49 protein-coding genes and 1 pseudogene (1 of these 50 running past the window's edge) are annotated in these 57,671 nt (G+C 57.7%); 24 read left to right on the top strand and 26 right to left on the bottom strand.

The genetic code is table 11. The features are described 5' to 3' along the window. The 4 genes from ACFVTJ_RS18205 to ACFVTJ_RS18190 form a co-directional block, all read right to left on the bottom strand. Positions 1-120 carry the start of an ABC transporter ATP-binding protein gene (locus tag ACFVTJ_RS18205; protein WP_386909756.1) on the bottom strand. The gene continues 609 nt to the left of window position 1, outside the view, so only the first 120 of its 729 coding nucleotides appear in the window; the start codon lies at positions 118-120; the stop codon falls past the left edge of the window. Next, positions 117-1,025 carry a branched-chain amino acid ABC transporter permease gene (locus tag ACFVTJ_RS18200; protein WP_386909754.1) on the bottom strand — a complete coding sequence of 303 codons (909 nt, stop codon included), beginning with the start codon at positions 1,023-1,025 and terminating at the stop codon, positions 117-119. Before ACFVTJ_RS18200 ends, ACFVTJ_RS18205 begins: the two co-directional genes overlap by 4 nt. Further along, a complete protein-coding gene (locus ACFVTJ_RS18195; RefSeq protein WP_386909752.1) occupies positions 1,022-1,894 on the bottom strand; it encodes a branched-chain amino acid ABC transporter permease in 873 nt (290 codons plus the stop codon). Before ACFVTJ_RS18195 ends, ACFVTJ_RS18200 begins: the two co-directional genes overlap by 4 nt. Before the next feature lie 68 nt (positions 1,895-1,962). Then, the gene (locus tag ACFVTJ_RS18190; protein ID WP_386909750.1) at positions 1,963-3,177 is read right to left on the bottom strand and encodes an amino acid ABC transporter substrate-binding protein; all 1,215 of its coding nucleotides are present in this window, start codon (positions 3,175-3,177) and stop codon (positions 1,963-1,965) included. Positions 3,178-3,309: 132 nt separating this feature from the next. On the opposite strand from ACFVTJ_RS18190, the gene ACFVTJ_RS18185 reads away from it, so the two are divergent. Further along, positions 3,310-4,182: a helix-turn-helix transcriptional regulator gene (locus tag ACFVTJ_RS18185; protein ID WP_386909748.1), complete on the top strand. Its 873-nt coding sequence runs from the start codon at positions 3,310-3,312 to the stop codon at positions 4,180-4,182. Positions 4,183-4,201: 19 nt separating this feature from the next. On the opposite strand, the gene ACFVTJ_RS18180 is transcribed toward ACFVTJ_RS18185, so the two are convergent. The 6 genes from ACFVTJ_RS18180 to ACFVTJ_RS18155 all read right to left on the bottom strand — a co-directional run bounded on the left by ACFVTJ_RS18180 (position 4,202) and on the right by ACFVTJ_RS18155 (position 8,808). Beyond that, complete coding sequence (locus tag ACFVTJ_RS18180) at positions 4,202-4,501, bottom strand: HigA family addiction module antitoxin (RefSeq protein WP_386909746.1); 300 nt, start codon at positions 4,499-4,501, stop codon at positions 4,202-4,204. Between the two features lie 55 nt (positions 4,502-4,556). Beyond that, complete coding sequence (locus ACFVTJ_RS18175; RefSeq protein WP_386909744.1) at positions 4,557-4,838, bottom strand: type II toxin-antitoxin system RelE/ParE family toxin; 282 nt, start codon at positions 4,836-4,838, stop codon at positions 4,557-4,559. Positions 4,839-4,899: 61 nt separating this feature from the next. Then, complete coding sequence (locus ACFVTJ_RS18170; protein WP_386909742.1) at positions 4,900-5,724, bottom strand: ABC transporter ATP-binding protein; 825 nt, start codon at positions 5,722-5,724, stop codon at positions 4,900-4,902. Beyond that, positions 5,721-6,755 (bottom strand): FecCD family ABC transporter permease, encoded by a 1,035-nt coding sequence (locus ACFVTJ_RS18165; RefSeq protein WP_386910060.1) that lies wholly within the window; start codon positions 6,753-6,755, stop codon positions 5,721-5,723. The genes ACFVTJ_RS18170 and ACFVTJ_RS18165 overlap by 4 nt, the downstream gene beginning before the upstream one ends. A 2-nt stretch (positions 6,756-6,757) precedes the next feature. After that, on the bottom strand, positions 6,758-7,795 hold the full coding sequence (locus ACFVTJ_RS18160; RefSeq protein ID WP_386910058.1) for a FecCD family ABC transporter permease: 1,038 nt from the start codon (positions 7,793-7,795) through the stop codon (positions 6,758-6,760). 2 nt (positions 7,796-7,797) lie between these two features. Next, complete coding sequence (locus tag ACFVTJ_RS18155; RefSeq protein WP_386909740.1) at positions 7,798-8,808, bottom strand: iron-siderophore ABC transporter substrate-binding protein; 1,011 nt, start codon at positions 8,806-8,808, stop codon at positions 7,798-7,800. A gap of 221 nt (positions 8,809-9,029) precedes the next feature. Between ACFVTJ_RS18155 and ACFVTJ_RS18150 the strand changes: the two genes are divergently transcribed. Continuing rightward, positions 9,030-11,150, top strand: coding sequence for a TonB-dependent siderophore receptor (locus ACFVTJ_RS18150; RefSeq protein ID WP_386909738.1), 2,121 nt, complete (start codon positions 9,030-9,032; stop codon positions 11,148-11,150). A 132-nt stretch (positions 11,151-11,282) separates the two neighbouring features. Here ACFVTJ_RS18150 and ACFVTJ_RS18145 read toward each other — a convergent pair whose 3' ends face one another. Continuing rightward, entirely contained in the window at positions 11,283-12,176 is an 894-nt protein-coding gene (locus ACFVTJ_RS18145; RefSeq protein WP_386909736.1) for a helix-turn-helix domain-containing protein, read from the bottom strand. Positions 12,177-12,399: 223 nt separating this feature from the next. On the opposite strand from ACFVTJ_RS18145, the gene ACFVTJ_RS18140 reads away from it, so the two are divergent. Next, the gene (locus ACFVTJ_RS18140) at positions 12,400-12,576 is read left to right on the top strand and encodes a hypothetical protein (protein ID WP_386909734.1); all 177 of its coding nucleotides are present in this window, start codon (positions 12,400-12,402) and stop codon (positions 12,574-12,576) included. A 127-nt stretch (positions 12,577-12,703) separates the two neighbouring features. Here ACFVTJ_RS18140 and katG read toward each other — a convergent pair whose 3' ends face one another. After that, positions 12,704-14,875, bottom strand: a complete 2,172-nt coding sequence (gene katG, locus ACFVTJ_RS18135) for a catalase/peroxidase HPI (protein WP_386909732.1) — start codon at positions 14,873-14,875, stop codon at positions 12,704-12,706. Positions 14,876-15,084: 209 nt separating this feature from the next. On the opposite strand from katG, the gene ACFVTJ_RS18130 reads away from it, so the two are divergent. After that, entirely contained in the window at positions 15,085-16,005 is a 921-nt protein-coding gene (locus tag ACFVTJ_RS18130) for a LysR substrate-binding domain-containing protein (protein ID WP_386909730.1), read from the top strand. Here ACFVTJ_RS18130 and ACFVTJ_RS18125 read toward each other — a convergent pair. Further along, positions 15,978-16,949, bottom strand: a complete 972-nt coding sequence (locus ACFVTJ_RS18125; RefSeq protein WP_386909729.1) for a DUF535 family protein — start codon at positions 16,947-16,949, stop codon at positions 15,978-15,980. The two genes, ACFVTJ_RS18130 and ACFVTJ_RS18125, sit on opposite strands and share 28 nt — an antisense overlap. A 419-nt stretch (positions 16,950-17,368) precedes the next feature. Here ACFVTJ_RS18125 and ACFVTJ_RS18120 point away from each other — a divergent pair. Continuing rightward, positions 17,369-17,756, top strand: a pseudogene (locus ACFVTJ_RS18120) (efflux RND transporter permease subunit); the annotation flags it as partial. A 20-nt stretch (positions 17,757-17,776) separates the two neighbouring features. On the opposite strand, the gene ACFVTJ_RS18115 reads toward ACFVTJ_RS18120, so the two are convergent. Then, positions 17,777-18,319 (bottom strand): NUDIX hydrolase, encoded by a 543-nt coding sequence (locus tag ACFVTJ_RS18115; protein WP_386910056.1) that lies wholly within the window; start codon positions 18,317-18,319, stop codon positions 17,777-17,779. 113 nt (positions 18,320-18,432) lie between these two features. Between ACFVTJ_RS18115 and ACFVTJ_RS18110 the strand changes: the two genes are divergently transcribed. From ACFVTJ_RS18110 to ACFVTJ_RS18100, 3 genes are all read left to right on the top strand, one after another. After that, the gene (locus tag ACFVTJ_RS18110; protein ID WP_386909727.1) at positions 18,433-19,077 is read left to right on the top strand and encodes a DUF47 family protein; all 645 of its coding nucleotides are present in this window, start codon (positions 18,433-18,435) and stop codon (positions 19,075-19,077) included. Then, on the top strand, positions 19,077-20,081 hold the full coding sequence (locus ACFVTJ_RS18105) for an anion permease (RefSeq protein ID WP_386909726.1): 1,005 nt from the start codon (positions 19,077-19,079) through the stop codon (positions 20,079-20,081). The genes ACFVTJ_RS18110 and ACFVTJ_RS18105 overlap by 1 nt, the downstream gene beginning before the upstream one ends. A gap of 85 nt (positions 20,082-20,166) precedes the next feature. Beyond that, complete coding sequence (locus tag ACFVTJ_RS18100) at positions 20,167-20,958, top strand: Ku protein (RefSeq protein ID WP_386909724.1); 792 nt, start codon at positions 20,167-20,169, stop codon at positions 20,956-20,958. 3 nt (positions 20,959-20,961) lie between these two features. On the opposite strand, the gene ligD is transcribed toward ACFVTJ_RS18100, so the two are convergent. The 9 genes from ligD to ACFVTJ_RS18055 all read right to left on the bottom strand — a co-directional run bounded on the left by ligD (position 20,962) and on the right by ACFVTJ_RS18055 (position 33,034). Then, the gene (gene ligD / locus ACFVTJ_RS18095; RefSeq protein ID WP_386909722.1) at positions 20,962-23,454 is read right to left on the bottom strand and encodes a DNA ligase D; all 2,493 of its coding nucleotides are present in this window, start codon (positions 23,452-23,454) and stop codon (positions 20,962-20,964) included. A gap of 3 nt (positions 23,455-23,457) precedes the next feature. Further along, positions 23,458-24,291: a Ku protein gene (locus ACFVTJ_RS18090; protein ID WP_386909721.1), complete on the bottom strand. Its 834-nt coding sequence runs from the start codon at positions 24,289-24,291 to the stop codon at positions 23,458-23,460. Continuing rightward, a complete protein-coding gene (locus ACFVTJ_RS18085; RefSeq protein ID WP_386909719.1) occupies positions 24,288-24,575 on the bottom strand; it encodes a hypothetical protein in 288 nt (95 codons plus the stop codon). Before ACFVTJ_RS18085 ends, ACFVTJ_RS18090 begins: the two co-directional genes overlap by 4 nt. Before the next feature lie 42 nt (positions 24,576-24,617). Further along, complete coding sequence (locus ACFVTJ_RS18080; RefSeq protein ID WP_386909717.1) at positions 24,618-25,511, bottom strand: SDR family oxidoreductase; 894 nt, start codon at positions 25,509-25,511, stop codon at positions 24,618-24,620. A 198-nt stretch (positions 25,512-25,709) separates the two neighbouring features. Beyond that, on the bottom strand, positions 25,710-28,055 hold the full coding sequence (locus ACFVTJ_RS18075) for an EAL domain-containing protein (protein ID WP_386909715.1): 2,346 nt from the start codon (positions 28,053-28,055) through the stop codon (positions 25,710-25,712). Between the two features lie 187 nt (positions 28,056-28,242). After that, entirely contained in the window at positions 28,243-29,346 is a 1,104-nt protein-coding gene (locus ACFVTJ_RS18070) for a hypothetical protein (RefSeq protein ID WP_386910055.1), read from the bottom strand. Between the two features lie 262 nt (positions 29,347-29,608). After that, positions 29,609-31,147, bottom strand: coding sequence for an ABC transporter substrate-binding protein (locus ACFVTJ_RS18065; RefSeq protein ID WP_386910053.1), 1,539 nt, complete (start codon positions 31,145-31,147; stop codon positions 29,609-29,611). Between the two features lie 125 nt (positions 31,148-31,272). After that, entirely contained in the window at positions 31,273-32,253 is a 981-nt protein-coding gene (locus ACFVTJ_RS18060) for a mannonate dehydratase (protein WP_386909714.1), read from the bottom strand. 67 nt (positions 32,254-32,320) lie between these two features. Next, positions 32,321-33,034, bottom strand: a complete 714-nt coding sequence (locus ACFVTJ_RS18055; RefSeq protein WP_386909712.1) for a FadR/GntR family transcriptional regulator — start codon at positions 33,032-33,034, stop codon at positions 32,321-32,323. Between the two features lie 206 nt (positions 33,035-33,240). Between ACFVTJ_RS18055 and ACFVTJ_RS18050 the strand changes: the two genes are divergently transcribed. The 5 genes from ACFVTJ_RS18050 (at position 33,241) to ACFVTJ_RS18030 (ending at position 39,119) form a co-directional block, all read left to right on the top strand. Beyond that, entirely contained in the window at positions 33,241-34,269 is a 1,029-nt protein-coding gene (locus tag ACFVTJ_RS18050) for an ABC transporter permease (protein WP_386909710.1), read from the top strand. Then, positions 34,266-35,165 (top strand): ABC transporter permease, encoded by a 900-nt coding sequence (locus tag ACFVTJ_RS18045; RefSeq protein WP_386909708.1) that lies wholly within the window; start codon positions 34,266-34,268, stop codon positions 35,163-35,165. The genes ACFVTJ_RS18050 and ACFVTJ_RS18045 overlap by 4 nt, the downstream gene beginning before the upstream one ends. Continuing rightward, complete coding sequence (locus ACFVTJ_RS18040) at positions 35,152-35,997, top strand: ABC transporter ATP-binding protein (RefSeq protein WP_386909706.1); 846 nt, start codon at positions 35,152-35,154, stop codon at positions 35,995-35,997. Before ACFVTJ_RS18045 ends, ACFVTJ_RS18040 begins: the two co-directional genes overlap by 14 nt. Beyond that, positions 35,994-36,731, top strand: a complete 738-nt coding sequence (locus tag ACFVTJ_RS18035) for an ABC transporter ATP-binding protein (RefSeq protein WP_386909705.1) — start codon at positions 35,994-35,996, stop codon at positions 36,729-36,731. Before ACFVTJ_RS18040 ends, ACFVTJ_RS18035 begins: the two co-directional genes overlap by 4 nt. A 321-nt stretch (positions 36,732-37,052) precedes the next feature. Beyond that, positions 37,053-39,119 (top strand): ATP-dependent helicase, encoded by a 2,067-nt coding sequence (locus tag ACFVTJ_RS18030; RefSeq protein ID WP_386909703.1) that lies wholly within the window; start codon positions 37,053-37,055, stop codon positions 39,117-39,119. A gap of 59 nt (positions 39,120-39,178) precedes the next feature. Here ACFVTJ_RS18030 and ACFVTJ_RS18025 read toward each other — a convergent pair whose 3' ends face one another. Further along, the gene (locus tag ACFVTJ_RS18025; protein ID WP_386909701.1) at positions 39,179-41,350 is read right to left on the bottom strand and encodes a TonB-dependent siderophore receptor; all 2,172 of its coding nucleotides are present in this window, start codon (positions 41,348-41,350) and stop codon (positions 39,179-39,181) included. A gap of 283 nt (positions 41,351-41,633) precedes the next feature. Here ACFVTJ_RS18025 and ACFVTJ_RS18020 point away from each other — a divergent pair, with 283 nt between their 5' ends. From ACFVTJ_RS18020 to ACFVTJ_RS17975, 10 genes are all read left to right on the top strand, one after another. Further along, complete coding sequence (locus ACFVTJ_RS18020; protein ID WP_386909700.1) at positions 41,634-42,446, top strand: ABC transporter ATP-binding protein; 813 nt, start codon at positions 41,634-41,636, stop codon at positions 42,444-42,446. Next, complete coding sequence (locus tag ACFVTJ_RS18015; RefSeq protein WP_386909698.1) at positions 42,446-43,486, top strand: FecCD family ABC transporter permease; 1,041 nt, start codon at positions 42,446-42,448, stop codon at positions 43,484-43,486. The genes ACFVTJ_RS18020 and ACFVTJ_RS18015 overlap by 1 nt, the downstream gene beginning before the upstream one ends. After that, complete coding sequence (locus ACFVTJ_RS18010) at positions 43,483-44,523, top strand: FecCD family ABC transporter permease (RefSeq protein ID WP_386909696.1); 1,041 nt, start codon at positions 43,483-43,485, stop codon at positions 44,521-44,523. Before ACFVTJ_RS18015 ends, ACFVTJ_RS18010 begins: the two co-directional genes overlap by 4 nt. A 6-nt stretch (positions 44,524-44,529) precedes the next feature. Beyond that, on the top strand, positions 44,530-45,492 hold the full coding sequence (locus tag ACFVTJ_RS18005) for an ABC transporter substrate-binding protein (RefSeq protein WP_386909694.1): 963 nt from the start codon (positions 44,530-44,532) through the stop codon (positions 45,490-45,492). Between the two features lie 100 nt (positions 45,493-45,592). After that, positions 45,593-46,489 carry a MurR/RpiR family transcriptional regulator gene (locus ACFVTJ_RS18000; RefSeq protein WP_386909692.1) on the top strand — a complete coding sequence of 299 codons (897 nt, stop codon included), beginning with the start codon at positions 45,593-45,595 and terminating at the stop codon, positions 46,487-46,489. A 185-nt stretch (positions 46,490-46,674) separates the two neighbouring features. Continuing rightward, positions 46,675-47,244, top strand: coding sequence for a dTDP-4-dehydrorhamnose 3,5-epimerase (rfbC, locus tag ACFVTJ_RS17995; protein WP_386909690.1), 570 nt, complete (start codon positions 46,675-46,677; stop codon positions 47,242-47,244). A 2-nt stretch (positions 47,245-47,246) separates the two neighbouring features. After that, positions 47,247-48,302 (top strand): dTDP-glucose 4,6-dehydratase, encoded by a 1,056-nt coding sequence (gene rfbB / locus ACFVTJ_RS17990; RefSeq protein ID WP_386909688.1) that lies wholly within the window; start codon positions 47,247-47,249, stop codon positions 48,300-48,302. A 4-nt stretch (positions 48,303-48,306) separates the two neighbouring features. Then, a complete protein-coding gene (rfbD, locus tag ACFVTJ_RS17985) occupies positions 48,307-49,200 on the top strand; it encodes a dTDP-4-dehydrorhamnose reductase (protein WP_386909687.1) in 894 nt (297 codons plus the stop codon). After that, positions 49,197-50,063 (top strand): glucose-1-phosphate thymidylyltransferase RfbA, encoded by an 867-nt coding sequence (gene rfbA / locus ACFVTJ_RS17980; protein WP_386909685.1) that lies wholly within the window; start codon positions 49,197-49,199, stop codon positions 50,061-50,063. Before rfbD ends, rfbA begins: the two co-directional genes overlap by 4 nt. A 115-nt stretch (positions 50,064-50,178) precedes the next feature. Then, positions 50,179-51,015 carry a glycosyltransferase family 2 protein gene (locus tag ACFVTJ_RS17975; RefSeq protein WP_386909683.1) on the top strand — a complete coding sequence of 279 codons (837 nt, stop codon included), beginning with the start codon at positions 50,179-50,181 and terminating at the stop codon, positions 51,013-51,015. A 30-nt stretch (positions 51,016-51,045) separates the two neighbouring features. Here the strand turns inward: ACFVTJ_RS17975 and ACFVTJ_RS17970 are convergent, their stop codons facing one another. Continuing rightward, positions 51,046-51,960 carry an NAD-dependent epimerase/dehydratase family protein gene (locus ACFVTJ_RS17970; protein ID WP_386909681.1) on the bottom strand — a complete coding sequence of 305 codons (915 nt, stop codon included), beginning with the start codon at positions 51,958-51,960 and terminating at the stop codon, positions 51,046-51,048. A gap of 30 nt (positions 51,961-51,990) precedes the next feature. Continuing rightward, positions 51,991-55,038, bottom strand: coding sequence for a glycosyltransferase (locus tag ACFVTJ_RS17965; protein WP_386909680.1), 3,048 nt, complete (start codon positions 55,036-55,038; stop codon positions 51,991-51,993). 657 nt (positions 55,039-55,695) lie between these two features. On the opposite strand from ACFVTJ_RS17965, the gene ACFVTJ_RS17960 reads away from it, so the two are divergent. Then, complete coding sequence (locus ACFVTJ_RS17960; protein WP_386909678.1) at positions 55,696-57,501, top strand: hypothetical protein; 1,806 nt, start codon at positions 55,696-55,698, stop codon at positions 57,499-57,501. Positions 57,502-57,671: the final 170 nt, after the last annotated feature.

Below are 57,671 nucleotides of genomic sequence, written 5' to 3'. Positions count from 1 at the left end.
ACCGTTCGGCCCGAGCAGCCCCACGACCTCGCCGGCCTTGATAGTCAGGCCCAGACCATCCACTGCCTTCAGCCCGCCGAAGGTCTTGCGGATATCAGCAATTTCGAGAACGGTGCTCATGCCGTCTTCTCCTTTTTGCGCAACTTGTCCAGCGCCGCCAGCACGCCATCTGGCAGCACAAAGACGATGAGGATGAAGAGAGCGCCGAGAATGATGGAAAAATGGTTGGGGAAATTAGCGCCCAGCCATTCGAACAGCAGGAATAGCGGCACTGCACCGAGGATGGGTCCCCAGCGGCGCGAGGCTCCGCCAAGCAAGGCCATGATGACGGTGAGGAACGAGACTTGCGGATTAAAGACGATGGCCGGCTCGATATAGACCCAGCGTGGGGCCTGGATGGCGCCAACAAGCGTGATGATGGTGGCAGACAGCACGAAGAGCGTCAGCTTGGTGCGGGCAAGACTAATTCCTGCATGGGCGGCCACCACCTCATCATCGCCGATTGCCTTCAGCGCCAGGCCGAGCTTGCTGCGGTCGATGAGCGTCGACAGGGCAAGAGTAACGGCGGCCAGCGCTAGCAATTGCCAGAGGACATGCTGGGGCTCCAGCGGCAGGAAGATATAGCGCCCGAGCGTTCCGGTCACATTCACTTCATACCAAGTGATGAGCTGGCGGATCAGTTCGGCGAGGCCAAAGGAAAAGATCACGAAATAAATGCCAGCGACGCGCAGCGTGGAAAGCCCGACGACGAAGGCAAGCGCGGCGCCGACGAGGGCGGAGCACAGCAGGACGAGCGGCCATGGCAAAACCTCGCTCAGCACCGCGACCGTGTAGGCCCCGACACCGAAGAAGGCGACGGTGGCGAGCGATATATAGCGGGTCGGACCGGAGAACATGGCCCATGCGGAAGCAAGCGTGGCATAACCTAGAAGGCCGATGATGACACCGACACCATAGGCATCGAAGAAGAAGGGAGAAAGCGCCAGCAGCGCGGCTGCGGCGAGGCCGATCACAAGCGGAATCATTTGCCCCTCCTTGCGAAGATGCCTTCCGGACGCCAGAGCAGGACCACGAGGAAGAGCAGATAGGTGGCGGCAAGTGTGAGGCCGGGATCAACATAAACCAGCACAAAGGTTTCCACGAGGCCGAGCAGCAGGCCGGCGACCAGCGCTCCGAGCAGATTGCCGACACCGCCCATGATGACGACGACAAGCGCCTTCATGGTGAAGACCACGCCATAGGAAGCGGAGAAGGTCTGGTACATCGAGATCATCACCCCGCCGGCCACGGCGAGTGCGCCGCCGAGAGCAAAGCCGACGGAAGCCACGCGGTTCACATCGATACCGACCAACGGCGCGGAACGGGGCGACTGCGCCACCGCCCGCAGGTTAAGACCCCAGCGGCTGTGGGTGAGCACCAGATAAAGCCCACCGCCAATCAGGACCGACAAGCCGAAAGACAGAAGCCGGTTCATTGCCACCGTCGTACCGAAGATATCGACGCCATCGGCGAGATAGGAATAGGAATGGTAATTGCCACCGAACGCCACGAGCATGATGCCCTGGACAACGAAGAGCAGTCCGAAGGTTGCCAGAATGGAATCGACTTCCAGACGGCTAGAGCCGCCCGAACGGCGCACCAGCGGCCGCATCATGACGCGGTAGATCGCGAAAGAAAGGCCGTAACCGAGCGGTACGATGATGAAAAGCGACCAGAGCGGCGACAGCCCGTAACCGGAAAACAGAACGAAGGTGATGAAGGCCGCCGCGATCAGCACTTCGCCATAAGCGAGGTTCATGATGCGAGCGATGCCATATTGCAGCGAAAGTCCAAGCGCGATCAGCGCATAGGTCCCTCCCAGCATCAAGCCGAAGATGAGGGTGGATAAGAACAAGGAAATGTCTCCAGTCTGGAACATGGCCGAAGCCTTCCGGCCGGGTTTACGGCCCGGCCGGAAAGGGCTTACCATTGCGGCTTCGGGACAACGGGCTTGGCCGCACCGGGACGATCCGCAGGTGCAATCGCCACGAAACGCTCGCCCTGCCATTGCCCCGCCCACCACAGCTGACGAAGCTGGTTGTCTTCAAGTTTGACCGGGCCGATAACGGTGTCGAAGCTTCCCGTCGAAAGCTCGCCTGCCACCGCTGCCCTGTCGAGCCCGACACGCTGGATTGACTGGGCCAGCATTTCGAGGCTCGCATAGGTGATGGCGCTTGCCCAGCTGTCCGGCTTGGTGCCGATGAAAGCTTCGTGACGCTTGAAATAATCCTCGATCCTGTCGCTGCTGCCATCGACGCCGCCGATGCTGATGACGCCTTCCTGCTTGCCATCGGAAACCTTCGGGAAAATCGGGAAAGCACCGCCGACACCGACGTAGAACACCTTCGGATTATATCGTGCAGTCTGCGCCTGCTTCGTTACCGCAAAACTGTCCGGCGGGTAGGAGAAGGCGATGAAACTGTCCGCACCGCTTGCTGCGGCCTCGTTAACAAGCGCGGCAAAATCGGAAGTACCGACTGGATAGGACTTGTCATAAGCAAGCGTAAAACCTGCTTCCTTCAGCGCAGGTCGCGCGGCCTTTATCAGATCGATGCCGAAGCCGTCCGCGACAGATATCACGGCCACCTTGTCATTGATCTGGCCTGCTTCGCGGGCGGCTTTCAAAACGTCGGCCAGTGCATTGGCATAGTCGTGACCACCGCCCAGCATCCAGAAGCTCTTCTTCCAGCGCGCGGCGAAATCGGGGGCCTTGTCGGTGACGCCGGTGACCGCGAGCTGCGGATAACCGAAACGGTCATAGAGCGGCGCAACCGCCAGATTAAATCCCGTGCCCCAGGGCGGCAGGATGAAATCCACCTTGTCCTGGCTGGCCAGCCGCTCGGTGAACCGCACCGCGTCCTCGGCCGAGGAACGGTCGTCATATTCGACCACGTCAATTGGCAAGCGCTTGCCATCCGGCAGCGTCAGGCCGCCGGCATCGTTGACCTCTTTCACCCATAATTTGTAGTTCGGGATGGTAGTGATGCCCGCGCCGGTGGCGTTGGCGCCGCTTTTTGACACGGCATAACCAATCTTCACAGAAGTGCGGTCCTGCGCACTGGCATGACTAAATGACATTGCCGACAGAGCAGCACCGGACAGCAGGCAGAACAGCGTTCTGCGCTTCAAATTGTTCATGATGTTCCTCCCAAAGCGCTCGATCGGGCAGCCCTTCTCCTCAAGGCTCCCCACGCGCTGATCGAAGTTTAGCAATGACAGTCGCATATAAAATGCACTAGTGTGGTACATTATTGCACTTTTGGAGGTTGAATGCCGCTGCACAGCCAGTTTGCCGCCAATCGAGTGGAGATCACGGCACGCTCCTTCGCCTCCTCGCTGCGCGTATCGGAGTTTCGGCTCGAATCAGACAGCGCCCACCTGCTTTTCCTATCTGTCGGGGAAGCGGAGATCACGCAGGGCGAAAAGAGGCTGGATGCCCCTTCGCCGGGGCTCGTCTGGCTGCCCATAGGGCCAGCAGGCCGCGTGAGACTGAGCGCCGGAAGCCGCGGATCGTTGCTGACGACAACCGAAATCGGGCTGGCTCACGCGATGCCGACGGGCACGAGCGCAAGCGCCGTACGCGCGATACTGCAGCGAATTCTGATGCAGATTCCCGAAGAAAGGGACCGGCAGGAATTGGCGGGGTATCTCCAGACAATCGCGAGCGAAAATGTCCGCGCAGCGACCGGTTCCGACACGATCATCGCCAGCCTGCTCTGCGTCACCCTTGTCCGCATCCGCCAGCACGCCATCGCCGATGTTGCAGCCGCCGTCTCCACCCCGGGCGGTCTTACCGAACGTTTTGTCCTTCTGGTGAGCCAGCACAAGCACGATCAATGGGCCGTAGACGATTATGCACACCACCTCGGCGTCACCCGCGAGCGACTGGGATTCGCGGTTCGCAAGGCCACTGGGCTTTCGCCACAGGCCTACATTCACCGGGAACTCCTGTCAGAGGCGCGCGACCTTCTTGTGAACTCTTCGCTGCAAGTCGCTGAAATCGCGTTTCGATTGGGGTTTCAGGACCCTGGCTACTTCAATCGCTTCTTCACCCGCAACGAGGGAACCTCGCCTGGCCGCTTCAGAAGAACGGTAAGGCAGATGCAGAACATGCCGCCGCCATCCTATGCGGCCTGGCCGTGACGGGACAGGAGGCTGACAACTACGCGGCTTCCAGTTCCTTGATATTTGCAAGGTCCGTTTCCAGCCTCGCTGCAGCCGCCTTAATGTCAAAGGCGTTCTGCAAGTTCAGCCAATATTCCGGGGTGGTCTTGAAAAATTTTGCCAGGCGCAAGGCGGTGTCGGCAGTGATACCGAGTTTCTCTCCCGCAATCCGTTCTATACGGGTGCGCGGAATATTGAGGTGCCTTGCAAGAGCGTAAGCCGACATCCCCAGCGGCTCAAGATAAAGTTCCCGCAGGATTTCGCCCGGATGGATTGGAGGCGATTTACTGATTGTCATGCTCGCTGGCCCTCCTTGGCCGATTTATCATGAGCCTCTCCACGAGAATAACCGCCTAGTGATAGTCGGTTATTTCCACGCTTTCCGGCCCTGCGTCCTTCCAGACGAAACAGATGCGCCACTGCTTGTTGATCCGGATCGAATATTGGCCCTCACGATCGCCGGACAGCTTTTCCAAACGATTGCCGGGCGGTGAGCGAAGGTCTTCTACCTTGGTCGCTGCATCCAGGATCGTGAGCAGCTGCTGGGCGCGGCGTACCAGGTCGGCGGGAAAGCCCTTCTTCACAGATCCGTCGTCAATCGATGCGGTCAGCTTGTTTTTAAAAGAACGGATCATTGCTGGCCTCGTGATGCTGGTATCATAAACAGATACGCACAGAAGTCAACAGAACCGTATCTTAAAGAGATACGCCTACTGCCACCCGCGCCACCGTCCGATGCCGCCCGATCGGCAGCATCATCGGCTTGCCAGAGGTCGGATCTTCGATAACCCGGCTTTCGATGCCGAAAACGTGGCGGACATTCTCCTCCGTCAACACTTCCTCCGGCGTTCCGAAGACATGCAGTTTTCCGTCCCTCATGGCGACGAGATAATCGGCGTAACGGGCTGCGAGATTGAGATCGTGCAGCACCATGACGATGGTGGTCTCGCGGGCGTGGTTGAGGTCGGTCAGAAGGTCCAGCACCTCGACCTGGTGGCTGATATCGAGGAAGGTGGTCGGTTCATCCAGCAGCAATATGTCTGTCTGCTGGGCGAGCGCCATGGCGATCCAGACGCGTTGCCGCTGGCCGCCGGAAAGCTCGTCCACCGGCCGCTCGGCCAGTTCCACCGTATCCGTGGCGGCAAGGGCTGCGGCGACGGCCTCATCGTCCTGCCGCGACCAGCGGGCGAACAGGCCGTGATGCGGGTGCCGGCCACGGCTGACGAGATCGGCAACCACGATACCTTCAGGCGCTATCGGCGATTGCGGCAATAGGCCCATGCGCCGTGCGAGGTCGCGCGAGGGAAGACGATGGATCGATTTCCCATCAAGCAGAACCTGACCGGCGCGCGGCGCAATGAGCCGCGACATGCTGCGCAGCAGAGTGGACTTGCCGCAGGCATTGGCGCCGACGATCACGGTGATGCTCCCGCGCGGAACGGTGAGATCCAGCCCGTCGATGATGAGGTTTTCGCCGTAGCCGGCCGACAGGCCGTTCACGGAAAGGGAGTGGCCGGTCATAACGAGCCTCCGCTGCGGTTGACCCGCACGATAAGGTAAATCAGATAGGGCGCACCGAGCGCGCCGGTAACGACGCCGACCGGATAGCGGCCCGGCAACAGGAACTGGCCACAATAATCGCCCACCAGCACCAGCGCCGCCCCAACCAGCGCCGCAGGAAGGAGCAGCGATCCATTGCTGCCAACGATACGCGCTGCAATTGGTCCAGACAGGAACGCAACGAAGGCGATCGGCCCCGAGACGGCCGTAGCAAAGGCGATCATGCCAACGGCTGCGACGATGACGATGATGCGTGTCGCTCCCACCCGAACGCCGAGTGCTGCGGCGGCATCATCACCGAGCCTGAGCGTCTCGAGATCCCGCGCACGGCTGAGAAGCAGGCCGCCGAAGAAAACCAGCGCGATCGTAAGCGGCAGTGCCTGGGCAAGTTTGGCGCCGTTGACGCTGCCGGTCAGCCAGCGCATCGCCTCTTGCAACGTCCATGCCGGCGCGACGGAGAGGATATAGGCGATGAAGCTTTCCAGCATCGCTGAAACGCCGATGCCGACAAGGATCAGCCGCGTTCCGGCCACGCCGTTGCGGAAGGACAGGAGATAGACGAGGAGCGCGACGCCAAGACCGGCCGCGACGGCGAAGACCGAGACCAGCGGCCCGTTCATCTGCAGGACGACGATGGCGAAAACGGCTGCCGCGCTCGCCCCTGAACTGATGCCGATAATATCGGGGCTGGCGAGCGGGTTGCGCAGCATGATCTGAAAGGCGACGCCGCCAAGCCCAAAGCTCAAGCCTGCCAGAATGGAAAGCAGCGCACGCGGCAGGCGCAACTGCCCGACGGTGAAGGTGACGCCGGCAAGGTCCTCCCCCAACAGAACGCGAATGACATCGCCGGGCGGCGTGAAGGATTGCCCGAGCATCAGCGTTGTTGCGAAAGCGGCGACCAGAAGCGCCGACAGGACAGCGATGACACGGCGACGCCGGCGCTGAAGGGCATGGCGATTGAAGACGAGATTTTCGATGACGGGAGCGTAGATGGTCACAATTCACGCACCCTCTGGCGTCTGACAATCCAGATGAAGAAAGGCGCGCCGACAAGGGCGGTGACAATGCCGACATCGAGTTCGGACGGCCGCGCCACGATGCGCCCGACAATATCGCCGGCAAGCAGCAGGCACGCCCCGCCAAGCGCCGAGAACGGCAGCAGCCAGCGATTGTCCACACCGACGAGCAGACGGCAGAGATGCGGCACCACCAGCCCGACAAAACCGATCGGCCCGCAAATCGCGGTGGCCGCACCGCAGAGCAGAATGGCGCCGAAGGAGGCCACGGCTCGGGCCATCGCAACATTCTCGCCAAGACCGGCCGCGAGTTCATCTCCGAGCGCCAGAGAATTCAGCTTGCGCGCCGAAAGCAGGCTGATGATGAAGCCGGCGGCCAGAAAGGGCAGCACCGTCTCGATGCGCTCGAAAGTCGCCCCGCCGACGCCGCCGATCTGCCAGGAGCGGATGCCGCCGGCAATATCGCTGCGCGGCAGAACGACGGCGATGACGAGTGAGGAAAAGGCGACGGAGGTGGCGGCGCCCGCAAGTGCGAGTTTCAGCGGGGTCGCCCCGCCTCGGCCGAGCGAACCGACAACATAAACGAAAACCGCCGATACCCCCGCCCCCGCAATTGCGACCATGATGAAGGCATGAGCCGAGGCGATGCCGAACCAGACGATGCCGATGACGACGGCGAGCGACGCCCCCATGTTCACACCGAGAAGACCGGGATCGGCAAGCGGATTGCGCGTGACACCCTGCATGATGGCACCGGCCAGCCCGAGTGCCGCCCCGGAAAGCATGGCAAGCAGCGTGCGCGGCAAACGCACGGCAACCGCTGCCTCGGCAACCGTATCGACGCGGCCGCTGAGCCCACCAACAATATCCGTAAATGAGACGTCACGCGTGCCGATGGCGACGGACAGCGCACAAAGCAGCGAGAGAAGCGCCAGCACCGCGCCAAGCCATGCCGATCGCACGCTGTTGGAACGGCCGGCTAGCAGCACGGCCGTCGCTTTGCCGGATCCAGACATCGTCACTGCGATTTCCCGGAGGATTTATCCGCAGCCTTTGCCAGAAGATCGGCATAGTCCTTCAACACCCACGAAATCGACAGAGGTGTGGGATTGGAGGCGGTGCCGAGCGGATCGCGCCCCAGCATGACGACAGCATCGTTTGAGACGGCGGGCATCCGGGCGAGAAGCGGATCGGCGCGCATGGCATTGAGCAGCGGCTCGCTACCATAGGTCACGATGATATCGACATCGTCAAAGGCATCGACGCGCTCGGCGCTGATACCGGCAGCGAATTGCCCTGGCCTTGTTGCTTCCGCGACGCTTTTGGGTGACGCAAGGCCAAGATCCTCGAAGAATTTCACCCTCGTATCATTGGCAGTATAGAAATTGACGACGCTGAGATTGGTAGCGTCGAGATGGGTGACAAACATGGCCGACTTGCCCTTCAGTTGCGGGTGGCCCGCAACGACCTCGGCTATTTCGCCCTCGATGCGCTTGATGAGCGCCTCCCCTTCTGCGGCCATTCCAAGACCGGCGCTATTCAGCCGGATCATGTCGCGCCAGTCCGTCGCCCACGGCGAGACAGGATAAGCGACCACCGGCGCGATCTGACTGAGCGTGTCGTAGTCGGACTGGCTGAGGCCGGAATAGGCCGCGAGGATGACGTCCGGCTGCGTTGCCGCCACAGCCTCGAAATCGATGCCGTCACCCTCATCGAACAGCACAGGCTTTGGCGCATCGAGCTCGGATAGCCGCTTCGCCACCCAAGGCAGCAGCCCGTCGCCGTCATCATCGCCGAAGTTGGCGGCGGCAAAACCGACGGGCACGATGCCGAGCGCCAGCGGCACCTCATGGTTGGCCCAGGCAACGGTGGCGACCCGCTCGGGCTTCTTCGCAATCGTCGTCGTGCCGAACGCGTGTTTGATGATGACGGGATAGGGTGCCGTCTCCTCCGCCACAGCGATATTCTGTGCGATTACGGACAGAAAAAACACGAAGACCGGTAGAAGACCACAAAACAGGCGGGGCATGAGCGAGGCTTTCAAAGTTCAAAAGTGGACTTGAATTCTCAGCTTCAATTGCCCCCGTCAAGTCTGAGAAGTAAATGCTGCCGCAACGGCGGTGAAATTTCCGGGGTTTTGTACAAAACCGCAAAAATCTACAATACCGGACAAACTTTCTCAAGTTATTGGGCGCATCGAGAGTGGTCCGTGAAAACGGCGATCGGGGCATTAATTTCTGGAACCTACCAATGAATATCGACATCCAAGGCAGAAACCGCAAAACCGCGCGACATCTCCACGGGAAAGCGGCCCTGCTTGCCTGCACGGCGCTTGCCGCATCCATGCCCGGCCTTCTCATGGCGCAGGAGGCTGCCAACAAAGGCGGCAGCACGGTTCTGGAGACCATCACCATCGACAGCGGTGACAATGATCAGAAATCTATCGTCGCCAATCGCACGACGAGCGGCAGCAAGATGGCGACCGATATTCTCGACACACCTGCCTCTGTCTCTGTCATCACCGCCAAGGAAATGCAGCAGCGCGGCGTGCAGACGGTAGAAGAAGCACTGCAATATACCGCCGGCGTCACCACGGATTTTTACGGCTCCGACGACCGTTTCGACTATTTCAAGATTCGCGGCTTCGACGCTTACATGTACCGCGACGGCCTCACGCTCGGCCGCCCCTTCGGCGCGCTGCGCGAAGAAACCTATGCCTATGAGCGCGTCGAAGTCTTAAAGGGCGGCAACTCCACGACCTTCGGTGTTTCGGACCCCGGCGGTTCGGTAAATTACTCCACAAAAGTGCCGAAACATGCGCGTTTCGGCGAAGCCTATGTGACCGGCGGTTCTTATGGCCGCGCCGAGACCGGCTTCGATTTCGGCGACAACATCACCGGCGACGACACTCTGTCCTATCGTCTGACCGGCAAGCTTCGCAACGCCGATGCGGAATATGACTATTCCCGCGACGATGAGAAATTCTTCATGGGCGGCCTTACCTGGCGTCCGACCGACGCCACCAGCCTCACTGTCGTTTACGACCATCTTAACAAGGATGGCGTTCCCGGTGGCGGCGGCCATCCCGTCGGCTCGCATTTCGATCGGAGCCGCTTCTTCGGCGAACCCGACTACAATTATCGCGGCACGAACCGCAACTCGCTGAGCGTCATGTTCGACCACGATTTCGGATCCGGTCTGACGCTGAGTTCCAACGCCCGCTACAGCAAGGCGAATACGGACTTCGGTTATGCCTATATCTCATCGACGCCGACTAACGGTTCGACCATCGCCAATCGTTCATATTTCGGTAACGACACCGAGACCGAAAACTTCCTGATCGACACGCGCCTGCAATATGACACGCGGTTCGACAACGTCGAAAGCCGCAGCCTGGTCGGTGTTTTCTATAATGACTACACCTCCGGCAGCAAAAGCTACTTTGGCGCTGCACCGAGCATCAACTGGATGAACCCGATCTATACCGGCGCGCCCTCTTCCGTGCCGCTCTATGCGGACTCCCTGACTGACCAGAAGACGAGAGCGCTCTATCTGCAGCAGGACCTAACCTTCTTCGACAGGCTCACCATCAGCGCCGGGCTTAGAAACGACTGGATCGACACCGACCAGACAAACCGGCTGAACCGCACGACGGCGAGCGGCGACATCAGCGAACTCACGAAGCGCATCGGTGTGTCCTATAAGATAACCAACGAGATCGCGCCCTATATCAGCTATGCTGAATCGGTTGTGCCCGCATCCGGTCTCACCGTCGAGCCGGAGCGTGGCGAACAGATCGAACTCGGCGTGAAGTACCGGCCGGACGCTTTTCCGGCACTCTTCACCGCCTCGATCTACGATCTGAAAAAGAACAACATCACCGTCACAAGCCCGATTACCAGCCTGCCCACAACGATCGGCGAGGTGCGTGTGCGTGGTCTTGACCTCGAGGCCAAGGCTGAGGTCACAGACAATTTCAGTCTGACGGCAGCCTATTCCTATCTCGATGCGGAAATCACCGAAAACGGCACCGGCGGCAATGTCGGCAACAGGCCGCAATTTGTGCCCGAACATCAGGCCTCACTATGGGTCAACTATACGCTTGCGGGCAACGACCATTTCGGTGACATGACCTTCGGTCTCGGCGGCCGCTATACCGGCGCCTATTATTTCGACAACGCCAACAAGGTCGAAACCGGAAGCAGTGTGACCGTGGATGCGGCATTCAGCTACAAGATCCAGGAGACCGCCTCGCTGGATGTAAATGTCTCCAACCTCTTTAACGAGAAGCACGTTTCTTATGGCGGGTTCGGGGCAGACTTCTACAATCCAGGCAGGGCGTTTTCGGTCACCCTGCGCAAGACATGGTGATATAAGATATCCATAATATTTCAATATATTGTGGATATCCCCTTGTGCAGAACATCATGCTCTTCTTGTTTTGAGTTTCAAACAGGCCGACGCTTGCCACCGCCTACGCACCAGGGCGCAAATCTCGTCTTTTCAAAGCAGCCTGTGCAGACGTCGCCAGGCAGCAGGCGTGTTACCAACGGACTGACGGAAAGCCTTGGTGAGATGAGCCTGATCGGAAAAACCAAGCTGGGCAGCAATATCGGCCACCGTCAGATCGCCTTCCAGTAGAAGTTTCTGTGCGGCATCGATACGCCGCTCAAGTTGCCATTGCAGGGGCGTTTTGCCGGTTGTCTGGCGAAACACCGTGGCGAACCAGCTTTCCGACAGCCCGACAATATCGGCCATCTCGGCGACCGTCATGCGGCCATCACCGCGCTTTTCCACGCGGGCGAGCAACCGGTTCATCTGCGCCTGCGTCAACCTGCCATTGGCCTGCTCGGGCGTTGATCCGGGAATATCCAGCAAGCCGGCAACAATACTGCCGACGAGGCTTTCGGCATAGAGCGGATGTTTCTGCGGCTTGGCCAGTTCATCGACCAGCAGACCAGCCAGGGTTTCCACCGCGCCGATATCCTGCATCTCGACAGGACGGCGCAACGCGGTCATGGCTGCCGAACCGCCGACCGCCGGGGACAGGAAGCGGAGAAGCCGGTCCTTGTGGATATGCAGGTTAAGATGGGAAAAACGATGCGTGGCGTTGCTGCCCGTCCACATGGGAACGCCCGCCGGCACATACACCGCCCGCGTCATCGGCCGCGAATGTTGCGAAAGCTCGCCGTCGCGATTTGACATGCGGATTCGCGACGAGACGTCGTTGAAGAAAATCATGATGCGTGGATCGGCGGCGAGATAATACCCCTTCGCCCCCACCTGGCTCTCCGCCTCCCAGAAAGCGCTGACCAGCCCGTCGAACTGGCGCCACTTGACCGGCGCGGTGACACTGATCCCTTCCGTGTGCCAGGTCATGGAATGCCAGAAACTCAATGCAATTACCGTCCGGTTGTCGAGCCGAGGCCGAGGCGTGGAAACAAACGTGGCACAGGGCAATCGTGGCGATCATCCTGCACGCCGCCATAACATGACTTATCTATTCATGTTAATAGCAGAAATCATTATGAATAGAAACATTCTCCCCCTGAAAAGGCTGGAACCTCTGACCGGGACGACCGTTGAATTACTGATAGCAACCTAGCGAGGGAGATTATTCATGGACCGCAACAAGGAACCCGGCGACTTCGCAGAGAAGAAGCGCGACGAACAGGGCCGCGGCGTCATCGTCGCCGGACCGGATGCCCACGAAAATGAAAAGAGCGGCAGAACCCCGTCGCAAGGGGCGGAGAAATCATCACCGGAGCGACCGGTTCCGTCTTCCGACCGTCGGTGAGCGGCCGCCTCGTCCCGCATATTTGCGCAACGGGCGTAAGGGCGTCGGGACAACCTATGACAACTCGAAAACAAAAGCGCCTCCCCGACCGCTCGGGGAGGCGCTTTTTACTGGCAAACAGCTTTCGTTACAGAAGATCGAAACGATCGGCGTTCATCACTTTCGTCCAAGCGGCGATGAAGTCGCGGACGAATTTTTCCCTGTTGTCGTCCTGGGCGTAGACTTCCGCATAGGCACGCAGGATCGAGTTCGAGCCGATCACGAGATCGACACGAGTGGCGGTGTATCTTGCCACGCCAGTCCTGCGGTCACGGATCTCATAAAGATTGTTGCCGGTAGGCACCCAGGAATAGGCCATATCCGTCAGCGTCGTGAAGAAGTCGGTCGTCAGGGCGCCGGGCTTGTCAGTGAACACGCCATGTGCCGCACCGCCGTAATTGGCGCCGATGACGCGAAGGCCGCCGATAAGCACAGTCAGTTCCGGCGCAGTAAGGCCGAGAAGCTGGGCGCGGTCCAGCAGCAGTTCCTCAGGGCTGACGACATAGTCTTTCTTGATCCAGTTGCGGAAACCATCCGCGAGCGGTTCAAGCGGAGCGAAGCTGTCGGCATCAGTCTGCTCGGCGGAAGCGTCGCCGCGGCCCGGTGCAAACGGCACGGCGATATCGAAGCCGGCCGCTTTCGCGGCCTGTTCCACCCCGTAATTGCCGGCCAGAACAATGACATCCGCGATGCTCGCACCGGTTTCACGGGCAATCGGCTCGAGAACCGAAAGCACGTGGGAAAGACGGGCGGGCTCGTTGCCTTCCCAGTCCTTCTGCGGAGCAAGGCGGATACGTGCGCCATTGGCGCCGCCGCGCTTGTCCGAACCGCGGAAGGTGCGGGCACTGTCCCAGGCGGTGGCAACCAGATCTGCGAGCGGAAGGCCGGAAGCGGCGATCTTAGCCTGGACAGCAGCCACATTGTAGCTCGTGGAGCCTTCAGGCACCGGGTCCTGCCAAATCAGGTCTTCTGCGGGAACGTCTGGCCCGAAATAACGGGATTTCGGCCCCATGTCACGGTGCGTCAGCTTGAACCAGGCGCGGGCGAAGACTTCGGAGAAATGGTCCTGATCGTCCTTGAACTTCAGCGAAATCTCACGATAGATCGGATCGACCTTCAGTGCCATGTCGGCATCGGTCATCATCGGGATGGTACGGATCGAGGCATCCTCGACGTCGACAGGCTTATCTTCCTCGGCGATTGCGATCGGTGCCCATTGCGACGCGCCAGCCGGGCTGTGCGTCAAGGTCCATTCATGCTTGAAGAGCATGTCGAAGAAGCCGTTGTCCCACTTGGTCGGATGGCTCGTCCACGCGCCTTCGATACCCGACACCACCGTGTCACGGCCAATACCGCGGCCCTTGGTGTTGATCCAGCCAAGACCCTGATACTCGGGCCCCGCAGCTTCCGGATCGGGGCTGAGGTTGGCAGCGCTGCCATTGCCATGCGACTTGCCGATGGTGTGGCCGCCAGCCGTCAGGGCAACGGTTTCCTCGTCGTCCATCCCCATGCGAGCGAAGGTTTCGCGCATCTGTGCCGCCGTCGCCAGCGGATCGGACTTGCCGTTGACACCTTCCGGGTTAACGTAGATGAGGCCCATCTGCACGGCGGCAAGGGGGTTTTCCAGCGTCTCGGGCTTGCTCACGTCGCCATAGCGGCTATCGCTCGGCGCCAGCCATTCTTTTTCATCACCCCAATAGGTGTCCTTTTCCGGCGCCCAGATGTCTTCACGGCCAAAGGCGAAACCGAAGGTCTTCAGTCCGGCGACGTCATAGGCGATCGTGCCGGCGAGCGCGATGAGGTCGGCCCAGGAAATCTTGTTGCCGTACTTTTTCTTGATCGGCCAAAGCAGGCGGCGGCCCTTGTCGGTGTTGACGTTATCAGGCCAGGAATTGAGAGGCGCAAAACGCTGGTTGCCGGTGTTGGCGCCGCCACGGCCGTCGGTGACACGATAGGAACCTGCCGCGTGCCAGGTAACGCGGGCCATCATGCCGACATAGCTGCCCCAGTCGGCGGGCCACCATTCCTGGCTGTCGGTCATCAGAGCGCGCAAATCGGCCTTGAGAGCTTCAACGTCAAGCGTCTTCAATGCTTCGCGGTAGTTGAAGGAGGTGCCAAGCGGATTGGTCTTGGTGTCGTGCTGATGCAGGATGTCGAGGTTCAGCGCGTTTGGCCACCATTCGGTCACCGATTTGCCAGAGGCCGTATTGCCCCCATGCATGACAGGACACTTGCCAGCCGGTTTTGAAGTTGCGTCCATTTCGCCCTCCGATGGGTTTTGCAATTAAACAAATTATCAGTTCGACATGTGCAGCATTGCGAACCAGAGGCGGCGGCAGGTCAACAAGGACTCTGCTGCGACACTGGTCATCGTTCACAGCTACAGCTTCTTTCTGTCATGAAGATGACTAACAGTCGAGTTCCATAATTTCCAATTGTATATTCTAAAGGCTGCGATATGCTGAGCTTATGATTGCCCTCTCCATGAAACATCTCCGTTATTTCGATGCACTGGCCAAGATTGGTCATTTCGGGCGCGCGGCGGAAACCTGTGCCATCTCCCAGCCTGCACTATCTTTGCAGATCCGGGAACTGGAGGAATTGATCGGTGCGCCGCTCGTCGAACGTGGCAGCCGCCAAATCAGGCTGACGGCGCTTGGTGAGGAATTTGCCGAACGCACCCGCGCCATCCTGCGGTCGGTGGACGAGTTGCAGGATCTGGCGCGCGCGGGGCATGGCCCTCTCAGCGGTCGCCTGCGCATCGGCGTCATTCCCACCGTCGCGCCCTATCTTTTACCACAGGTGATCAAGACGCTGACCCGGCATTATCCCGCACTGGAAACACGTCCGCGCGAGGCGGTGACGCAAAAGCTCATCGAAGACCTTCTCGAAGCCCGGCTCGACATGGCGATCGTCGCGCTGCCCGTTTCGGAACCCGCGCTGGAAGAAGTGCCGCTGTTTTCGGAAGAATTCATTCTGGTGCGGCCGATGGAGGATGCGGGTATGCCGGTGCCGAGCGCCGACAAGCTGGGTGAAATGCGCCTGCTGCTGCTTGAGGAAGGCCATTGCTTCCGCAACCAGGCGCTTTCCTTCTGCAGCACCACGAATGCGCCGCCGCGCGTGCTGATGGAAGGCAGCTCGCTGTCGACACTGGTACAGATGGTTGGTGCGGGTATAGGCGTCACGCTCATTCCGCAGATGGCGGTCGATATGGAAACGCGCCAATCCACCGTGTCGGTGTTCCGTCTGGCGGAGCCTCGGCCGTCCCGCACCATCGGCATCGTCTGGCGCAAGAGCAATCCGCTTTCGGCGCAATTCGCCCATATATCCGAGATCGTGCGCGAATGCGGCGTTCAGAAAATTCAGGGCAGCAACGTCTCCACCAGATAAAGATCAGGTGGACGTGGTGCACAGAGCCGGACTGACGCTTCGAAAAAAGCCTTCTTCATCCGGTTTCGTTTGTCTGAGCCATCCATTCTGGAAACGGGCACCTCGAATCCGAACATGCTCTCTGGCACCGCCAGTCGCTCGTTCCAGAAGGCGTCGATATCCGAAAGCAGCATCCTCTGGCGGCGTCGGCGCCGATGATTTATCGGATGCCGGGCGTGAGAGATCGCCAGAAAGCTCTGAGCACCTTTTTCCAGATAGGCCTGCATGACCATCAAGACGGCCTCCTTCGGCCGCAAGCCGCAAAGATCCCGCGTTACGACCACCATTTCCTGCTTTGCGGCGTGTGGCCCCTGCATTCCACCCACAACGATTGTTCGAACACCTGCCTGGTTTACGAACATGAACTTTGCGGTCCACAATATTGCGTCATCCCGGCATCGAATAAGCTTTATGGCAAAAGCCCCTTCATGCCGGCCTCCGCAACGATCAGCAAGCGCAAGGCTACACCGATAATCGTCGCAACGACCTGATATAACGGACATATCGACGGCTTCCCCTGTCCAGACCGTTTCCATCACGGCCCGCGAAAAGCAATCCCGGGCCAGTTGAAAATTTGCCGTCAAAAGCGCGAAACGTTTTTTATAGGAGAGGTTTGCAACAAGGAATTTCGAGAATGGTTTTTGCAGCAGGTCGTCATGCGGAAGCGCCAGTTGCTCCATTGCCGAGAACCGCACGAGGAACTGCCACCAACGCAGGCTAACCGTAGGATGGGCTACGAAACGCATCCACAAAAGAAAGCTGCGCTTCCAGTGGGCCCGCCGGGTAAACTGTGCAAGCCTTGCCACAAGTGGCATGAAAGATATTTCAGCCTCATGCCCCGCAGGGATGGTGTCCGGGCGAACGGACACCGGATCGACCTCACGAAGATCATGGTCAAGGCTCAACGCAGACGTTTCAGTGCGCCACATTTTGAAACCTGAGAAAATAGAGAGAGGAGCTGGAAGAAGGGAAGGATATCTCGGTAATAGCGATCAATTTCGAATCCGGATTTTCGACGCGACGGCTGATTAGGCTCGTTAAAGCTGACATGACTGTGAAGCCAAATGTCTCGAGATAAAAAGCCGCCTCTCTCGATCAGGAATCCAACGCAATAATGCTGAAAGGGCGTGCCCGGCCCGGAAGGGCACCCACTGTGCATCCCTGCCGGCAGCTTGCTCGCCATTCGTCGGTGCGGCCGGTACCGAAAACCGCGCCATTTATAATGTCCATGCGGCGCTGATGATCGACATCGTCAAGGTTCAAGACGCCAATATGGTGCAGGTGGTGAGCGCTGTGAGGAAGCGCCTCAATACGCTCAGTCTGCATCATGCGGATGGGCCTCGTAACCAAGAACGGCATTTTGCTGGTGGATTTCGCCAATAGCGAGCGGCGGCGCGGCTTTACTCTGAATGAGGCGCTGGCGAATGCCGGCGTCATCCGTTTCCGCCCGATCATCATGACGACGCTTGCAATGATCTTCGGCATGATCCCGCTCGGTCTCGCCGGTGGCGGAGGCGGCGCCCAGCGTGCGCCAATGGCGCATAACCCTGGTTGGCGGCCTCATCAGCTGCACGCTGCTGACCCTGATCGTGGTGCCCGCGCACCTGTCCTATATCCACAGCATCATCAGGCGTTTCGCGCGCCAGCTGCCGAAGGCGCCGGACAAGCAAGCCGAAACAGGAGCGGAAAATCGAACGCCATCACCGGTCTAAGCCGGTCGTCGGCCTGGCGCTCAGGTTTTTTCGCTGTCCTGGCGCTTCTTCTTTCCCTTCGGGCGAAAATCAACCAAAAGCGATTTCAGCTCGATATCGCGAACGCGCCTTGCCGCCTCGTCGGGGCGCACCCATTCTAAGAGGCGTTCTCCGCTTTCCTTGAAACTCGCATCAGCCTCGGTCACCTCGATCTGGAATACGTCGACCATGCAGGGCACGACGTCGCCATTGTCGAGCATTTTGAGATAGGTATAGCGGCCGATAGCGTCCTTTCTCACCCGGCCGCGCACGCCTGCCTCCTCCCATGCCTCGATCGCCGCCGCCTGATGCGGCTTCTTGCGTTTCATCGGCCAACCACGCGGAATGATCCAGCGTCCGCTGGTCCGGGAGGTGACGAGCAGGATTTCTATAGTCCCGCCATTGCCGGCATAACGGAAGCAGAGCGCAGCATATTGCTGCCGGAAAGCGCCGGTGAAGAGCTTTTCCGGAACAGCAGCCAGCTGCTGGAGCAATGTAAGCTGACGGGCCGGGCGGGTCTTCCGGCGTTTCTTGGCGGGTTTCATATCCGTTGATAGTGCCGATTTTCCGGGTTGCATCAATGCCCCGCGTGCATTTATGACAGTTTTATGACAATCACCCCCAACAACTAATATAGCGCCATTGAGGGCCAATTCGCATGATGAGTATTTTTCGCAAGCTGATGCCGCGCGAGGACCGTTTCTTCGACATGTTCAGCAAACATTCCGAAACCGTCATCAAAGCGGCTGCGGCCCTTGACCAACTTTTGAGCGGCGTCGACGTCGAGAAGAACTGCGATCTCATCGTCGCGCTGGAACACCAGGCGGACGATATCACCCGCGACGTTCTGCTTGCGGTCAGACGCAGCTTTATCACGCCCTTTGATCGTGGCGATATCAAGGACCTCATCCAGTCCATGGATGACGCCATCGACATGATGCACAAGACGGTCAAGACCATCCGCCTGTTCGAACAGAGCGAGTTCGATCCGCTGATGAAGGAAATGGGTCACGAGATCGTCCGCGCCGCGGGTCTGATTGCAGAAGCAATTCCGCTTCTCAACAAGGTGGGCACGAATGCGCAGCGCCTCTCCGCCATCGCCGAAGAGGTGACCCGCGTCGAAGGCCGCTCCGACGATCTCCACGATCAGGGTCTGAAAGACCTCTTCCGCCGCCACGGTGCAACCGGCAATGCCATGGCTTATATGACCGGCAGCGAAATCTACGGCGAACTCGAAAAGGTCGTCGACCGCTTCGAGGATGTGGCCAATGAGATTAGCGGCATCGTGATCGAGAACGTCTGATGGATGTCGCACTTGCCCTGCCGCTGCTTGTCGGCCTTATCGCCATCGCGCTGTTCTTTGATTTCCTGAATGGTTTGCACGACGCCGCCAATTCCATCGCCACCATCGTTTCCACCCGTGTGCTGCGGCCGCAATATGCGGTCGCCTGGGCAGCCTTCTTCAATTTCATCGCCTTCCTGTTCTTCGGCCTGCATGTGGCCGAAACGCTCGGCACCGGCATCATCGACCCCGCAATCGTTTCGCCGCAGGTCATCTTTTCAGCGCTGATCGGGGCGATCGTCTGGAACATCGTCACCTGGATTTTCGGCATTCCCTCCAGTTCGTCGCATGCGCTGATCGGCGGTCTTGTCGGTGCGGGATTTGCGAAGGTGGGCTTTAATTCCATCGTCTGGTCCGGCCTGCTGAAGACCGTCGGCGCGATCTTCATGTCGCCGGCCATCGGCTTTTTCCTCGCGCTCGTTCTCGTGCTTGCCGTGTCATGGCTGTTCGTGCGGCAGACGCCCTTTGCGGTCGACCGTACCTTCCGCATCATGCAGTTCATTTCCGCCTCGCTTTATTCGCTCGGCCACGGCGGCAATGACGCGCAGAAGACCATGGGCATCATCGCCGTCCTGCTTTTCAGCCAGGGGCATCTCGGCGAAAGCTTCTATGTGCCCTTCTGGGTGGTGATTTCCTGCCAGTCGGCCATGGCGCTCGGCACACTGTTCGGCGGCTGGCGCATCGTGCACACCATGGGGTCGAAAATCACCCGGTTGAACCCGATGCAGGGTTTCTGCGCCGAAACCGGCGGCGCGCTGACGCTGTTTGGCGCCACATGGCTCGGCATTCCTGTCTCCACCACCCACACGATCACCGGCGCCATCGTGGGCGTGGGTGCCGCTCGCCGCGTCTCGGCGGTGCGCTGGGGCCTTGCCGGCAATATCGTCATCGCCTGGATCGTGACCATGCCGGCCGCAGCACTCATCTCCGCTGCCGTTTACGGCCTAACGTCGCTGTTCGGCTGATAATTACCGATTGCCACTCTCCCGGAACAAAAATTGCCCTGCGGTTGTTGTTCCGGGAGATCAATGGGCAAGCGGATCGCAAGACATGGCGCGGCAGGTTTTCTGGAAGGGTTATCTGAAGCTGTCGCTGGTGACGGCCTCGGTTTCGCTGACGCCCGCAACCACCGAAAGCAACAAATACACCTTCCACATCCTCAATCGCAAAACCGGCAACCGGATCGAAAGCCGGTATGTCGACAGCGTTACCCACAGGCCGGTCGCCGCGAAAAACCAGGTGAAGGGTTTTCCACGCGGCGAGGACGATTATGTGCTGCTGGAGGATGACGAAATTGATGCGGTGGCGCTGGAAAGCACCCGCACCATCGATATCAAGACCTTCGTGCCGAAGGGGTCGATCGACTGGATCTGGTACGATCGCCCGCATTTCCTTCGCCCCGAAGACAAGATCGGCACTGAAGCCTTCAGCGTCATCCGCGAGGCCATGAAGGCGAATGACGTTTTCGGAATCGCGCGTTTGGTGATCTATCGGCGCGAAAGGGCTGTTTTGCTCGAACCTTCCGGCAAGGGCATCATCCTCTGGACGCTGCATTACGGCGAGGAAGTGCGCGAAAGCATCGACGCGCTCGAGCCGAAAATGAAAATCGAAAAACCTTTGCTAGAGGCAATGGAAAAACGCATCGGCAAACAGGTGACCGGCTGGAAGCCGACCCTGGTGCAGGACCCCATCCAGAAAAAGATCAAGTCGCTGCTGAAAACCAAGGGTGACGAGGTATCGTCTTCGAAGAAGAAGACCGGCGCGAAACCCAAGACCGGCGGCAACGTCATCAACATCATGGATGCGCTGAAGAAAAGCATTGCCGCCGAAAAACGAAGCTGAGGATCAGCGCGCCTTTTTCGGCAGCGGTTGGGCGGCGGCGAAGAAACCGTCCCAAGGGTCTTTTTTCAGAGCAGAGAGCCGCGCGCCGATATTGTTGACGGTAAAATGGGCAGGGCCGATCTCGGCTGTCAGCTCCGACCATTCCAGTGGCGCGGAAATGGCCGCACCCGGCCGGGCGCGGGTCGAATAGGCCGCGACCGCCGTATTGCCCCGGCCATTGCGCAGATAGTCGATGAAGATACGGCCCTGACGTTTCGCCTTGGTGGCGACGGAGAGATATTTCTGCGGTTCGGCCTTGGACATATCCGCCGCCATGGCTTTGGCGAAGGCCTTGACCGGCGCCCAGCCGGCCTGTGGTTTGAGCGGTGCGACCACATGCAGCCCTTTGCCACCCGACGTTTTGACGAAAGCGGCAAGACCCGCCTCTTCGAAGCGCCGTTTCAGTTCGTGCGCCGCCTCGATCACCGCGTCCCAGGTCACATCCTCGCCGGGGTCGATATCCATGGTGATCATGTCCGGCTTTTCCCAGCTGGCAGTGGTTGCACCCCAGGGGTGGATTTCGAGCGCGGCCGATTGCACCAGCGCCATCATGCCATCGAAATCGGTAATGCGGATCAGCGGTTCGCCGCTCTTGTCCTTCGGATCCTTGATCTGCTCGATTGCCTTGTTGATGCCGCGCCAAGCGTGTTTCTGGAAAAACTTCTGACCCACTATGCCCTCCGGGCAGCGCAGCAGTGCCAGCGGCCGGTTGACAACAAAGGGCGCCATGTGCCGCCAGACCTGCGCATAATAATCGGCGAGCCCCTCCTTGGTCACGCCATCATCCGGCCAGTAGAGCCGGTCAGGGTGGGTGAACTTGATCTTCGACTGCGGCGCACTGCTATCCGACACGGCCTTCTCCTCGCGTTCTATCTCCTCAGCAGGTTTGTCTTCCCGTAGCCCCCGGAAGGATGCATGACGCAGATTGCCATCTCCCGACCACGCGCGAAACTCCACTTCCGCCACCAGTTCGGGCTCCACGAAATGGAGATCGCGGCGGGCAAGCGCGGTCAGCTTGTCACTGAAGGGGCTGTCCTTGCGTTCCAGCGGCTTCAGACGAGAAAATATCATCTCCGCTACTTCGCCCGTATAACCCGTGCCGACACGGCCGACATGGCGCAGCTTGCCTTTTTCATAGACACCGAGTGCCAGCGAGCCGATGGCGTGTTCCGAGGTCGAGGAGACGGTATAACCGCCGATGACGAATTCCTGCCGCATTGAACATTTGGACTTTACCCACTCGCCCTTGCGGCCGGAAACATATTTGCTGCTTTTGACCTTGGAAATCACGCCTTCGAGACTTAGCCGGCAGGCATGATCAAGCACAAGTGCGCCGCTTTCCTCGAAATGCTGACTGTAGCGGAGATGGGGATCGCCTGCCGGCAACAGCTTTTCCAGCAGAGCCTTTCGTTCCGCCAGGGTCGCGCCCCGAAGGTCACTGCCGTCAAGATAAAGAAGATCGAAGGCATAGAAGACAAACCGGTCGTCGCGCCCTTCGCTCAGATCCTGCTGCAAGGCGGAAAAATCGGAAGCACCGCTATCGCTTTCGACGACGATTTCGCCGTCGATCAGAAGGGTTGCCGCCGGCAACGCCGTGAGTGCCGCCGCAACGGCCGCGCCGAATTTTTCCGTCCAGTCCAGCCCGCTGCGGGTCAGCAGCTGAAGTTTGCCCTGATCGACACGCGCCTGCAGCCGGTAACCGTCGAATTTGATCTCGTGCAGCCAGCGTGATCCTTCCGGCGGTTTCGGCTTCAACGTGGCGAGTGCGGGCGGGACGAAGGATGGCAAGGCCTGTTTGCGTACCCCCTTTGGAAGAGCATGCGCCTGTTTCCGACCCGACGTCGACGCGGCGGCCTTTTTCGAGACCGGCTTGGAATTCCAGGTGTCGTCAGGTTTTTTTGCGACCTCCTCGACACTTCGGCCGGTCTTTACCGATTCCGGCCGTTCCTCGAGAATGTCGACACCGCCATTATGCCTCGCCTCCTCATCGTCACCCTTGATTAGCAGCCAGTTCTCCCTGGTTTCGCCGGGCTTTGTGTGCATTCGCACCAGATGCCAGCGGCCTTTCAGCTTCTCTCCCTCCAGTTCGAACTCCAGATGGCCTTTGCGATAACCTTTGCGCGCATCACCGATCGGCCGCCAGTGGCCGCGATCCCAGACGATCACGGTGCCGCCGCCATATTGCCCCTTGGGGATGACACCTTCAAAATCGCCATAGCTCAGCGGATGGTCTTCCACATGCACGGCAAGACGTTTGTCTTCAGGATCAAGGCTTGGGCCACGCGTCACCGCCCAGCTTTTCAGCACCCCGTCCATTTCCAGGCGAAAATCGTAATGCAGACGGCGGGCATCGTGTTTCTGGATAACGAAGCTCGATCCCGGTTTTTCAGCCTTTGTGCCTTTGGGTTCTGGCGTTTTGTCGAAACTGCGCTTTGCGTTGTAAGTCTGCAATCCCATGGATCAACTCGCTTTCCGCGAGGCCTTGCGGCCTGATGCCGTGGTCTTTTTCCCGCTGCCTGCTCCGGCATCAGCGCTGCGGCGCAGGGCTTCCTTGAGATCGATGATATTGTCTTCCTTGCGCGGCGGCGGTTTGGCGATTTCCCGACCTTCGATCTTGGCTTTCACCAGTTCCGCCAGCGCATCATTATAACGATCGCTATAGTCGGTCGGATCGAATGTACCCGCCCGCTTTTCGATGATGTGGCCGGCAAGTTCCAGCATTTCATCATCGAATTCTATATCGGGAATGGATTTGAAGACGGATGTCTCCGAGCGAACCTCGTAACTGAAATTCAGCGTGGTCGCGATGAGCGCCTTGCCGCTCGGGCGGATCAGCACAATACGGTTACGGCGGAAAAGCACGGCTTCGCCGAGGGCCACGACATTCTCGTCGTCCATCGCCTTTGCCAGAAGCGTCAGCGCTTCCTCACCACCCTCCCCGGTCGGTGCGAGATAATAGGACTTGTCGAAATAGAGCTTGTCGATCTCGTCACAGGGCAGAAAGTGTTTGACGTGGATGACCTTGTCACTCTCCGGCATCAGCTTTGCGATCTCATCTCCCTCAATGACGATATGGTCGCCATTGTCGAGTTCATATCCCTTGACCTGATCGTCGCGAAGCACTGGCTCGCCCGTATCGCTATCGACATATTGTCGCTCGACGCGGTGGCCGGTCTTGCGGTTGACGATATTGAACGAAATCTTTTCAGCCGAGGTAAGCGCCGAATAAAGGCCGATTTCGCAGTTGAAATCGGCAAATGACAGGTGCCCTTTCCAGCTCGCCCGGCGGTTCATGGCCGGCGCTCCTCGACATCGTGAGGCAAGGAGGATTTACCGCGCCGGCCACTGTCGAGAATGCGCTCGATCGCCGGAACATCCTCCTCCGACGGAACCGGCACCGGATCGGATGCCATGGCCTCCAGCACCTCGGGCGACAACCCGCCATTGCGGATGACCCACTCCATCGCCTCGCGCGTCTGCCGTTCCGCTTTCAATTGCGCATAGAGCGCCAATATCACCCGATCGCGAACATCGAAGCTTTTCAAACCTTTGTCTGAACTTTCTGATTGCTGTTTCATGTCGAAACCCTCAAAACCTGCCCGGCGATGGTGAGGATCACCTCAGGCAATGCCTCTGCCGCCGGTCACGCCATAAACCTCACCATTGATGAAACTCGCATCCTGCGAGGCCAGCAACACATAAACGGGCGCCAGTTCCACCGGCTGTCCCGGGCGACCGAAATCGCTGTCCTTGCCGAAATTCTTGACCTTCTCATCCGGCTGGCCGCCGCTTGGCTGAAGGACAGTCCAGAACGGACCAGGGGCAACCGCATTGGCACGCACACCCTTTTCGATCAGCTGTTTGGCTAGCGCCTTGGTGTAAGCGACGATACCCGCTTTGGTCGTGGCGTAATCGAGAAGGATTGCGGATGGTTCATAGGCCTGGATTGAGGCGGTAGTGATGACAGACGAACCCGGCTTCAGATAAGGAACGGCCGCCTGCGCAATCCAGTGCAAGGCATAAAGATTTGTCTTCATGGTGCGGTCGAAATCGTCGGTCGAGAGTTCTTCGATGTCTTCGCGATATTGCTGCCTTGCAGCGTTGACGACCAGAATATCCAGCCCGTTGAGATCGCCGACGGCTTTCTCGACCAGTTCCCGGCACCATGCCTCGTCGGTAATATCGCCCGGCAGTGCCACCGCCACACGGCCTTCCGCCTCGATCAGTGCCACGACCTCCTCGGCGTCCGACTCTTCTTCCGGCAGATAGGATATCGCAACGTCGGCACCTTCGCGAGCGAAAGCAATCGCGACGGCGCGACCGATGCCAGAATCGCCGCCGGTAATCAGCGCCTTGCGCCCAGCAAGCTTGCCGGTGCCCTTGTAGCTTTTTTCCCCATGATCGGGGAAAGGCGTCATATTCGTCACCAGACCTGGCATTTCCTGGGTCGGGGTGGAAAACGGCGGGCGCGGATACTGGCTGCGCGGGTCCTGTGGCTCGAGGCGGTCTGTCATCGCGGTCTCTCCCATCAATAGAGGTTATTCCGCAGCGCGTTCATGACACGGGCGCTACCGCCCGGTCAGGCTGATCGTCGGTGCCTTGGGGCTACCCAGCATGGACGCGCCACACGGAACCCTAACGATCTGCCTTCGCTCTCGTTCCATCGAATATGGGAAAGGAGGGCAACGGCGCTTGCGCCGTCGCTTCTTTGATCAAGCGGAATGTTTTTTCCGTTTGGCGGTGCTCGCGGCAGGAGCCGGGGCCGGGGCCACATCTGGCTTTCCGAAAAGATAACCCTGCGCCTGGGCGCAGCCCTCGTCGACAACCATGCGGTATTGCGCATCCGTTTCGATCCCCTCCGCCGTTACCGGCAGATCAAGACTGCGGCCGAGACCGATTACCGCGCGCACGATGGCGCGGGCATTGTCATCCTCGCTCATAGCGGCGATGAAACTACGATCTATCTTGATTTTGTCGAAGGGGAAACTCTGCAGATTGCTGAGTGAGGAATAACCCGTGCCGAAATCATCCATCACGATGGCAACGCCGAGCGCCTTCAGCTGGTTGAGGATGATCAACGTCGCCTTGCGGTCTTTCAGAAGCGCCGCCTCGGTAATCTCCAGCTCCAGCCGGTTCGGCGAAAGCCCTGTTTGCATCAGGACGGTGCAGACGACGTGACCGAGATTGGCCAGCGAAAACTGCAGGGGCGAGACATTGACCGCTATCTTCAGATGTGGCGCCCAGGTGCTCGCCTGACGGCAGGCCTCACGCAGCACCCATTCGCCGAGGGAGATGATAATGCCGCTTTCTTCCGCAATCGGAATGAAGATGTCAGGCGATACCACGCCCCTTGTCGGGTGCTGCCAGCGCACCAGCGCCTCATAACCGACGACCTGGCCACATTCGACTGAAAGTACCGGCTGATAATTCAACACCAGCTCGTCCCGGCTGATGGCAAGCCGCAAATCCGTCTCCAGCTGGCGGCGCTCGCGGGCTTCCAGGTCCATCAGCGGATCGTAGAAGGCGAGAATTCCGCGACCACCCATCTTGGCGCGATAGAGCGCGAGGTCAGCGGCGTGCATGATGCTTTCATGGTCGCGCCCATCCCGCGGGAAAACGGCGATGCCAATGCTGACGCCAACGGCGGTCGGGTCGTTGGCAACATTCATCTTCAGGCCGAACATGCCAAGGATCGTCTCGGCCAGCAGGCGCGCTTCGTCTGCTCTTGTATGCCGGGTGGTCAATATCACAAATTCATCGCCGCCCAGACGGGCGACTACATCGCCTGCCCTTGCACATTCGACGAGAATGCCGGCGACCTTCTTCAAGACACGGTCGCCTTCGGCATGGCCGAATATGTCGTTGACCGCCTTGAACCGATCGAGATCGAGCGCCAGCAGCGCAAATTCGTCCTCCTCACCGCAATTGTCGATCTGCTGATGAAGACGGGTCTGGAACATGGTGCGGTTGGAGAGGCCTGTCAGGACATCGTGCCGCGCGAGATATTCGATTTCCCGCTGTGCTTCCCGCTTTTCCGTCAGGTCGCGAATGGCCATCACCTCGCAGGGGCGGCCGCGATATTCGATCGTCCGTACACTAAGTTCGAAAACCTGTGTCTGTCCGGCGCGCTCGCGCACCGCCTCCACCGGCGTTTGACGCGGCAGATAGGCGGGCTGCCCGTCAATCGCCTTGAAGAGATCGTCGGGGTTCTGCCCGACCAGCGATGCTTCCTCCCTGCCCAGAAGGCCGGCGAAACGGGTGTTCAACTCCACAATTCGTCCGTCGCGGACGACGGCGAGGCCATCAAGCGTCGCATCCACCAGCCCCTTGAGATCGACAAGATAACGATCCACCAGAGCGGCGACGGCGGAGGAGGAAAGGATCAGAAAGGTGACGCCGGAAATGGCGCAGATCATGATCAGCCTGGCGACATTGTCTGGATCAGGCCCGGCAATAGATGGATCCGGCGTGAGCACCGTGGCCGACATGGCTGTGAAATGCAGCGCGCAGATGCCGAAGATCGCCGCTCCGGCCGCTGCCGCAATGCGCCTCCATGAGCCGAGACGATGGAAAAGGAAAAAGGCCAGAACAAAAGCCGCCCAGGCGACGGCAAAACCACCGAGAACCGGCCCCCAGCGATAGCTGATCGTAGCTGCGACATCCATGCCCGCCATTCCGACGAAATGCATGACGGCAACCGACAGGGTGATCAGCGTTCCGACAATGGCCGAGTTGTAGATGGCAGTTGAGCGGGCCGTGAGCGCCAGCCAGAAGCCTAAAACGGCCAGAACGGCTGAAAGAGCCGTAAAGAAGAAGTCATAACCAATCGGGACCGTGCCCCTATAGGCAAGCATGGCGACAAAATGGGTGGCCCAGACGCTCAGCCCCCCGGCAAAAGCCGCAACCAGCACCCAGTAGGGCTTGCGGCCGGCCGGACTTTCCTCCGCACGCAACAGAAGATGATAAAAAGCAAACATGCCAAGCAGGCAGATAACAGCCGCAAGGAGAACGACCGCATGGTCGTGCTGTATGGCAACGCATTCCAGAACCGTGAACATGATGCACTCTCCCAGCCTCTGAAGAACCGCTCACGGTGGCACTATGGGAGTGCTTTATTTATAAAACTCTAATACAACCATTGATAATTGTCTCAATATTTTTTCTCGAGCGAAAAAGGGGCCGGGTCGGCGTGCCAGGCTGTAACACTTTCGGCAGACCGACCCGGAAAAATGGTGGATCGAGGCTTTATTTCCAGCTTCGATAATCGGCCGCGGCGCATCCGAAAGGCGCCGGGCCGTCAGAGAAACGCTCCTGCAGACGCGCGCAGCCCCATTCGTTCAGCGCCGTCGGTAGCATGTTGTTGATGTCCATGCCAGGCGAGTTGAATTGCGACGGGGCGCTGGTGACATACCACAGCCAGTAGCCCAGGACCGCCACGATGATGACGGCGAGGATGGCGACGAAAGTCGCAAGCCTGCGCAGGAGGCCGGGCCCCTTATTCATCGACGCGGCTTGGGCAGCGGCAGCCTCCTGTGTCTCGTGCGCGACCATCGGGGCAAGCGATGCGAGAGCTTCTCCCCGCTCCTGTTCCGTCAGGTCGATCCGCTCCAGCTGATCGTCAAGCAGGACCGGCAAGGCGCCATCACCGTGCAGGACCGCAAGCGCCACATCCTGTTTGCCGGTATTGCCTACGACAACGGGAATGCGACCCCGTTCCAGATGCGTGAAGGATTGCCGCTTGGTTTTATCGTCTCTGACCGTATCGGCATAGGTCACGAAAAGACGGCTGCGTTTTTCAGCAACGGCTGTCAGCGCCACCGGAATAACGGTCAGAGGCGCCGGCTTGCGTAGCTGCAGGCGGACCCGCAGCATGCGGACAAGTGTGAACAGCATCGCGAGACTGCCGAAACCAAGAAGAAAGACGAACACGCCAAGTGTGATGATGCGGTTCCAGAGCATGTCCAGGCCCAGCGAAATCGTTGCGAGCTCCGGATTCTTCGCGGAGATGACCAGCCCGGTTTCGTAATCGCCGGAATGGAGATCGACGAACATGACCTCCACGTCCTTCTTGTAGCTCACGCCTGCATGTTCGTAGGAAAGATCGGCCTTGCAGGTCGTGAAGATCGCCTTGCGTGTCTTGCAGCTACCGCTGATATCGCCGTTTTCAATCTCCAGCGGATCCTGGCTGATCTTGTAGTCACGCACGACGCCTGGGCCTTCGGCTACCAGCATGACAATCGTGATTGCGAGAAGCACGGGAACGGAGAAATAATAGGCTGCCGGCACCGAAATGACGCCACGTTTGAGGCTGAGCGGCCGAGACGGAAGTTTTATCTGTGCAAGGTTCATAGTCGTCAACGCATTCTTGGGGAGGTAGGTGAGCGGAGTTCGCGACTCTCGTCCGACGGAAGGAAAAGTTTCCGCACGGTCTAAACCGATGAAGTCCTTAAGAAAACCCCCGGAAATTACGGGAGGGCGCGCGATTAGCTCCCGTACCGGCGCTGTATGCCTGGTCAACGCGTGGGAGAAGACTCTGACGCATGGGCGCAGTCACGCATAAAAACGGGCGGTAAAACCGCCCGTCAACTTTTTCGCAAACTGTGCTTTGCCGTCAGTCTTTCGTCACCTTTTCAAGCCGGGTCGTCTGGCTGGGATGGCCCACATAATCTTTGACGCGCGCATTCAGTACGATCGGCTCGAATCTCTCGAACATCGGCAGCACCGCCGGCTTCTGCGCGACGAACATCTCCTGCATCTGGGTGTAGATTTCTCCGCGCTTCTTGGCATCGGGCTCGAGTGACGCCTTTGCCGTGAGTGCGGTCAGTTCCGGAATGTCCCAGGCTGAGCGCCAGACGAAATTGCCGGCGTTGTTGGCGGCAAGCGAGTTGTCTGGGTTGCTGGAGAACTGTTCCATCGAGCCCAAAACATTAGGCATGTAGGCTCCGGTCTGCGGGATGAGCAGATCAAAATCCCGCGCGCGGTGTGCGGCAATCACGTCCGAACCGTTACCCTGCTGAATATTGACCTTAATACCAATCTGGCTGAGCGTGGCCTGGATCGCGGTGGCGAGGTCGATGCGCGGCGTCTGCGCGATCGTCTTCAGATTGAGCGTGAAACCGTTCTCATAGCCGGCCTCTTTCAGGAGCGCTTTTCCTTTCTCCACGTCGAGCTTCCAATCCGGGCTCGGAATGGCATATTCGAAGTTTTCCGGCACGGGCACCGTGCGCGCTCGGCCGTAGGGACCCATGATGGTTTTTTCCATGCCCTTATAGTCGATGCCGTAGGCGATCGCTTCGCGGACCTTGGGGTTGGAAAGGGGCTCCTTGCCAGCATTCATGGACAGGACGTAAAAACCGCCCGTCGGCACACGCTGGATCTGGAAACCTTCCTTGTTGTTGAAGATTGCGAGATCCGCAGCCGTCAGCGCGCTGGCGATGTCGATATCGCCGCGCTCCAGCATCAGGCGCTCAACCTGGCTTTCCGGCACATGCCGCACGATGACGCGGCGCATTTTGGGGCTGCCGGCCACATAGTCCTTATTTGCTTCCAGAATGATGATCTCATTCGGCGACCAGCGGTTGAGCGTGAAGGGGCCGGAGCCGGCTGAATTCGTTCTCAGCCATGCATTCCCCCAGTCATCATTGACCTCGTGGGACTTCAGTTCCTTGCTGTCGACCACGCTGGCAATGACCATGGCGAGGCGATAGAGCAGCAATTCCGAAGTCGTTTCACCTGAAAGATCGACTCGAACCGTTTTTTCATCTGGAGCACTTACCAGCTTGTCGATATTGTCGGCATTGTAGCCCACTCGCTTGAGGTTCGCTGCGGCCGCCTGGTTCATCTTCAGAAGGCGGCTGAGCGAATAAACCACATCGGCCGAGGTCACCGGGTTACCGGAGGCGAAATTCGCCTCGCGAAGATGAAAGGTGATGCCTTTCTCATCTGTTTCCCAGCGCTCGGCGAGCTGCGGTGAAACCTTGCCGGAACCGTCCACCGAGATCAGGCGATCATAAAGATTTGCCATGATTTCGTTGGCTTTTGCTTCGGTGGCCTGATGGGGGTCGAGTGACAGCACCTGGGCCAGTGACGTGCCGATAACCAGCTGGTCGTTGGGGGTTTTGGCCGAAACAGGCGACCCCTGCACGAGCATGGCGCCCAGAACGGTGGTGAATGCGAGACGGATCAATGTTTTTTTCATACCTGCTCCTCCTACAGATCGGTAATTCAAGTTCAAGAAAAGCCCGCGACGCAGCGGGGCGGCGCGGGCCAAAACGGTCAAAGATGTTTGTTATCAAGTGCTTCGATCAAGGCTGCGATGTAGCCGTAGCAGAAGGCGAAAGCGACGCCGATCGGATCGCGTCCGGCAATCGTCGGCACATGGTCCGGCATGATCATGTAGCGATAGCCGAGTTCGTGATAGAGCCTCAGCGAGCGCACCATGTCCATGTCCCCCTCATCGGGGAAAGTCTCCATGAAGGACAATTTCCCGCCGCTGATGTTGCGGAAGTGGACGTTGAAAATCTTGTCGCGGCTGCCGAACCAGCGGATGATGTCGTCGATCTCCTCGCGCGGATCATCGAGCATCTCGCCAATCGACCCCTGGCAGAAATTCAGGCCGTGATAGGGGTTCTCGCGCATCTGCACGAACTTCTTCAGCCCGTCGACTGTTCCCAGCACACGGGTGACGCCCCTGTAACCCGGCGGTGTATAGGGATCATGGGGGTGGCAGGCGAGGCGCACCTTGTTGCTTTCGGCAACCGGCACGACCCGTTCGAGAAAGTAGTCGATGCGTTCCCAGTTCTCGTCTTCAGACAGAACGCCGGCGAGGCCCGGGGCGGCGTCGTGGTCTGCCTTGTCCCAACGCCAAGCCTCGTTGAGAGAACCGCCACGACCGCGTTCCATCTCCGTTCGTGGAATGCCAATGAGGTTGAGATTGTATTTCGCGGCAGGAATTCCGGCCCTCGCGATATCTTCGATCATTGTGCAGACGGCATCGATCTGCCGGTCGCGATCCGGGCCGGCAAGCAGGATATCTGGATATGACGCCTGCTCGATGGGCCGGGACGGCAACGGCAGTTGCACCATATCGAGGACGAGGCCAAAGCTTTCGACCTTGTCACGGTGGCGCTCGAAATCCTCGAAAGTCCAACTGGCGGGTGCTCCGGGCGGGTCGGCGCTGATGTTTTTCACGCCGAGTTGCGCCCAGACCTTGTAATCCTCGTCATCGCGCGCAGCAACCTGGGTGCCGACATACATCGATTCTCTCCTCTCTCCATACAAGTCATCATATGACATCGCATGAAATAAGATGAGTGTCGAGATGCTATTGCGCTTCTGACAGCAGCCTGTACCGCCGCTGGCTCGCCAGCATGTGTTCACGCATGGCTTTTCGCGCCGCATCCGGGTCCTGTTCGACGATGGCGCGCAGGATTGCCTCGTGCTCGGCCTGGACTTTGCGAAGATAATTCGCGTCACCGGTTTCCGGCAGCGTCGGGAACTGCCCGCGCGGGATCGAGCGCGAACCGAACTGGCGCAATGCCTCCAGATAGAAGCGGTTATTGGTCGCGGTAGCGATGGCCGAATGGAATTCGTAATCCGCATCGACAGTCGATTCGCCCGCGTCGATGGCACGGGCCATTTTCCGGTGCGCCGCAGAGATTGCGGCCTCCTGCTGGGCGGTGCGGCGATAGGCGGCTATTGCCGCCGCCTCCCCTTCCGTCGCAAGCCGAAACTCCAGCATTTCCAGCGTTTCCGCAATGGTACTGACTTCGGTTTGCGTCAGCTTCACTCCGACCCATTCACTGGCGTTGCTGACAAAAACCCCCTTGCCCTGGATGGGAACGACATAGCCGGCAGAACGCAAATCCGCGATCGCCTCGCGAACCACCGTCCGGCTCACGCCATAGGCGCGTTCCAGTTGCGGCTCCGTGGGAAGCTGGTCGCCATTTTTTAGTTTTCCACTGCGAATTTCTGCGCTGAGATTATCGATGATCTGTTGCGCCCGCCTCTCCCGCGGCCTCGCTTTGTCGCCAATCATGCCAGTCTTCCCTCTTGCAGAATACGAATTCCTTCGTTACTCATATTATGACTTTGCAGCACGTCATATGTTTTCATGTTAACTCAGGGAGGGGTTGGGATGAAGTACCATCAAGAGTTTTTACAAATGAGAATTGCGCGTCTGCGGCGAGCAGCCGGCGAACGACCGGCCCCTGACGGATTTCTCTCAAGGAAGCGCGGCCAGCAATGACAGAGATTTCACTACGCGGGCTTGGACATCGTTTTCTGCAACTGATCGTCAGCCTCTTTATCCTGCTCTGCATCACCTTCATCATAGGCCGTGTGATGCCGACCGATCCGGTCGGAGCAATCGTCGGCGAGCTTGCCGATCCAAAGGCCTATGAGGCCATGAGGGCGCGGCTTGGCCTTGATCTGCCCCTTTATCAGCAATTCTTCATTTACTTGCGTGGCCTGCTCCATGGGGATTTCGGTATCGCGATCCTGACAGGCAATCCCGTGACGCGGGATCTGGCGCAGGCCTTCCCCGCAACCTTCGAACTCGCGACGCTGGCGATCATTATCTCGACGATCATCGGCGTTCCCCTCGGCCTTGCCGCAGCCCTGTTTCGCGATACGTTCATCGACAAGTTCGCGCGCGTCTTTGCACTGGTTGGACATTCGATACCCGTCTTCTGGTTCGGTATTGTCGGGCTCGTCATTTTTTATGCCAGTCTCGATCTGGTCGGGGGGCCTGGCCGGGTGGACGTGTTCTACGAAGGTCTGGTGGAACCCAGAACCGGTCTGATGCTGGTCGACAGCCTGCTTGCAGGCGAGACGGAAATATTCTGGAACGCGCTCGGACATATCATCCTACCGGCCGTAATCCTTGCCTATATGGCTATGGCCTATATCACCCGCATGACAAGGGCCTTCACCCTCGAACAGCTGAGCCAGGATTATGTTATTGCTGCACGGGCCAAAGGTGTCAGTCCCGCACGCACCATAACCCGCCATGTGCTGCCAAATATCGCCGTGCAGCTCATCACCGTTCTGGCAATTTCCTACGGCAATCTGCTGGAAGGCGCCGTGGTGACCGAGATCGTCTTTTCCTGGCCAGGCATCGGCCAGTATATGACCAATGCGCTGCTTATCGGCGACATGAATGCAATCCTCGCCGCCACGATCGTCATAGGCTTCATATTCATGTTGCTGAACTTCATCGCCGATCTGGCCTACACCACGCTTGATCCCCGCACACGGGAGGCCGCACGATGACCGATATCGCGCAAAACAGTACCGTTGATCGCCCCGGCGTCCTGTCGCGCCTGTCGACCACAACTCTGCGGACACTTGGAAAGCTCGCAGACGAGCCACTTGGGATGTTCGGCTTCGCCATTCTGGCGGTTCTGGTTCTGGTCGCCATTTTCGCTCCGCTGATTGCGCCTTACGATCCTGCCCGCCAGGCGCTCGAAAACGCGCTCCAGCCTCCCAGCTGGGCGCATCTGGCTGGAACCGACGAATTCGGCCGCGACATTTTCAGCCGGCTCGTCTACGGCACCCGCATCACCATCCAGACGGTGCTGTCGGTCTCGGTCATCGTCGGTCCGATCGGCCTGGCGATTGGCGTCATGGCCGGTTTTTTCGGCGGGCGCACCGATGCCATCCTGATGCGCGCGACCGATATCGTCCTCTCTTTCCCCTCGCTCGTGCTCGCACTTGCCTTCGCGGCTGCGATGGGAGCAGGTCTCGGAACAGCTATCATCGCGATCTCGCTCACCGCATGGCCGCCTATTGCGCGTCTTGCCCGCGCGGAAGCACTGGTGGTGCGAAACACCGATTATGTGGCCGCAGCCCGCCTCTACGGTGCCTCGCCGCTGCGCATCCTGTTTCTCTATATCGCGCCGATGTGCATTCCCTCGGTCATCGTGCGCCTGACGCTGAATATGGCGGGCATCATCCTGACCGCCGCTTCACTCGGCTTTCTCGGTCTCGGAGCGCAGCCGCCGCTGCCGGAATGGGGCGCGATGATCTCCAGCGGCCGTAAGTTCATGCTCGACTACTGGTGGGTCGCCGTCATGCCCGGCATTGCAATCCTGCTGACGAGCCTTGCCTTCAACATCGCCGGCGATACGCTGCGCGACCTTCTGGATCCGCGTCATGCCCGTTCCTGATAGCTCCCCCATCCTCTCGGTCCGCGACCTCAACGTCCGTTTCGGCCGCAACACCATTCCGGCCGTGTCCAATGTCAATTTCGATGTCGGGCGCGAAAGGGTCGGCATCGTGGGTGAATCCGGCTCCGGAAAATCTACCACCGGTCGCGCCGCCATGCGGCTCCTGCCGAAAAGCGCCACGGTGACGGCGGAACGGATGGATTTCCTGTCCGAAGCGTTGCTCGAAAAATCCGAGCGCCAGATGGGCGCGATCCGCGGCAGCGAGATGGCGCTGATTATGCAGGACCCGCGTTATTCGCTGAACCCGGTGCTGCCCATCGGAAAGCAAGTGGCGGAGGCTGCCGAACTGCATCTGGCGCTGACCGGAAAGGCAGCGAGAGGTGCAGCGCGCGACATGTTGCTGCGCGTTCGTGTCAACGATCCCGACCGTGTCATGGCGCTTTATCCGCACCAGATATCGGGCGGCATGGGGCAGCGTGTGATGATCGCCATGATGCTGCTCGCCAAGCCAAAGCTGGTGATTGCCGACGAACCGACCTCGGCCCTCGACGTCAGCGTGCGCAAGGATGTTCTTTTGCTTCTGGACGAGATGGTGCGCGAGAATAATTCCGGCCTGATCCTCATCAGCCATGACATCCGCATGGTCGCGGCCTTCTGTGAGCGCGTGCTGGTCATGTATGGCGGGCGCGTGGTGGAAACGCTGACGAAGCTGGAGGAAGCGCAACATCCCTATACGCGGGGTCTCATCGCGGCGATGCCCGATCCCCGCAATCCGGTGCGACGTCTCAAGGTGCTGGACCGTCAGGCCATCGATGCGGAGGTGATGCGATGATCACGGTAGACAAGCTCGACGTCGTCTATGGCGCAAAGGAAAACCGCAATCACGTCGTGCGCGGCGTCAGCCTCACGGTCAACAAGGGTGAAACGCTCGGCATCGTCGGTGAGAGCGGCTGCGGCAAGTCGACCTTGTTGCGGTCGCTGGCGGGACTGGAGGCCGGCTGGACCGGCTCCATCAGCTTCAACGGCAAACCGGTCGGCAAGACCCGCAGTCGCGACGAACTGAAACTGGCCCAAATGGTGTTTCAGGATCCCTACGGTTCGCTGCATCCTCGCCACCGCATCGGCCGGGCTCTCGCCGAACCGATCTACGCCATGGGACTTGACGATGGCTGGTCAAAAGTGCCTGCCGCCCTGCAACAGGTTGGCCTGCCCGTCCATTTTGCCGAGCGGTTCCCGCATGAACTTTCCGGCGGCCAGCGCCAGCGCGTGGCAATCGCCCGCGCGCTCATTCTGGAACCGCCGATCCTGCTACTTGATGAACCTACCTCCGCGCTCGATGTCTCAATCCAGGCCGAAATCCTCAACCTTCTTGCCGACCAGCGCGAAGAACGAGACTTGACCTTTGTTCTCGTCAGCCACGATCTGGCGGTCATCGCCCACATGTGCGACCGCGTGCTGGTGATGCAGAACGGCGTTTTTGTGGATGAGCTGACCAAGGCCGACCTTGAAGCAGGCGTCACACATGCCGCCTACTCAGGTGAGCTGTTCGAAAGCAGTTTCCTGTAACAATCTCTCCACAACGCTCACGCCGGGCGGCCCATACACGGCCGCCCGCCTTCTCCCGCGGCGCGATTTCGGCGATTTCACCCGATCAGTAGCGGACAATCGCCGTCAGGGGACGAGCGACCTTTTAGGCCGATAAATTTCACCACCGACTGCGTTCAAACCACCGGAACAATGCGTTCAGCATTTGTTCTGGATTGCTGTTTGAGTCTTTGCTAATCATTGCGACAACAGGGCAGACAATGGCCGGACATTCCGACGACTGCCATCTCTGAACAAGGTTCTCACGCGTGGGAACAGGCAGGTTATCGAAGGATTGCTGGCATGGCGGTTGCCTATCTGGAAAAGCTCAACGAACAGCAACGCAGGGCAGTGCAGCATGGCGTTGGGCTGGAGGAAGGGCACACGGCCGGACCGCTGCTGATCATCGCCGGTGCCGGTTCCGGCAAGACCAATACGCTCGCCCACCGCGTCGCCCATCTTATAGTCAACGGCGCCGATCCCCGCCGCATCCTGCTGATGACGTTTTCGCGGCGGGCTGCCTCCGAAATGTCGCGGCGTGTCGAGCGTATCTGCAAGCAGGTTCTCGGCGCGAATTCCGCAATCATGACGGATGCCCTGGCTTGGTCCGGTACGTTTCATGGCATCGGCGCCCGCCTGTTGCGCATCTATGCCGAGCAGATCGGGCTCAATATCGATTTCACCATTCATGACCGTGAAGACAGCGCTGACCTAATGAACCTTTCCCGGCACGAACTCGGTTTTTCCAAGACCGAGAGCCGCTTTCCGACAAAGGGGACATGCCTTGCGATCTATTCGCGCGTCGTAAATTCCCAGACGCCGTTAAAAGACATTCTTCGCCAGCATTATCCATGGGTTGCCGACTGGGAGAGCGAACTGAAGGAACTGTTTGCAGCCTATGTCGAGGCCAAACAGGTCCAGAACGTGCTCGATTACGACGATCTCCTGCTCTACTGGGCGCAGATGGTCAGCGATCCCGTTCTCGCGGATGACATCGGGAACCGTTTCGACCATGTGATGGTGGATGAATATCAGGATACCAACCGGTTGCAGGCGTCGGTCCTGATGGCGATGAAACCCGGCGGTCGCGGCCTGACCGTGGTGGGCGACGATGCACAGTCGATCTATTCCTTCCGGGCCGCAACGGTGCGCAACATACTCGATTTTCCGGCGTGCTTCAGCCCGGCGGCAGATATCATCACGCTGGATCGCAACTATCGCTCGACACAGCCGATTCTCGCGGCCGCTAACGGTGTCATCGATCTCGCGCGCGAGCGTTTTACCAAGAACCTCTGGACAGAGCGGCAATCGCTAGAGCGCCCGAAGCTCGTGACGGTGAAGGACGAAAACGAACAGGCGAATTTCATCATCGACCAGATCCTCGCCAACCGCGAAACCGGCATGACGCTGAAACAGCAGGCCGTGCTGTTCCGCACCTCCAGCCATAGCGGCCCGCTCGAGGTGGAACTGACCCGCCGCAACATCCCCTTCGTCAAATTCGGAGGCCTGAAATTCCTGGACAGCGCCCATGTGAAGGACATGCTGGCCGTGCTCCGCTTCGCGCAAAACCCGCGTGACCGCGTCGCCGGTTTCCGGCTGCTGCAGATGCTGCCCGGCATCGGGCCGAAGAAAGCCGGCAATATTCTAGATATGATCGCGCCTGACCCGGAACCACTGCTTGCCCTTGCAGAAATTCCGCCGCCGCCGAAGACCGGCGATGATTGGACCGCTTTCACACAATTGCTGATGGGGCTGCGGCGGGGCCAAAACGGCTGGCCCGGCGAAATCGGGCAAGCCCGCCTTTGGTATGAACCCCATCTCGAACGCATCCATGAAGATGCCGACACCCGCAAAGCCGATCTGCAGCAACTTGAAGAGATCGCCGGCGGCTACCCCTCACGCGAGCGCTTCCTGACCGAGTTGACGCTCGACCCACCTGACGCCACAAGCGATCAGGCCGGCGTTCCGCTTCTCGACGAGGACTATCTCAGCCTTTCGACCATCCATTCGGCCAAGGGCCAGGAATGGCGCTCCGTCTTCATTCTGAACGTGGTCGATGGCTGCATCCCCTCTGACCTCGGTGTTGGCACCAGCCAGGAACTGGAGGAAGAACGCCGGCTGCTTTACGTCGCCATGACCCGCGCCAAGGACAGCCTGTCGCTGATAACCCCACAACGTTTCTTCACCGCCGGCCAGAGCCAGCAGGGAGATCGGCATGTCTACGCCGCAAGAACCCGTTTCATACCGGCGACGCTGTTGCAATTTTTCGAAACGATGAGCTGGCCACTTGTATCGGCCGCAGCATCGGAGCGCAGTGCACAGCAGATCCGGATTGATGTGGGTGCGCGGATGCGAGCGATGTGGAAATAAAAAGCGGGGCGTTCACCCCGCTATCATGCCTGGCGATTGTTTTTCGGTCTAGCCTGCTGTCAGAACTTCACGCTGGCCGTGAGGCTGACATTGAAGGGCTCGCCTACGGCATTGGCATAGCTGGTGGAGCCGATGGACGAGGTGTAATAGGTCTTGTCGAAGATATTCTTCAGATTGAGCTGCAGCGTCACCGGCTTTTCCAGCTGAAGCGTGTAGGTGGCGAAGGCGTCGAAGACCGCATAGCTCGGTAGATTGTAGGAATTATCGTTAATGCCGGCGCGCTGGCCAACCGCCCGCACACCGCCGCCGATGCGCAGCGTATTGCCGTTCGGACCCACCTCGCCGACATCATAGGCAAGGAAGAGCGAGCCGGTGTGACGCGCCACATTCGGCAGGCGCTTGCCGGCATAGGTGGGATCATCGAGCACGAGCGCATCCGTATAGGCATAGCTTGCGATGAGATCGAGATCGTCGGTCAGGCTGCCGGCAATATCGACCTCCACACCGCGCGAACGGACGAGGCCAGCGGCCTTCACCGTCGAGACGCCGCCGACATCTTCCGAATAGGCGACATTGCGCTTGCGGGCGTTGAACAGGGCGATATTGGCATTGAGCCCGGCGAAAAGATCGAACTTGGCGCCCACTTCGTAGGCAATTCCCTCTTCCGGATCGAGCCCGCCATAATAGGCGCCGATGGATGACTGCGGGCGGAAGGTTTTCGCCACATTGGCGTAAAGCGAGGCATTCGGAGTGAGCTTGTAAACCAGACCGGCATTGGGAATGAGTTCGCCGCCATCCTTCTCGGTATTGACGACGAAGGGACGGCCCTTGCCGGCATAGATGTCGTAATACTGGTAGCGCAAGCCGCCGACCGCGATCCATTGATCGTTAAGATGGAGGGCATCCTGCATATAGATCGAGGCGGTGGAGAGCTTCTCCGTCTGGTCGCTGTCGACCGCTCTCACCGTGGTGCAGATCGGCAGGCGACCATAGACGGGATTATTGATGTTGAAATTCGTGGAATTCGCGCATCGCAGCATGTCGGTACGCAGGGTATCGCTGTAATCGTAAGACGCGCCGAACAGCAGGTCGTTGCGCAGCCCGCCGATTTCGGCCTCGCCCGTCAGATCCGCCCGCAGCGCGTGATTGTAGATCGTCGAATATTGCGTCGCATCGGCCCGTCGCGTTACCTGTCCCGTGCGGGAGTTATAACCCATCACACGCGCCTGATTGTCCGAATATTCGTTGCGGCTATAGGCGTAATTTAGCGACAGCTTCCAGTCATCGGAGAGTTGGCGGTCTATCGCGATGCTCGCCAGATCGGATTTGCCGTCGGTGATGTTATAGGCTTCATCGAGGCGCAGGCGCCGGCTGACATTGATCGCCTTGCCGGTCGCCGGATTGAAGATCGTGCCGCGATCGAACGGCACGCTGTAGTCCTCATGCATATAGGAAACCGTAATATCGGTGTCCTCGCCGCTCCATTTCAGCGAAGGCGCGATCAGCCAGTTCTTTTTCTCACCAAAATTACGCCAGTAATCGCTGTTTTCCCCCTCGCCGATCAGGCGATAGGAAAAATCCGTGCCCGCAATCGGGCCGGTCACATCGAAACCGCCTGATGTACCATACTTGCCCGCCCCATAGGCGGAAAAGCGCGAATAGGCCTCTGACGTGAATGTGTCCTCGGGCTTCTTCGTCACGACATTCACCATGCCGCCGGGATCGAGGATACCATAAAGCGTGGAGGCGGGCCCCTTCAGAACTTCCACCCGCTCGACCGTATCGTTGAAGGAATGCGGCAGCGCCGTCTTCAACCCGTTGACGAGTATGGAGCCGTCGCGATTATCGCCGAAACCGCGGCGGATCACGGCATCCTGCGTACCGCCGAGCGTATTTGCCTGGGTGACGCCGCTGACATTGGCCAGCGCATCGTCCAGCGATCGCGCCTGCTGATCGCGCAGCACCTCAGCCGTCACCACATTGACCGATTGAGGAATGTCGAGAAGCGGTGTTTCGGTGCGTGTCGCCGTGCCCGTCGTCACCGGCTGATAACCGCGCGCACCTTTTTTGACATCCGCATTGACGGTTATGGTTTCGAGCACGGTCGTCCCATCAGCATTTTTCTTCGGTGCTGCACCCTCCTGCGCATAAGCAGGCAGGGCGACCCCCGCCAGAAGAAATGCCAGCAGCGCCCGCGAGCGCATCCCAATGATCATCGAACCGTCATGCATCGTGTCTTGTCCCCGGCTGTCCCAAATCGTCATCGCGACGATGCACCGCTCTTTCAATTGATGAATGTAGTAGTCAACTTTATTTCTACATCAGCGCGGCAAAACGTCGGCACCGAAGGGGTGCATGCGCGCTTCCTGGCGTGTCATTTCAGCCCATGACAGCCCCTTTTTGTTCAAATTGACAGCCGAAAACCGCATTTTTGAACGCTATATACTTGACTACTACAGTCATCAATAATTCTGGTGGCAACGCATTTAGATGGTGACGAATTTGAACGACGGCATGAGACCCATAAGCACGGATAGAGGCCTTGCGGCGCAGGCAATCGAGCTTGCCTACGGCGACACGCCGGTGCTTGCGGACATGTCCATCGACGTCGCACCGAACCGCTTCACCGTTCTGCTTGGCCCGAACGGCTCCGGAAAATCCACGCTTCTCAGCGCGCTTGCCCGTCTGCACCGGCCCGCGCGGGGCCATATTCTTCTCACCGGTAGCGATATCTTCCGCCACCCGACCAAGGAGGTAGCGAAAAAGCTCGGGATGCTGGCGCAGCAGAACCATACGCCAGAAGGGCTTTCGGTTTTTGATCTCGTCTCCCGGGGCCGCTACCCGCATCAGGGATTTCTGAAGCAGTGGAGCGAGGAGGACGCTCGCGCGGTGGAAGAGGCGCTTTCCGTGACCGGCATGTCCGAACTGGCGCAAAGAGCAGTCGACAGCCTTTCAGGCGGCCAACGCCAGCGCGCCTGGATCGCCATGGCGCTGGCGCAGCAGACGGATGTAATTCTTCTCGACGAGCCGACCACCTTTCTCGATCTGCACCACCAGATAGAGGTGCTGGACATGCTGGCCGGCCTCGTCACCCGCCACAACCGTACGATCGTGGCGGTGCTCCACGACATCAATCTTGCCCTGCAATATGCCGATCACCTGATTTTCCTGAAGGACGGACGGCTGCGGCACCGGCTGGAAACGGCAGCGGCGTGCGATGCCGGCATCATTGCCGATGTCTTCGACATGGCAGTTGCCCAACTCACACATCCGGTGACGGCGCGGCCGGTATTTCTTCCCCTGCCCGGACGGGCCGGCGCTGTATGATGCCCAACGGAACCAGCGGACGCACCCTTGCCCTTAGAGAGCGAGCCTATGGCCGCACACTTGCAGCAGCACTTCTCCTGCTGCTCACCATGCTGCTTCTGGTGCTGGCGCATATGGCCACCGGCCCGCGCCCCATCGCGCCGCACGTTCTGCACGACCTGATATTCGCTTATGACGGCCGCGATTTCGACCAGCAGGTTTTGATGCACCTGCGCCTGCCGCGTCTGCTGGCTGCGATGCAGGCCGGGGCCTGCCTTGGAACAGCGGGGCTTCTGCTGCAAACCCTGCTTCGAAATCCGCTCGGCGACCCGCATATTCTGGGCTTGAATGCGGGGGCAAGCCTTGCCGTCGTTCTGGCTACAGTGATGCCGCTCGGGCTGATCGCAACGCCGCTGTTCCGCCCACTGCTGGCGGCAACGGGCGCGGGCATCAGCTTCTCGCTCGTGCTTCTCGTGGCGTCCGCCGGTCGGCAGGGGCTGACACCGGCAAAACTCGTGTTTTGTGGCATTGCGCTTTCCACGCTTGCCGGAACCCTCACCTCCGCCATCCTCATTCTCAATGAGGAAACATTGCAGCAGATGCGTTTCTGGCTTGTGGGCGATACGGCTGGCGTTTCCATGGCATCCATCGCCGCCGCCCTGCCTGCGGCAGTGATTGCGCTCGTCCTGGCTTTCGCCGTCGCCCTCCGGCTCGATCTTCTGGCGCTGGGCGAGAGCGCTGCCGCAGCACTCGGTGTGCCGATCCGTTCGACCCGTATTCTGGCGCTTGTCTCCACGTCGCTGTTCTGCGGCGCGGCCATCGCCGTCGTCGGTCCTATCGGTTTCGTCGGCCTGGTCGTGCCGCCGCTCGTTGCACGCCTGAAAACGGGTCGGATTCTGCTTGCCATACCCATCGCTGCACTCGGCGGCGCGGTTCTTTTGATCGCCGCCGATCTCGCCGCCCGTCTCATTCTCCTGCCGAAAGAACTGCCCACCGGCGCGATGACCGGCCTTGTCGGCGCGCCGGTGTTTCTCTGGCTGGTGCGCAGGGTGCTGAAATGAACCGTTACCGGGTTGTCCGACTGGGGCGCTTTTCCGTCCGCTTCATGCCGTCGCGGCTGACCACTCTGTTGGTGCTTTTCCTCTGCCTCATGCTTGTCGCCCTGTGGTCGCTCACCGCCGGTAGCCAGCACATTCCCGCCTCTGCCCTGTGGTCGCTTGTCAACGCAACCAACACCGATCCCGCCATGACCGACGCGGTCGTGGTTCTCGACTTCCGGCTATCGCGTCTGGCGCTTGCGATGGTAGCCGGGGCCATGCTCGGCATTGCCGGCGCCGTCATGCAGGCCACGACCCGCAACGGCCTTGCCGATCCTAGCTTGCTCGGCGTGCGCCAGGGCGCATCCCTTGCCGTGCTGGGTTGCCTGTTCCTGCTGCCGTCCCTTCCGGTCACGTTGCGTCCCGTCGCGGGTATTACCGGCGGGATGGCAAGTGCCGCAATCGTTCTGCTGCTCTCCGGCGCAACCTCGCGCCTGCGCTTCGTACTGACCGGCATCGGCTTTTCATGGTTTTTATCAGCGCTGCTGCTTATCCTCATGGCATCGCTCGATATTCGCAACTTGCAGACCGCTATGATCTGGACGGCGGGAAACCTGCAGGGCGCAAGCTGGACCGCCGTCTCAATCCTCTCCGTCATCCTCGTCATCGCCCTTGGACCTTTGCTCCTGACTGCTCGCGCCGCCGACGTGCAGGCACTCGGCAATCATGCGGCGACGGCGCTTGGCGTCCATAGCCGCCTCCTTTCGGTGCTTCATGTCGCGCTAGCCGTCATCCTCACCGCATCCTGCGTTTCCTTTACCGGCGGCATCGGTTTCGTCGGTCTGATCGGTCCGCATATCGCCCGGCTTCTGTTGCCCGGCGGTTCCTATCCCGGGCTTGTCATGGGCGCAGGCCTGACAGGCGCAATTCTGGTCGCAGCGTCCGACACCATCGCCCGAACCGCCTTTTCACCGTTAGAGCTACCGACCGGCCTCGTTCTTTCCGCCGTCGGCGCACCCACGCTGCTTGCCCTTCTCTGGTTTCACCGGCATCGCCTATAGGTCCCCATGCGCAAAACACTTCTCGCCTTTCTCCCAGCCGCCGCTTTTCTCTACGGCATAGCCACGGCCCAGGCCGAAGAGACTAGCCGAAGCTTCACCGACGACCTCGGCCGCAGCGTTTCTATTTCGGCAAAGCCGAAACGCATCGTGACGCTACACGATATCGACCTCACCATTCCGCTGATCGAGCTCGGCGTAACGCCGGTGGGCAGCCACGGCCGCGTGGGGGCGAACGGCAAACCCTATCTGCGCTCCAGCGCCATTCTGACTGGCGTTGATTTCGACAATAGCGACATCGCCTTTATCGGCTCCATCAATGCCGATCTGGAGGCGATTATCGCCCTTAAACCCGATCTCATCCTGACCGAACCGGATCGCCCTACCCCCGTTGAAAAACTGGCGCAGATCGCTCCCACCGTCGCCATCGACAATACCAAAGACGGCGCGCCGCATATTTACAAAGTGCTGGCCGAGCTGACGGGCACGCAGGCGCGTCTTGCCGTGCTGGACCGGCGATACCGCGCGCAGATCGAGGCGCTGAAGGCATCAGTCGATACCGACAACATCACCGTTTCGGTGTTCCAGCCGCTCAACGGCAAGATCAGTGTCTACCACACCTATCGGGCGCTCGGACGCGTGCTGCGGGACGCGGGGTTTCGTTTCCCCGCCATCATCGACGCCATTCCGGATGGCGACCGTATCGAGATCAGCGCCGAACGCTTGCCGGAACTCGATGCCGATATCATCTTCGATCCCTATCGCTCCGATACCGGCGCTTCACCGCAGGCGGAAATCGACATGATGGAAGCCGTGATGCCGGGCTTCTGCAATTTTCTTCAGGCCTGCCGCAGCGGTCGGTACATCCTCCTGCCGCGCGAGGAAGCGATTTCCAACTCCTATGCCGCGCTCAGCCTCATTGTCTCTGCTGTCCAGTCCCATTTGACGATGCGGCCAGCGCACGAAAAGTGACGGCAACCACCACCACCCCTGATAAAAGCGCTTGTCTCCCGGCGTGACGCGCTGCTAATTCCTGAAGAAGAGTAAGAAACTCAGCTTCACGGAAGAATCCATGCCCGCTGGCGAAACGCACATATCAAGGCTCCGGCGCACCGATCGTTTCGGCGAGCAACTTCGCAAACGCCGCGACCGCCTGTCGCCGGGGATGCTTGCCGTTGCCGAATATATTGACGGCCACCGCCATGCCGTTCTCGCCAAATCGGCGCTGGAAATCGGCTTCGATACCAATACATCCGATGCGACTGTCATCCGCGCCATACAGGCGCTTGGCTTCCAGGGGCTGGTCGATCTCAAGGAAACGCTGGAGGCCTATCTGGGCGTGACGGATTCGCCCGTCGAAAAAATGGCGGCGACGACAAAATCCATATCCGGCAACTGCGATGCCGCGATAGATTTCGTGCTCGAGAATCAGAAAAACACGCTGGAGATGCTTTCAAGCGCAGAAAACCGCGAAGCCATGGCGGCGGCCGTGCGGCTCCTCTCGCAAGCGCGCGGCATCGGCGTTCTCGGCATCGGCGCCTCCGGCATCATCGCCACCTATGCGGCAAGGCTATTCCAACGCTCGGGCGTCCATTCCTATGCGCTCAACGCCACCGGCATCGCGCTTGCCGAACAGTTGCTCGAGCTTGAAAACGGCCACGTCCTTATCATGCTCCTGCACGGCCGTGCCCACCGCGAAGCGCAGACCGCCATAGCCGAGGCCGTCCGCCTCGACATCCACATCATCATGCTGCTCGGCCAGGAAGACAGTGTGCTCAAAAAACACGCCAACGCCAGCCTCTTCCTGCCCCGCGCCAAAAATGAAGGCGTGGCGCTCCACGCCCCCACCTTCATCGCCATGGAAACCATGGCCCTTGCCCTCTCCGCCGCCTGCCCCGCGCGAAGCCTTGAGACGCTGGAGCGGCTGTTGGAACTGAGGACATCGATCAGGCCGCATAAGCGGGTTTAGCTTTTTTAAAACTCTTCCCATCCTTTATAGATGAAAAATGTAGGCAGTGATCAAACAGACGTTCTGGATACTGTTCAATTGAGTTTCCGTCCCTCTTGTGCGGGCGGTCAATAAAGCGTTATTGACTGTCCCTGCCGATAAAGTCATATCACCTCAGAGTAGGCAGACCAGACAGGATCCGCATAGTGCAAGTAGAAGCATTCTCGATACCAGGCTTGAAAAAGATAACTCCAGTTCGTTTCGGGGACAGCAGGGGTTACTTCAGCGAGGTTTTCAAGAGGGAATGGTTTCGCGAAAATGTAGCGGATGTGGAGTTCGTTCAGGACAATGAATCCCTTTCCGCACAGGCCGGAACCGTACGAGGACTTCATTTCCAGACCGAACCTTTTGCGCAGGGCAAGCTCGTTCGCTGCATTCGGGGACGGCTGCTGGATGTAGCTGTCGATATCAGAACAGGATCGCCCACCTTCGGGCGATGGGCCGCTGTCGAACTATCACCTGAAAATAGCGAACAGCTGTGGGTTCCGGCCGGATTTGCCCACGGCTTCATGACGCTCGCTGACGATACGGTCATTTCATACAAGGTGACGGCGCCCTACAGTGCAGCCAATGACCGCGGGGTCAAGTGGGATGACCCCGCCATCGGCATCAAATGGCCAAAGCTCGAAGGCTGCACCTTTTCAGATAAGGATGCAAAGCAACCGCTTCTGTCGGAATTGCCTGAATATTTCACTTACCAAAACACTGGGAACTGATGATGCGCGTTCTAGTTACCGGCGGCGCCGGATTTATCGGCTCGGCCCTCGTACGTTATCTTGTGAGCGAGATCGGCGCGGATGTTCTCACCGTCGACAAACTGACATATGCAGGAAATCTGGCGTCCCTCAAGCCGATCGAAAATGCGCCAAATCACCGCTTTCTTCAAGCCGACATATGTGACCGGGTTGCGATGAATGACGCATTCACGACATTCCAGCCGGACTATGTGATGCATCTGGCCGCCGAAAGTCATGTCGACCGTTCCATCACCGGCGCAGCTGATTTCATTCAGACCAACATCAACGGTACTTTCACGATGCTGGAGGCGGCGCGGCAATATTGGAGTGGCCTTGAGGGCGACGCCAAGGTGAATTTCCGCATGCTTCATGTATCAACCGATGAGGTTTACGGCTCTCTCGGCGAACATGGTCTTTTCGAAGAGACAACTCCTTACGACCCCTCATCGCCCTACTCCGCCTCGAAAGCCGCAAGCGATCATCTCGCCACAGCCTGGCAGCGCACCTATGGCCTTCCGGTTGTCATTTCCAACTGCTCCAATAATTATGGGCCATTCCATTTCCCGGAAAAGCTCATTCCACTGATCATCTTGAACGCGTTGGATGGCAAACCGTTACCAGTCTATGGAAACGGCGCGAACATCCGAGACTGGCTTTATGTGGAAGACCATGCCCGCGCCCTGTGGCTCATTGTTCAAAAGGGTCTTGTCGGTGAGAAGTACAATGTCGGCGGCAGAAACGAGCAGAAGAATATCGATGTGGTGAACTGCATCTGCTCCATTCTCGACGAACTGCGCCCTCAATCCAAACCCTATGCCGAGCTCATCAAATACGTTACCGATCGCCCTGGTCACGATGCGCGCTACGCCATTGATGCAACGAAGCTGGAAACCGAGCTCGGCTGGAAAGCACAGGAAAACTTCGCCACTGGCATCCGCAAGACCGTGCAATGGTACCTCGACAATGAATGGTGGTGGCAGCCGCTTCGCGAGGGTGTTTATGCCGGAGAGCGCCTTGGCGTTCTGACGAAGGGCTGAACGAATGCGGCTGGCAGTTACGGGCAAAAATGGTCAGGTCGTCAGCGCCCTTCAGGCACTGGCAAGCGCCGAGCTGGAGATCGTGGCTCTGGGTCGACCGGAACTCGACCTGGCGCAGCCTGAAACTGTTTTGAAAGCGCTGCGAGAGGTAAAGTCCGATGCTGTGGTATCGGCTGCTGCCTACACTGCTGTCGACAAGGCAGAAAGTGAGCCGGACATCGCTTTTGCCGTTAATCGTGACGGAGCAAGGGCAGTCGCGCAGGCGGCAAGTGAACTTGGTATTCCCGTCATTCATCTTTCTACGGATTATGTTTTCGATGGCACCAAGGCAACGCCCTATGTCGAAAGTGATCCGACAGGCCCCACTTCCATCTACGGCCGCTCGAAGCTCGAAGGCGAACAAGCCGTTTCTGAGGCTACCGGCAATTACGCCATTCTGCGAACCGCATGGGTCTATTCGGAATATGGCAACAACTTTGTAAGAACCATGCTCCGGCTGAGCGAAAGCCGCGACGAGATCAATGTGGTCGCGGACCAGTTCGGATGTCCAACCTCGGCAAACGAAATTGCCACCGCTATCGTAGCAATCGCAGGGAAACTCCTGGACGATTCCTCGATCCGTCTCCGTGGAGTTTTTCATCTTTCCGGAACCGGGGAAACGAACTGGGCGAATTTCGCGAAACAGATATTCGCATTTTCTGAAGAAAACGGCGGAAAGTCGATGATCATCAACGACATCACGACGGCACAGTACCCTACACCAGCGCGGCGTCCGGCAAACTCGAGGCTTGATTGCAGCAAGCTGGAGGCGGTTTACGGCATACGGCTGCCAAGCTGGCAAACATCAACGCGCGCGGTGGTCACCGCTCTTGCGCAGAGTAAAAAGGAAATGCCATGAAGGGTATCATTCTGGCCGGAGGCAGCGGTACGCGCCTCCACCCCATGACACTGGCAGTCTCCAAGCAGATCTTGCCGGTCTACGATAAGCCAATGATCTATTACCCGCTTACGACGCTGATGCTTGCCGGCATCCGCGAAATCCTGATCATCTCGACGCCCCACGACATGCCGCTATTCCGAAACCTTTTGGGTGATGGATCGAAATGGGGCCTTTCGATCGAATACGCCGTTCAGCCGAGCCCGGACGGGCTCGCGCAAGCATATATGATCGGCGCGGACTTCGTGGCTGGCTCACCATCATGCCTGATTTTGGGTGACAACATCTATTATGGCCACGGCCTGCCCTACTTGCTTGACAGTGGCACGAGCGTGATAGACGGCGCGACCGTGTTTGCCTATCACGTGAACGACCCGGAACGATATGGCGTGGTTGACTTCGACGGCGAGATGCGTGCTCTTTCCATCGAAGAAAAGCCGCTCAAACCGAAATCAAGCTGGGCAGTTACCGGTCTCTATTTCTACGACGCGGACGTAGTCGACATCGCTGCCAACCTCAAACCCTCGCCACGTGGTGAATACGAAATTACAGACGTTAATCGGATTTATCTTGAGCGCGGCAAGCTAAAGGTATCGATTATGGGCAGAGGTTACGCCTGGCTCGACACGGGCACGCCGGATAGTCTTCTCGAGGCGGGTGAATTCGTGCGGACGCTGGAAAAGCGGCAGGGGTTCAAGATTGCATGCCCGGAAGAGATTGCCTTGAGCAAGGGCTTTATTACGAAATCGCAGTTTTCGATGCTCGCTGAAAATGCTGGAAAAGGTGATTATGGTGTATATCTAAGGAAACTCGCAGCGTCATAAAAGCGTTTGGATATTCTTTCGCCTCGAGCCAAGTGAGCCTGGACTCGCTCGCTTAGGGAGCGGATCAAGGGTTCCGGAGTCGAAGGGGGATAGCGTATTACCTTCTGGAGTCAAAATGACTGAATTATCGCTTTCAGACGTAACGGTGGTCTCTGTTTGTTACAAGAGCGATGCCCTGATAACGGAAATGGTTGAGACAGTCCCTGAATCGACACCTATAGTTCTCGTGGACAATGGCAAAACGAGTAACTTTGCGGCATTACCTGCGGCTAGACAGATAACCGTCGTTCAATTGGAGAACAATCAGGGCTTTGGCCGCGGCTGCAATGCAGGCGCGTCGGCTACGAAGACTCCTTGGATCTTGTTTTTAAACCCCGACGCACGCTTGACCGCAGGCGCTATCGAAGCATTGCTACAGGCAATCGACAATCATCCAAACGCCGTCGCATTCAATCCGCGGATTTCCAATTCGAATGGAAGCGAATACTTTAAGCGGCGGTCTTGGCTATTGCCGCGTAACCGCTACATGAAGAAAGGCTGGCCGACCGCAGATGCCGTCGTTCCTATTTTGAGCGGAGCTGCCCTTTTTGTTTCAAAGCAGAAATTCGCTGCGGTGGGAGGTTTTGATCCCGACATCTTCCTCTACCATGAAGACGACGACCTGTCGTTGCGTCTCGGAAAACTGGGACCGCTCATGTTTGTACGCGATGCCCTCGTTTATCATGCTTCGGGGCACTCTTCAGGCCGATCCCCCGAGATCGCGCAGCTCAAGGCTTTTCATATGGCCAAGTCAAGAATTTATACCGGAACAAAGCACCATCGGCCATTCCCAAGAATATCCACCTTCGTTCAAGCTCTAGCTCTGATAATGTCACCCAGCGTTCTATTTTCGGCGCGCCGACGGGCTAAGGCCTTCGGTTTTCTCAAGGGTACAGTCGAGTCTTTCAGGTGAACAATCTTCGCCGGGACTCAGCTACCGCGACTACTGGTGCTCCTTCAACCAAGACCAAACACCAGCAATCCCTTGTCTCAAACCAATTTTAGGCTCCCAGTCAAAATCCATCTTCGCTCTTTCTATGTCGAGAACAGACACTGGGACGTCGAGGCTTCTATGAGGCTTGTAAACAATCGGTATGGGACTCCCGGTAATCTCCTGAACGATTTCTGCTACATGCAGAACGGAGGTCCCTGTCCCGCTACCTCCGTTGTATACCCCAACCTTATCACTAAGCAACGCGCTGACGCATAGGCTGCTAAGGTCTTTGACGTGAATATAGTCACGGATCGCTGAGCCATCTCCCCATATTTCTATGGGCTGGTGCTTAAGAGCGAGGTTGAGATATGTGCCAATTATACCTTGGATTCCCAAGTTGCCCTGATAAAGACCGTAAGGATTGGATGCCCGGATTACGACGGGTTTTAGCCCCGACTTGACCTCATAAAGCTTTAGATAAGACTCTATTGCAACCTTCACCACACCATATGAACATATGGGATCCAGTATGTGTCCCTCCGGAATTGGGACCTCCTGCGGCTTGCCGTAGACTGTACCTCCAGACGACAGGTAAAGAATCCGTGTCACGTCGGACGCCGCCATGTCCTCCAGAAGGCCCAAAGTTCCGAGCAGATTCACCTCAACGTCCCTGCCCGGATCCTTATCGCCGGTGGATGGCACTGTCCCGCTGACGAGATGTGCGACAGCGTTGACATCGGCCAAGAGCTCGCGGATAAGTTTGCTATCTGCCAAATCTCCTGAGACATATTCTACGCCCACCGGCAGCGGACGAGTAGGAAGGTCGCTTCTCCCCAACACCGTGACCTGGTGTCCAGCAACCATCAAATCTTCGACAAGATGGTAGCCGATGAACCCACCGCCACCTAGAACCAAAATCTTCATATAGCGCCTATTGCCTTGCTGCTACCAAACTCATTTACTTGCGAGCACGGAACGATAATGATCAATATACTCGCCAGCGAGGACATCTATGTCGTACGTCGCTCCTAGGACTTTCGCTTTCTCTTTGAAGTCGTCACGGACATCTTTTTCCAAGATTTTTTCCATGGCGTTGCTGAGTTCAATGACAAATTGCTCATTGTTGCGCTGATTTGCGATAATGATTCCTGCCTGCTGGCCATTGATTTGTGACATTGCCTTGATCTCACCGATATCAGTTGAGACGCAAGGCACACCGACTTGAAGCGCTTGTATCAGGCATAAGGGATAAGATTCACCCGGAAAACGTGTCGGGATTAGAGCGACATCGCTTATACGGTAAAGACCGTACACTTCCTTAACAAAGCCAAGGAAGTGTATTGTTGGGTCCGCCGCCGCTAACCTTTTAGCATCATCAGTTGCGGGGCCCTCGCCTACCATCATCAGCGCCATCGGAACGTCAGGTCGCCGCTCCCGTAACAAACGATACGCTCGGACGGCCTCTACCCAGCCTTTGCCTTCGGCTCCGCGAGCCACAAGCGTAAATACAACTGCATCCGCCGCGATGCCCAACTGCGCCCGCGTCTTCGGGAACTCAATTTCATCAACAGGCATGGCGTTTTTGATTTTCACAAACTTGTGTCCATTCATCCGAATACCGTCAAATGGATTCAAATTTCGATCGGCTGTATACGCAAACTTATCAATTCTCTTGCTCCAGCGCGCGATTCTTCCCCTAGAAACCTGCATAGCTTCATAAGAGCCATGTAATGTGGAAATAAACGGTATGGAGATGCTCTGTTTGTCCAACAAAAACCCTTCCACGTTTGCGACATGGGAGTGGACGAGTGAGATTCCTGCGTCTCTAATAAAATTGCTCGCTCCCATGTCTCGAACTGTATTCGCAGTATAAACTGGAATGCCTGGATCAAGCATACGCCTTACGTCTGGGTGGTCTTCAGCATCATGCATTTGTAGGATGGAAACCATTATCCCTCTTCGACGAAGCGCATTCGCCAGATGAATAGGAAAAATTTCCCCCCCCCCGAATGAAAAGCCCAGTATGCCGACGAGCACATGAATTTGTTCTTTTTGGATTTTACTTAGGCTTCTATAATTTACTAATTTGTCAAATTCGTCCGTCCGTAAGCCACTTCTTGTTGAGACGCTACGACAGGTATCAATGAATTGATTCAAAGTATCGTTCGGTATGTCCCAACGCTGTTTTAACGATACCATTAGTCGCGCGTATTCCTTATAGTACTCTGGATTTCTCTGCGCGCTGCTACCAGAAGTGTTATTTTCATGGATACGGAAATAGCTCACGGCACTTGGCTCGTATGCGATTTGTCCGCCACCCGCGATAACCGAATAAAGATACCAGTCGCCCATGATCTTGTAATTTCTGGCCTCCTCCCAGACTTGCTCCGAAATCTCGAAGCGACGCCAGAGACACCCGCCGACGTTAGCTATAACATTCTTGACACCAAAACTCTTTCGAAACCACTCTGCCGCGGGACGCGTCAAACGCGCATCCCAAATCCCTGGCTCACTTTCCTCGCGGTAGTGGTCAAGCCCAGCAAAATACTCTCCCGTACTATTCGCAAACTGGATACGTCCAAATGCCATCATGACACTCGGATCACGAAACGCGCTTATCATTCTTTCAACGAAGGTTGGCTCGCAGAAATCATCGCTTTCGCAAATCCAGATCAAATCGCCCTTCGCCAGCGAATGGCCCTTCTGCCATTGATGAAACACATTCCCGGAATTTCGAGTATTATAAACAGCGCTAACACGGTCAGGGTATCGTTTTACATACGATTCGATAACGGAACGACTTTCGTCAGTGGAACAATCATCAAGAACGATGATCTCAATCAAGGGATAGGTTTGCGCCAAGATACTGTCCAAGCGCTCGGGAAGGTACCTTGCGTGGTTGTAGTTTGGGATAATGGCTGTTACCCTTACCCCGCTTTGCGCGCTGATTATAGAGCGGCTTGCAGCAATAATCTTATTTGACGATATCTTATTGTAGTAGTCGACACAGAACTGGTCTACCTTGCGTGAAAGCAACATTGGATCACGTTTCTCAGCAGACTTCAAAAATCTATTACGCCTCCTCACACTGAACATCTTAACTTCAGAGAGAGCATACAACAACTTCGCTAACAATAGGCGTTTTATTAGCCCTAGGAATGGTGCTTTGCTCAGCATATTGCCGCGCTGAAGCGCGTCAACTTGTCCGGAGATTTGATCAATGTCTGCCATGAGGACTTCGGCCCACTGCGCCTCCAATCCCATGCGCTCAATAATGGGTTCGCCCGATTCGGCATCCTGCAACAAAAAGCTGCCATTATTTAGACTGTCGACGGGCTCATCCGATGCGATGCCGATCGTGTAACTGGATGGCTCGACGCCTGCGATCGTTTGGCTCCTACCGGGTCCCTCTTCGGAAACTGATCTTTCGGCGACCCCTTCCCTTATCACTGAACCAAACCCTGTCTTCTGACCATATGTCGAGACGTGCGCAAAATATTGTTTAAGAGACAGCCCTAGCCCATTCTCAACAAGCCCCCAGCCTTGAGGCTTTACAGATACCTCCACCGCCGCTTCCGCCCCAGTTGCTTCCGGCAGCGAAATTATGAATATTCCACCGGTCCGCAAGACGCGCTTCATTTCTTTTATAAAGACATCATTCACTTCAGGATTCTTAAAATCTCCAAAGTAAATGACAACGTCCGCCGACGCTGCAGGCAAAGGAATGTGTTCAGTCGAACCTAGACGAAACGAAATATTTTTCGCTGGGAACGTAGACTGTGCATTAGTGATCACATCAATAGACGCATCCAGACCAATCACAGACCGCGCAGTTTCCGCTAATAGACCTGCGCCAGATCCATCGGCGCCTGATAGGATGAGGACGTCTTTCCCTTCAACAAATCTTTTGGCTAGATGGTACCGATGCAACCAACCTGCCTCGATAAGCGAGTTCAGAGCAGCGGGGCTAGATACCGCCCTCCCTCTCGTTTTCTTGGTCATAATACCCTCGCTCTGCAATGCACCGACATCGCCTTGGCGATAACGTATTCGCTTTCCAGAGTCGAGCTATGGCCTTGAATTTCACCGTCTACTGCAAGCGATTTATCCGCTTCGCACAATCAGTTTTGGAAAAGGCTTCGCTTTTCCGTAACCTGACAAAACAATAATCAAGTATCTGCGTCACGAAAAACTATGCAAATCATAGCCCACCTGATTTATTGACTTTAAGGCCATCTATACAAAGGCAGCCATATTCGCTAGGGCACAAATAGGGTGAGACGGGGCCCGAATCGATGATGGTGACAGCACCTCCCGCATGGGGATAGGGAGGCAAGAAGCCAGCGTTTCTCGTGAAAATCTGGAGAGAGGGTTTCCAACGTCATTTACAGCTATATTTCCCGCGCGGAGCGCACGCCCTCGACGAGAGGACCGTGCCGTTAAAATTATTGAAGCCCCCCATGTTGTATTGGTAAAATGAACTTTCCCTGGCGGAGGTCGAACCACTTCTTTCCGAACATCTACGCATTAAAAAGTTTTGCTACTAAATCCACGTAACTCGAGAACGTATATCAATGCTTATTTAGCCGAACATTACAAACCGACACGTAATTTCCACCTCTAACGGCTAAGAAAGCGCCGGAACTTAGGATTAGCTCTATGCCAAGATTTCCAAGCGACAAATATCAGGTCGCCGCGTCAAAACAATCCGAGGGCATTTTTACTATATTTTCTGTCTTTCTGGCCTTTGCAGCACTCTCGATAGCCTGCTCGACTCTATGGTTTGTGATACGACATCATATGGTTATGCCGTTCTACGATGATGTATTTGATCAATCTCGTTATTTCGACTCCTCCGGAAGCTGGGGGAGCATTTTTACATTTCTCATATCTCCGCACAATGAACACAGAATCGCGACCACGCGGATACTAATGATTCTTGATATGATTTTCTTCCAAGGAAAGGAATATCTACAGATATTTGTATCATCAACTCTTCATATTTTCGTTTCTTTTATTTTGTTTTTTGCCGCTTTCGGAAAGGATATTTTAAAACAATCGCTAACGAAGAACTTGATACTGTACTCACCATTTGCGATATTAGCTATCAATCCAAACTATATGTACACTTTCCTAGTGCCGTTCCAAGTACAACACGCAATTGCGGCTACCTTATGCGTCATCACTGCGACGGAAATTGGTAATGCCAGTAAAATACCTGGTGGGCCCGCCATTTCTGACAGAGGCTTCTTTCTCCGTCTCATCGTATTAGGCTTTGTCGCAACCTTTACCTTAGGAAATGCTCCTGTAATACTCCTAAGCGCCGCGGCGATGGGTGTGATCCTGCGCTGGAGGTTTTCGACGATAGCTATTCTTTTGGCAATTGGGACTGGGCAAACATATGCAATGCTTGCCGGCATGAATTCCGTGGGCTCCGCATCGCGGAACTTGTTAGAAATTTTTCAATTCTTATCTGTTTACTTGGGTGGCCCGCTGATGCGATATGAAGCGTGGCCGGCAATGTATGTTACTTATTTTCATTCTGTAGGATGGATGACAGCATTCGGGTGCGCGGTCCTTTTTGTCGGTGCAGTTTTCGCAGTGTGGCGTTTCATCAAGCCGGGCATCGGAGGGACGGTAGGCGCCACGGGCCTTGCTTTACTTGCGATGGTCATTGCGACCGGTTTAGCGGGAGGCTACTCACGTGCTCAATTCGGTTTTCTCGAGGCATCAAATAAGAAATATGCTTCATTCGCAGCGCTTGGTTTAATTGCATCGCTGCTAATAGTCACGTCCATCTTGCAATCGACCAAAAAGGGGAGCAGGGCTGTCATTTTCCTGTATACGGCTGTCCTTCTGGTAATTATGCCTGTAAGCTACTCAGCGTACATACGTGAAGGGCAAATTTGGCAGAAAGCGTCTGATAGGAATAAAGAGGCAGCTCTGGCCGTTTCGCTTGAGATAAATTCTCTCTCCTTATTAGGTAACGTTTCCTCCCCAGCAGCTGACGTTGCAACTTATGTTGCTCATACGAAACCAAGGAATTTGGGCGCCTTCAGCTTATTTCACTACAAATGGGGCGACGATATTGAACCTGTGCTATCGTTGATGAAAGAGACGTCGTGCCGAGGCCAAGTGGAGAGTCTCTCGTCTTTCCCAAATGACGACTTGGCTAATATATTTAAAGTCACTGGTACACCTGCGATTGTAAAAGGGTGGAGCTGGATGGACGGGACGCGCGCTCCTGCCGACACTATACTTGTCGTTGACGCAAAAAATAAAATTGCGGGAATCGCTCGAACAACACGTGTCAGCGAAGCTGCGGAAGAGTGGCTCGGTCAGAAGTTCAAAGAGAATACTGGATGGTACGGGTTTGTCCGGACACCAGATTTAGGAAGCCTTCGGTTCTATGCAATTGGCCGCAGAGAGAGCGTGTTTTGCCAGTTTGCTTCTGTAGATAGATAACGCGATAAACTAAGTGGTGAAAGCCATGATTGGAAGAAGTGGTTTGCCGCGCCGAACGCCAAGGGTGTCGACCGTTGATCTGAACCCTTCAAACTGGACCAATTTTGGTTAGAGTTTTCCGGTGCATTTTCCTGGCTGGGAAAGGAACGGAAGACGATGAAAGCATCGCA

It is taken from the genome of Agrobacterium sp. NPDC058088, assembly GCF_042885035.1.
Lineage (GTDB): Bacteria > Pseudomonadota > Alphaproteobacteria > Rhizobiales > Rhizobiaceae > Agrobacterium.
This window is presented reverse-complemented; position numbering and strand designations above follow the sequence as displayed.

Excerpts from the sequence above, each read along its gene's own strand:
- ACFVTJ_RS18200 (WP_386909754.1), bottom strand. The coding sequence starts at position 1,025 with ATGATTCCGCTTGTGATCGGCCTCGCCGCAGCCGCGCTGCTGGCGCTT.
- ACFVTJ_RS18190 (WP_386909750.1), bottom strand. The coding sequence starts at position 3,177 with ATGAACAATTTGAAGCGCAGAACGCTGTTCTGCCTGCTGTCCGGTGCT.
- ACFVTJ_RS18185 (WP_386909748.1), top strand. The coding sequence starts at position 3,310 with ATGCCGCTGCACAGCCAGTTTGCCGCCAATCGAGTGGAGATCACGGCA.
- ACFVTJ_RS18180 (WP_386909746.1), bottom strand. The coding sequence starts at position 4,501 with ATGACAATCAGTAAATCGCCTCCAATCCATCCGGGCGAAATCCTGCGG.
- ACFVTJ_RS18175 (WP_386909744.1), bottom strand. The coding sequence starts at position 4,838 with ATGATCCGTTCTTTTAAAAACAAGCTGACCGCATCGATTGACGACGGA.
- ACFVTJ_RS18170 (WP_386909742.1), bottom strand. The coding sequence starts at position 5,724 with ATGACCGGCCACTCCCTTTCCGTGAACGGCCTGTCGGCCGGCTACGGC.
- ACFVTJ_RS18160 (WP_386910058.1), bottom strand. The coding sequence starts at position 7,795 with ATGTCTGGATCCGGCAAAGCGACGGCCGTGCTGCTAGCCGGCCGTTCC.
- ACFVTJ_RS18155 (WP_386909740.1), bottom strand. The coding sequence starts at position 8,808 with ATGCCCCGCCTGTTTTGTGGTCTTCTACCGGTCTTCGTGTTTTTTCTG.
- ACFVTJ_RS18150 (WP_386909738.1), top strand. The coding sequence starts at position 9,030 with ATGAATATCGACATCCAAGGCAGAAACCGCAAAACCGCGCGACATCTC.
- ACFVTJ_RS18140 (WP_386909734.1), top strand. The coding sequence starts at position 12,400 with ATGGACCGCAACAAGGAACCCGGCGACTTCGCAGAGAAGAAGCGCGAC.
- katG (WP_386909732.1), bottom strand. The coding sequence starts at position 14,875 with ATGGACGCAACTTCAAAACCGGCTGGCAAGTGTCCTGTCATGCATGGG.
- ACFVTJ_RS18130 (WP_386909730.1), top strand. The coding sequence starts at position 15,085 with ATGATTGCCCTCTCCATGAAACATCTCCGTTATTTCGATGCACTGGCC.
- ACFVTJ_RS18115 (WP_386910056.1), bottom strand. The coding sequence starts at position 18,319 with ATGAAACCCGCCAAGAAACGCCGGAAGACCCGCCCGGCCCGTCAGCTT.
- ACFVTJ_RS18110 (WP_386909727.1), top strand. The coding sequence starts at position 18,433 with ATGATGAGTATTTTTCGCAAGCTGATGCCGCGCGAGGACCGTTTCTTC.
- ACFVTJ_RS18105 (WP_386909726.1), top strand. The coding sequence starts at position 19,077 with ATGGATGTCGCACTTGCCCTGCCGCTGCTTGTCGGCCTTATCGCCATC.
- ACFVTJ_RS18100 (WP_386909724.1), top strand. The coding sequence starts at position 20,167 with ATGGCGCGGCAGGTTTTCTGGAAGGGTTATCTGAAGCTGTCGCTGGTG.
- ligD (WP_386909722.1), bottom strand. The coding sequence starts at position 23,454 with ATGGGATTGCAGACTTACAACGCAAAGCGCAGTTTCGACAAAACGCCA.
- ACFVTJ_RS18090 (WP_386909721.1), bottom strand. The coding sequence starts at position 24,291 with ATGAACCGCCGGGCGAGCTGGAAAGGGCACCTGTCATTTGCCGATTTC.
- ACFVTJ_RS18085 (WP_386909719.1), bottom strand. The coding sequence starts at position 24,575 with ATGAAACAGCAATCAGAAAGTTCAGACAAAGGTTTGAAAAGCTTCGAT.
- ACFVTJ_RS18080 (WP_386909717.1), bottom strand. The coding sequence starts at position 25,511 with ATGACAGACCGCCTCGAGCCACAGGACCCGCGCAGCCAGTATCCGCGC.
- ACFVTJ_RS18075 (WP_386909715.1), bottom strand. The coding sequence starts at position 28,055 with ATGTTCACGGTTCTGGAATGCGTTGCCATACAGCACGACCATGCGGTC.
- ACFVTJ_RS18070 (WP_386910055.1), bottom strand. The coding sequence starts at position 29,346 with ATGAACCTTGCACAGATAAAACTTCCGTCTCGGCCGCTCAGCCTCAAA.
- ACFVTJ_RS18065 (WP_386910053.1), bottom strand. The coding sequence starts at position 31,147 with ATGCTCGTGCAGGGGTCGCCTGTTTCGGCCAAAACCCCCAACGACCAG.
- ACFVTJ_RS18060 (WP_386909714.1), bottom strand. The coding sequence starts at position 32,253 with ATGTATGTCGGCACCCAGGTTGCTGCGCGCGATGACGAGGATTACAAG.
- ACFVTJ_RS18055 (WP_386909712.1), bottom strand. The coding sequence starts at position 33,034 with ATGATTGGCGACAAAGCGAGGCCGCGGGAGAGGCGGGCGCAACAGATC.
- ACFVTJ_RS18050 (WP_386909710.1), top strand. The coding sequence starts at position 33,241 with ATGACAGAGATTTCACTACGCGGGCTTGGACATCGTTTTCTGCAACTG.
- ACFVTJ_RS18045 (WP_386909708.1), top strand. The coding sequence starts at position 34,266 with ATGACCGATATCGCGCAAAACAGTACCGTTGATCGCCCCGGCGTCCTG.
- ACFVTJ_RS18040 (WP_386909706.1), top strand. The coding sequence starts at position 35,152 with ATGCCCGTTCCTGATAGCTCCCCCATCCTCTCGGTCCGCGACCTCAAC.
- ACFVTJ_RS18035 (WP_386909705.1), top strand. The coding sequence starts at position 35,994 with ATGATCACGGTAGACAAGCTCGACGTCGTCTATGGCGCAAAGGAAAAC.
- ACFVTJ_RS18030 (WP_386909703.1), top strand. The coding sequence starts at position 37,053 with ATGGCGGTTGCCTATCTGGAAAAGCTCAACGAACAGCAACGCAGGGCA.
- ACFVTJ_RS18025 (WP_386909701.1), bottom strand. The coding sequence starts at position 41,350 with ATGCATGACGGTTCGATGATCATTGGGATGCGCTCGCGGGCGCTGCTG.
- ACFVTJ_RS18020 (WP_386909700.1), top strand. The coding sequence starts at position 41,634 with ATGAGACCCATAAGCACGGATAGAGGCCTTGCGGCGCAGGCAATCGAG.
- ACFVTJ_RS18015 (WP_386909698.1), top strand. The coding sequence starts at position 42,446 with ATGCCCAACGGAACCAGCGGACGCACCCTTGCCCTTAGAGAGCGAGCC.
- ACFVTJ_RS18010 (WP_386909696.1), top strand. The coding sequence starts at position 43,483 with ATGAACCGTTACCGGGTTGTCCGACTGGGGCGCTTTTCCGTCCGCTTC.
- ACFVTJ_RS18005 (WP_386909694.1), top strand. The coding sequence starts at position 44,530 with ATGCGCAAAACACTTCTCGCCTTTCTCCCAGCCGCCGCTTTTCTCTAC.
- ACFVTJ_RS18000 (WP_386909692.1), top strand. The coding sequence starts at position 45,593 with ATGCCCGCTGGCGAAACGCACATATCAAGGCTCCGGCGCACCGATCGT.
- rfbB (WP_386909688.1), top strand. The coding sequence starts at position 47,247 with ATGCGCGTTCTAGTTACCGGCGGCGCCGGATTTATCGGCTCGGCCCTC.
- rfbD (WP_386909687.1), top strand. The coding sequence starts at position 48,307 with ATGCGGCTGGCAGTTACGGGCAAAAATGGTCAGGTCGTCAGCGCCCTT.
- rfbA (WP_386909685.1), top strand. The coding sequence starts at position 49,197 with ATGAAGGGTATCATTCTGGCCGGAGGCAGCGGTACGCGCCTCCACCCC.
- ACFVTJ_RS17975 (WP_386909683.1), top strand. The coding sequence starts at position 50,179 with ATGACTGAATTATCGCTTTCAGACGTAACGGTGGTCTCTGTTTGTTAC.
- ACFVTJ_RS17970 (WP_386909681.1), bottom strand. The coding sequence starts at position 51,960 with ATGAAGATTTTGGTTCTAGGTGGCGGTGGGTTCATCGGCTACCATCTT.
- ACFVTJ_RS17965 (WP_386909680.1), bottom strand. The coding sequence starts at position 55,038 with ATGACCAAGAAAACGAGAGGGAGGGCGGTATCTAGCCCCGCTGCTCTG.
- ACFVTJ_RS17960 (WP_386909678.1), top strand. The coding sequence starts at position 55,696 with ATGCCAAGATTTCCAAGCGACAAATATCAGGTCGCCGCGTCAAAACAA.